General features: G+C 70.4%; 57 protein-coding genes and 3 pseudogenes (1 of these 60 running past the window's edge). 27 read left to right on the top strand and 33 right to left on the bottom strand.

Annotated features, from left to right (window positions below):
* On the bottom strand, nucleotides 1-355 hold the 5' end (the start) of the coding sequence (locus C2L59_RS26280) for a YafY family protein (RefSeq protein ID WP_103352174.1). 611 nt of this gene lie to the left of the window's left edge; only the first 355 of its 966 coding nucleotides appear in the window; its start codon is at nucleotides 353-355; the stop codon falls past the left edge of the window.
* A gap of 97 nt (nucleotides 356-452) precedes the next feature.
* Here C2L59_RS26280 and C2L59_RS26275 point away from each other — a divergent pair, with 97 nt between their 5' ends.
* Nucleotides 453-1,139 (top strand): alpha/beta fold hydrolase, encoded by a 687-nt coding sequence (locus tag C2L59_RS26275; RefSeq protein WP_103352173.1) that lies wholly within the window; start codon nucleotides 453-455, stop codon nucleotides 1,137-1,139.
* A 41-nt stretch (nucleotides 1,140-1,180) separates the two neighbouring features.
* Here C2L59_RS26275 and C2L59_RS26270 read toward each other — a convergent pair whose 3' ends face one another.
* Entirely contained in the window at nucleotides 1,181-1,885 is a 705-nt protein-coding gene (locus tag C2L59_RS26270) for an STAS domain-containing protein (protein ID WP_103352172.1), read from the bottom strand.
* Nucleotides 1,886-1,956: 71 nt separating this feature from the next.
* Nucleotides 1,957-2,112 (bottom strand): hypothetical protein, encoded by a 156-nt coding sequence (locus C2L59_RS47575; RefSeq protein WP_158263110.1) that lies wholly within the window; start codon nucleotides 2,110-2,112, stop codon nucleotides 1,957-1,959.
* 290 nt (nucleotides 2,113-2,402) lie between these two features.
* Between C2L59_RS47575 and C2L59_RS26265 the strand changes: the two genes are divergently transcribed.
* The gene (locus tag C2L59_RS26265; RefSeq protein ID WP_103352171.1) at nucleotides 2,403-2,870 is read left to right on the top strand and encodes an STAS domain-containing protein; all 468 of its coding nucleotides are present in this window, start codon (nucleotides 2,403-2,405) and stop codon (nucleotides 2,868-2,870) included.
* A 4-nt stretch (nucleotides 2,871-2,874) separates the two neighbouring features.
* On the opposite strand, the gene C2L59_RS26260 is transcribed toward C2L59_RS26265, so the two are convergent.
* Together C2L59_RS26260 and C2L59_RS26255 are read right to left on the bottom strand one after the other, a co-directional pair.
* Nucleotides 2,875-4,041 carry a cysteine desulfurase family protein gene (locus C2L59_RS26260; protein ID WP_103352170.1) on the bottom strand — a complete coding sequence of 389 codons (1,167 nt, stop codon included), beginning with the start codon at nucleotides 4,039-4,041 and terminating at the stop codon, nucleotides 2,875-2,877.
* 76 nt (nucleotides 4,042-4,117) lie between these two features.
* The gene (locus C2L59_RS26255) at nucleotides 4,118-4,456 is read right to left on the bottom strand and encodes a hypothetical protein (protein ID WP_146060435.1); all 339 of its coding nucleotides are present in this window, start codon (nucleotides 4,454-4,456) and stop codon (nucleotides 4,118-4,120) included.
* 123 nt (nucleotides 4,457-4,579) lie between these two features.
* On the opposite strand from C2L59_RS26255, the gene C2L59_RS26250 reads away from it, so the two are divergent.
* From C2L59_RS26250 to C2L59_RS26240, 3 genes are all read left to right on the top strand, one after another.
* Nucleotides 4,580-5,398, top strand: coding sequence for a SigB/SigF/SigG family RNA polymerase sigma factor (locus C2L59_RS26250; protein WP_103352168.1), 819 nt, complete (start codon nucleotides 4,580-4,582; stop codon nucleotides 5,396-5,398).
* Between the two features lie 100 nt (nucleotides 5,399-5,498).
* Nucleotides 5,499-6,101: a hypothetical protein gene (locus C2L59_RS26245; RefSeq protein WP_103352167.1), complete on the top strand. Its 603-nt coding sequence runs from the start codon at nucleotides 5,499-5,501 to the stop codon at nucleotides 6,099-6,101.
* Nucleotides 6,101-6,811, top strand: a complete 711-nt coding sequence (locus C2L59_RS26240; protein ID WP_103352366.1) for a VOC family protein — start codon at nucleotides 6,101-6,103, stop codon at nucleotides 6,809-6,811. The genes C2L59_RS26245 and C2L59_RS26240 overlap by 1 nt, the downstream gene beginning before the upstream one ends.
* A gap of 14 nt (nucleotides 6,812-6,825) precedes the next feature.
* Here C2L59_RS26240 and C2L59_RS26235 read toward each other — a convergent pair whose 3' ends face one another.
* Nucleotides 6,826-7,278, bottom strand: coding sequence for a hypothetical protein (locus C2L59_RS26235; RefSeq protein ID WP_103352365.1), 453 nt, complete (start codon nucleotides 7,276-7,278; stop codon nucleotides 6,826-6,828).
* 1,614 nt (nucleotides 7,279-8,892) lie between these two features.
* Here C2L59_RS26235 and C2L59_RS49250 point away from each other — a divergent pair.
* Nucleotides 8,893-9,087, top strand: coding sequence for a DUF1345 domain-containing protein (locus tag C2L59_RS49250; RefSeq protein WP_233223688.1), 195 nt, complete (start codon nucleotides 8,893-8,895; stop codon nucleotides 9,085-9,087).
* Between the two features lie 35 nt (nucleotides 9,088-9,122).
* Here the strand turns inward: C2L59_RS49250 and C2L59_RS26225 are convergent, their stop codons facing one another.
* The 4 genes from C2L59_RS26225 to C2L59_RS26210 all read right to left on the bottom strand — a co-directional run bounded on the left by C2L59_RS26225 (nucleotide 9,123) and on the right by C2L59_RS26210 (nucleotide 10,980).
* Nucleotides 9,123-9,371, bottom strand: coding sequence for an Atu4866 domain-containing protein (locus tag C2L59_RS26225; protein ID WP_103352166.1), 249 nt, complete (start codon nucleotides 9,369-9,371; stop codon nucleotides 9,123-9,125).
* A gap of 38 nt (nucleotides 9,372-9,409) precedes the next feature.
* On the bottom strand, nucleotides 9,410-9,925 hold the full coding sequence (locus tag C2L59_RS26220; protein ID WP_103352165.1) for a hypothetical protein: 516 nt from the start codon (nucleotides 9,923-9,925) through the stop codon (nucleotides 9,410-9,412).
* Between the two features lie 283 nt (nucleotides 9,926-10,208).
* Entirely contained in the window at nucleotides 10,209-10,715 is a 507-nt protein-coding gene (locus C2L59_RS26215) for a GNAT family N-acetyltransferase (RefSeq protein ID WP_233223687.1), read from the bottom strand.
* The gene (locus C2L59_RS26210) at nucleotides 10,705-10,980 is read right to left on the bottom strand and encodes a Uma2 family endonuclease (RefSeq protein WP_233223685.1); all 276 of its coding nucleotides are present in this window, start codon (nucleotides 10,978-10,980) and stop codon (nucleotides 10,705-10,707) included. Before C2L59_RS26210 ends, C2L59_RS26215 begins: the two co-directional genes overlap by 11 nt.
* Nucleotides 10,981-12,243: 1,263 nt before the next feature.
* Here C2L59_RS26210 and C2L59_RS26205 point away from each other — a divergent pair.
* The 6 genes and pseudogenes from C2L59_RS26205 to C2L59_RS26180 form a co-directional block, all read left to right on the top strand.
* Nucleotides 12,244-12,360 (top strand): annotated as a pseudogene (locus tag C2L59_RS26205) (integrase core domain-containing protein); the annotation flags it as partial.
* Between the two features lie 355 nt (nucleotides 12,361-12,715).
* Nucleotides 12,716-12,910 (top strand): hypothetical protein, encoded by a 195-nt coding sequence (locus C2L59_RS26200; protein ID WP_158263109.1) that lies wholly within the window; start codon nucleotides 12,716-12,718, stop codon nucleotides 12,908-12,910.
* A gap of 68 nt (nucleotides 12,911-12,978) precedes the next feature.
* Nucleotides 12,979-14,205: a cytochrome P450 gene (locus tag C2L59_RS26195; protein WP_103352162.1), complete on the top strand. Its 1,227-nt coding sequence runs from the start codon at nucleotides 12,979-12,981 to the stop codon at nucleotides 14,203-14,205.
* Between the two features lie 656 nt (nucleotides 14,206-14,861).
* Nucleotides 14,862-16,997, top strand: coding sequence for a tetratricopeptide repeat protein (locus C2L59_RS26185; protein WP_146060433.1), 2,136 nt, complete (start codon nucleotides 14,862-14,864; stop codon nucleotides 16,995-16,997).
* Between the two features lie 444 nt (nucleotides 16,998-17,441).
* Nucleotides 17,442-17,900 carry a hypothetical protein gene (locus tag C2L59_RS49245; protein WP_158263108.1) on the top strand — a complete coding sequence of 153 codons (459 nt, stop codon included), beginning with the start codon at nucleotides 17,442-17,444 and terminating at the stop codon, nucleotides 17,898-17,900.
* Entirely contained in the window at nucleotides 17,897-19,327 is a 1,431-nt protein-coding gene (locus C2L59_RS26180; protein ID WP_158263107.1) for a site-specific integrase, read from the top strand. The genes C2L59_RS49245 and C2L59_RS26180 overlap by 4 nt, the downstream gene beginning before the upstream one ends.
* Before the next feature lie 419 nt (nucleotides 19,328-19,746).
* On the opposite strand, the pseudogene C2L59_RS50420 reads toward C2L59_RS26180, so the two are convergent.
* Nucleotides 19,747-19,860 (bottom strand): annotated as a pseudogene (locus tag C2L59_RS50420) (IS701 family transposase); the annotation flags it as partial.
* A gap of 847 nt (nucleotides 19,861-20,707) precedes the next feature.
* On the opposite strand from C2L59_RS50420, the gene C2L59_RS26175 reads away from it, so the two are divergent.
* Entirely contained in the window at nucleotides 20,708-21,835 is a 1,128-nt protein-coding gene (locus C2L59_RS26175; RefSeq protein ID WP_103352158.1) for an AI-2E family transporter, read from the top strand.
* 675 nt (nucleotides 21,836-22,510) lie between these two features.
* Here the strand turns inward: C2L59_RS26175 and C2L59_RS26170 are convergent.
* On the bottom strand, nucleotides 22,511-23,128 hold the full coding sequence (locus C2L59_RS26170) for a phosphatase PAP2 family protein (RefSeq protein WP_103352157.1): 618 nt from the start codon (nucleotides 23,126-23,128) through the stop codon (nucleotides 22,511-22,513).
* 122 nt (nucleotides 23,129-23,250) lie between these two features.
* Here C2L59_RS26170 and C2L59_RS26165 point away from each other — a divergent pair, with 122 nt between their 5' ends.
* Nucleotides 23,251-23,628 (top strand): BlaI/MecI/CopY family transcriptional regulator, encoded by a 378-nt coding sequence (locus C2L59_RS26165; protein WP_103352156.1) that lies wholly within the window; start codon nucleotides 23,251-23,253, stop codon nucleotides 23,626-23,628.
* A 4-nt stretch (nucleotides 23,629-23,632) separates the two neighbouring features.
* Entirely contained in the window at nucleotides 23,633-24,592 is a 960-nt protein-coding gene (locus C2L59_RS26160) for a M56 family metallopeptidase (RefSeq protein WP_103352155.1), read from the top strand.
* A 7-nt stretch (nucleotides 24,593-24,599) separates the two neighbouring features.
* On the opposite strand, the gene C2L59_RS26155 is transcribed toward C2L59_RS26160, so the two are convergent.
* Genes C2L59_RS26155 through C2L59_RS26135 form a run of 5 tightly spaced genes read right to left on the bottom strand, consistent with a single transcriptional unit; the run spans nucleotide 24,600 to nucleotide 29,859 of the window.
* A complete protein-coding gene (locus C2L59_RS26155) occupies nucleotides 24,600-25,313 on the bottom strand; it encodes a response regulator transcription factor (RefSeq protein ID WP_103352154.1) in 714 nt (237 codons plus the stop codon).
* A 52-nt stretch (nucleotides 25,314-25,365) separates the two neighbouring features.
* Entirely contained in the window at nucleotides 25,366-28,005 is a 2,640-nt protein-coding gene (locus tag C2L59_RS26150) for an FtsX-like permease family protein (RefSeq protein WP_103352153.1), read from the bottom strand.
* Entirely contained in the window at nucleotides 28,002-28,673 is a 672-nt protein-coding gene (locus C2L59_RS26145) for an ABC transporter ATP-binding protein (protein ID WP_103352152.1), read from the bottom strand. The genes C2L59_RS26150 and C2L59_RS26145 overlap by 4 nt, the downstream gene beginning before the upstream one ends.
* Nucleotides 28,670-29,341, bottom strand: coding sequence for an ABC transporter ATP-binding protein (locus C2L59_RS26140; RefSeq protein WP_103352151.1), 672 nt, complete (start codon nucleotides 29,339-29,341; stop codon nucleotides 28,670-28,672). Before C2L59_RS26140 ends, C2L59_RS26145 begins: the two co-directional genes overlap by 4 nt.
* Nucleotides 29,338-29,859, bottom strand: a complete 522-nt coding sequence (locus C2L59_RS26135) for a hypothetical protein (RefSeq protein ID WP_233223684.1) — start codon at nucleotides 29,857-29,859, stop codon at nucleotides 29,338-29,340. The genes C2L59_RS26140 and C2L59_RS26135 overlap by 4 nt, the downstream gene beginning before the upstream one ends.
* Before the next feature lie 275 nt (nucleotides 29,860-30,134).
* Here C2L59_RS26135 and C2L59_RS26130 point away from each other — a divergent pair, with 275 nt between their 5' ends.
* Nucleotides 30,135-31,436 carry a HAMP domain-containing sensor histidine kinase gene (locus C2L59_RS26130; protein WP_103352364.1) on the top strand — a complete coding sequence of 434 codons (1,302 nt, stop codon included), beginning with the start codon at nucleotides 30,135-30,137 and terminating at the stop codon, nucleotides 31,434-31,436.
* A gap of 192 nt (nucleotides 31,437-31,628) precedes the next feature.
* Nucleotides 31,629-32,453 (top strand): ZIP family metal transporter, encoded by an 825-nt coding sequence (locus C2L59_RS48210; protein ID WP_199199258.1) that lies wholly within the window; start codon nucleotides 31,629-31,631, stop codon nucleotides 32,451-32,453.
* Between the two features lie 12 nt (nucleotides 32,454-32,465).
* On the opposite strand, the gene C2L59_RS26120 is transcribed toward C2L59_RS48210, so the two are convergent.
* From C2L59_RS26120 to C2L59_RS26110, 4 genes are read right to left on the bottom strand one after another with little or no spacing between them, the layout of a single operon-like run.
* The gene (locus tag C2L59_RS26120) at nucleotides 32,466-33,155 is read right to left on the bottom strand and encodes a response regulator (protein ID WP_103352149.1); all 690 of its coding nucleotides are present in this window, start codon (nucleotides 33,153-33,155) and stop codon (nucleotides 32,466-32,468) included.
* Nucleotides 33,152-33,679 carry a sensor histidine kinase gene (locus C2L59_RS26115; protein WP_103352148.1) on the bottom strand — a complete coding sequence of 176 codons (528 nt, stop codon included), beginning with the start codon at nucleotides 33,677-33,679 and terminating at the stop codon, nucleotides 33,152-33,154. The genes C2L59_RS26120 and C2L59_RS26115 overlap by 4 nt, the downstream gene beginning before the upstream one ends.
* 13 nt (nucleotides 33,680-33,692) lie before the next feature.
* Nucleotides 33,693-33,836, bottom strand: coding sequence for a hypothetical protein (locus C2L59_RS47565; RefSeq protein ID WP_158263106.1), 144 nt, complete (start codon nucleotides 33,834-33,836; stop codon nucleotides 33,693-33,695).
* Entirely contained in the window at nucleotides 33,833-34,588 is a 756-nt protein-coding gene (locus tag C2L59_RS26110) for a hypothetical protein (protein ID WP_158263105.1), read from the bottom strand. Before C2L59_RS26110 ends, C2L59_RS47565 begins: the two co-directional genes overlap by 4 nt.
* Before the next feature lie 17 nt (nucleotides 34,589-34,605).
* Here C2L59_RS26110 and C2L59_RS49895 point away from each other — a divergent pair, with 17 nt between their 5' ends.
* On the top strand, nucleotides 34,606-34,740 hold the full coding sequence (locus C2L59_RS49895) for a hypothetical protein (protein WP_255410292.1): 135 nt from the start codon (nucleotides 34,606-34,608) through the stop codon (nucleotides 34,738-34,740).
* Between the two features lie 60 nt (nucleotides 34,741-34,800).
* On the opposite strand, the gene C2L59_RS26100 is transcribed toward C2L59_RS49895, so the two are convergent.
* Nucleotides 34,801-35,259, bottom strand: a complete 459-nt coding sequence (locus C2L59_RS26100; protein WP_199199257.1) for a DUF1707 domain-containing protein — start codon at nucleotides 35,257-35,259, stop codon at nucleotides 34,801-34,803.
* A gap of 104 nt (nucleotides 35,260-35,363) precedes the next feature.
* Between C2L59_RS26100 and C2L59_RS26095 the strand changes: the two genes are divergently transcribed.
* Nucleotides 35,364-36,410 carry a glycosyltransferase gene (locus C2L59_RS26095; protein ID WP_233223683.1) on the top strand — a complete coding sequence of 349 codons (1,047 nt, stop codon included), beginning with the start codon at nucleotides 35,364-35,366 and terminating at the stop codon, nucleotides 36,408-36,410.
* Nucleotides 36,407-37,204, top strand: coding sequence for a polysaccharide deacetylase family protein (locus C2L59_RS26090; protein WP_103352144.1), 798 nt, complete (start codon nucleotides 36,407-36,409; stop codon nucleotides 37,202-37,204). The genes C2L59_RS26095 and C2L59_RS26090 overlap by 4 nt, the downstream gene beginning before the upstream one ends.
* Here C2L59_RS26090 and C2L59_RS49235 read toward each other — a convergent pair.
* The 3 genes from C2L59_RS49235 to C2L59_RS26075 all read right to left on the bottom strand — a co-directional run bounded on the left by C2L59_RS49235 (nucleotide 37,126) and on the right by C2L59_RS26075 (nucleotide 40,351).
* Entirely contained in the window at nucleotides 37,126-38,247 is a 1,122-nt protein-coding gene (locus tag C2L59_RS49235) for a phosphodiester glycosidase family protein (protein ID WP_233223682.1), read from the bottom strand. The two genes, C2L59_RS26090 and C2L59_RS49235, sit on opposite strands and share 79 nt — an antisense overlap.
* A 90-nt stretch (nucleotides 38,248-38,337) precedes the next feature.
* Nucleotides 38,338-38,973, bottom strand: coding sequence for a DedA family protein (locus C2L59_RS26080; protein WP_103352143.1), 636 nt, complete (start codon nucleotides 38,971-38,973; stop codon nucleotides 38,338-38,340).
* Nucleotides 38,974-39,076: 103 nt separating this feature from the next.
* Nucleotides 39,077-40,351 carry a hypothetical protein gene (locus tag C2L59_RS26075; protein ID WP_233223681.1) on the bottom strand — a complete coding sequence of 425 codons (1,275 nt, stop codon included), beginning with the start codon at nucleotides 40,349-40,351 and terminating at the stop codon, nucleotides 39,077-39,079.
* 457 nt (nucleotides 40,352-40,808) lie between these two features.
* On the opposite strand from C2L59_RS26075, the pseudogene C2L59_RS49230 reads away from it, so the two are divergent.
* A pseudogene (locus tag C2L59_RS49230) lies at nucleotides 40,809-40,949 on the top strand (hypothetical protein); the annotation flags it as partial.
* Nucleotides 40,950-41,493: 544 nt separating this feature from the next.
* On the top strand, nucleotides 41,494-42,297 hold the full coding sequence (locus tag C2L59_RS49225) for an alkaline phosphatase family protein (protein WP_233223680.1): 804 nt from the start codon (nucleotides 41,494-41,496) through the stop codon (nucleotides 42,295-42,297).
* Nucleotides 42,298-42,342: 45 nt separating this feature from the next.
* Here C2L59_RS49225 and C2L59_RS26065 read toward each other — a convergent pair whose 3' ends face one another.
* The 5 genes from C2L59_RS26065 to C2L59_RS26045 form a co-directional block, all read right to left on the bottom strand.
* Nucleotides 42,343-43,173 (bottom strand): undecaprenyl-diphosphate phosphatase, encoded by an 831-nt coding sequence (locus C2L59_RS26065; RefSeq protein ID WP_233223719.1) that lies wholly within the window; start codon nucleotides 43,171-43,173, stop codon nucleotides 42,343-42,345.
* Nucleotides 43,174-43,286: 113 nt separating this feature from the next.
* Complete coding sequence (locus tag C2L59_RS26060; protein WP_103352140.1) at nucleotides 43,287-44,639, bottom strand: CopD family protein; 1,353 nt, start codon at nucleotides 44,637-44,639, stop codon at nucleotides 43,287-43,289.
* Between the two features lie 61 nt (nucleotides 44,640-44,700).
* On the bottom strand, nucleotides 44,701-44,910 hold the full coding sequence (locus tag C2L59_RS26055) for a hypothetical protein (protein ID WP_199199256.1): 210 nt from the start codon (nucleotides 44,908-44,910) through the stop codon (nucleotides 44,701-44,703).
* On the bottom strand, nucleotides 44,907-45,701 hold the full coding sequence (locus C2L59_RS26050) for a COG4280 domain-containing protein (protein ID WP_199199255.1): 795 nt from the start codon (nucleotides 45,699-45,701) through the stop codon (nucleotides 44,907-44,909). Before C2L59_RS26050 ends, C2L59_RS26055 begins: the two co-directional genes overlap by 4 nt.
* A gap of 206 nt (nucleotides 45,702-45,907) precedes the next feature.
* Entirely contained in the window at nucleotides 45,908-46,363 is a 456-nt protein-coding gene (locus C2L59_RS26045) for a DUF1707 domain-containing protein (RefSeq protein ID WP_103352361.1), read from the bottom strand.
* A 159-nt stretch (nucleotides 46,364-46,522) separates the two neighbouring features.
* On the opposite strand from C2L59_RS26045, the gene C2L59_RS26040 reads away from it, so the two are divergent.
* Genes C2L59_RS26040 through C2L59_RS26025 form a run of 4 tightly spaced genes read left to right on the top strand, consistent with a single transcriptional unit; the run spans nucleotide 46,523 to nucleotide 51,325 of the window.
* Nucleotides 46,523-47,218, top strand: a complete 696-nt coding sequence (locus C2L59_RS26040) for a response regulator transcription factor (RefSeq protein ID WP_103352138.1) — start codon at nucleotides 46,523-46,525, stop codon at nucleotides 47,216-47,218.
* On the top strand, nucleotides 47,215-48,594 hold the full coding sequence (locus C2L59_RS26035; protein ID WP_103352137.1) for a HAMP domain-containing sensor histidine kinase: 1,380 nt from the start codon (nucleotides 47,215-47,217) through the stop codon (nucleotides 48,592-48,594). The genes C2L59_RS26040 and C2L59_RS26035 overlap by 4 nt, the downstream gene beginning before the upstream one ends.
* 56 nt (nucleotides 48,595-48,650) lie before the next feature.
* A complete protein-coding gene (locus tag C2L59_RS26030; protein WP_233223679.1) occupies nucleotides 48,651-49,346 on the top strand; it encodes a DUF998 domain-containing protein in 696 nt (231 codons plus the stop codon).
* Nucleotides 49,343-51,325, top strand: coding sequence for a glycosyltransferase family 4 protein (locus tag C2L59_RS26025; RefSeq protein WP_103352136.1), 1,983 nt, complete (start codon nucleotides 49,343-49,345; stop codon nucleotides 51,323-51,325). The genes C2L59_RS26030 and C2L59_RS26025 overlap by 4 nt, the downstream gene beginning before the upstream one ends.
* Nucleotides 51,326-51,435: 110 nt before the next feature.
* On the opposite strand, the gene C2L59_RS26020 is transcribed toward C2L59_RS26025, so the two are convergent.
* The 3 genes from C2L59_RS26020 to C2L59_RS26005 form a co-directional block, all read right to left on the bottom strand.
* A complete protein-coding gene (locus tag C2L59_RS26020) occupies nucleotides 51,436-51,753 on the bottom strand; it encodes a hypothetical protein (RefSeq protein ID WP_103352135.1) in 318 nt (105 codons plus the stop codon).
* Between the two features lie 510 nt (nucleotides 51,754-52,263).
* Complete coding sequence (locus tag C2L59_RS26015; RefSeq protein WP_103352358.1) at nucleotides 52,264-53,013, bottom strand: hypothetical protein; 750 nt, start codon at nucleotides 53,011-53,013, stop codon at nucleotides 52,264-52,266.
* A gap of 1,357 nt (nucleotides 53,014-54,370) precedes the next feature.
* Nucleotides 54,371-54,976 carry a hypothetical protein gene (locus C2L59_RS26005; RefSeq protein WP_103352133.1) on the bottom strand — a complete coding sequence of 202 codons (606 nt, stop codon included), beginning with the start codon at nucleotides 54,974-54,976 and terminating at the stop codon, nucleotides 54,371-54,373.
* Nucleotides 54,977-55,126: 150 nt separating this feature from the next.
* On the opposite strand from C2L59_RS26005, the gene C2L59_RS26000 reads away from it, so the two are divergent.
* Nucleotides 55,127-55,769, top strand: a 643-nt coding sequence (locus C2L59_RS26000; RefSeq protein ID WP_103351945.1) for a leucine zipper domain-containing protein, incomplete at its 3' end; no start/stop codon positions are given.

Genomic DNA, 55,769 nt, shown 5'->3' with positions numbered 1-55,769 from the left:
CGACGTGCTCGGGCAGGGCCTGGACGACCTTGCCGAGGGCCGCACCGACCGGGTCGCCGGCCTCGGTGGCGGCCGGCTGGCCGTCGAGCACCGCCATGACCAGCCCCAGCGCCTCGGCCTGGGTGAACACGATCGGCGGCAGCCGCGTTCCCCGCCGGAGCCGGTAGCCGCCGTGCGGCCCACGGGCCGATTCCACCGGGATGCCGGCCTCCCGGAGGATTCCGACGTAGCGACGGGCGGCCCGCTCCGTGACGCCCAGCCTTTCGGCGAGCTGATCGGCCGTCACGCCGGGGCGCGCCTGGAGGATCTCCAGGGCGCGCAGGGCCCGGGCGGTCGGACTGAGCTCACTCGGCACCCCGGCAGGCTAGGCGATCACGCCGTGATCCGGAAGCAGACCGTCCGGAATCGGCTCTAGCGTGGACCCCGACCGCACGGGAGGACGAGAACTGATCATGGACATCCTGCTCATCGCCGGGCTGTGGCTCCCCGGATCCGCCTGGGACGACGTCGCCGCCGGACTCCGGTCGCTCGGCCATCACCCCGTGCCGCTGACCCTGCCCGGCCAGGGCGACGGATCCGCCTCCGCCACGCTCGAGGATCAGGTGGCGGCCGTGCTCGCCGCCGTGGACGCAGCCGCCGGCCCGCCCCTGGTGGTCGGGCACTCGGCCGCGGCCACCCTGGCCTGGCTGGCCGCGGACGCGCGGCCGGGCAAAGTCGCCAAGGTGGTCCTCGTCGGTGGCTTCCCGGCCGCCGACGGGAAGCCCTACGCCGACTTCTTCGAGCTGCGGGACGGCGTCATGCCCTTCCCCGGCTGGGACCCGTTCGACGGGCCGGACTCGGCCGACCTGGACGAGGAGGCCCGGCGCGCCTTCGCGGCCGCGGCGATTCCCGTTCCCGGGGGCGTGGCCACCGGCATCGTGCGGCTGAGCGACGAGCGACGCTTTGACGTGCCGGTGGCGCTCGTGTGCCCCGAATTCACCCCGGCCCAGGCCAAGGAGTGGATCAGCGCCGGTGACGTGCCCGAACTCGCGCGGGTCAAGCATCTCGACCTCGTCGACCTCGACTCCGGCCACTGGCCCATGCACACCCGGCCGGCCGGATTCGCCCGGCTGCTCGCGGCGGAGGCCGATCGGGCCTGACCGGACGTTGCGACCCGACGTCGTGCGCAGATCGCCGGGTCTCAGCCGCCGAACGCCGCGAGCGCGTCGGCCCGGGTGTCGAAGACGCGCAGCAAGGTGCCGGTGAGGCCGAGCAGCTCGAAGGTCCGCCGGTTGTGCGTACCCGCCGCGACGTGCAGGGCCACCGCGTCGTCGGCGGCGGCGTGGGCGAGCCGGACGATCTCGTTCACGCCGGTGGAAGCCAGGAAGGTCACTCCGGCCAGGTCGAGCACCAGCCGCAGGGGCCGGGCCGCGAGGAGCACCGCGAGCGCGTCGCGCGTGCGCGCCGTGGTCACCAGGTCGAGCTCCCCGGTGAGGGCGATGACCAGCGTGGCCCGGTCGACCCACGTCGGAACGACCGCGACGTCCGAAGAGCCCGCGACCGGCGCATCGGAAAGGTGCAGGAAGGGCGCCAGCTCGCTCCGGCCCAGCCAGGGCAGCAGCGCCGGGGTGACCTCGATGCGCAGAGCGAGGTTTTCCCGCGCGCACGTGAGCGCCAGCTCCTGCAGCTCCGCCGGCAGCACCTCGTCGCACGAGGTCACCGCGGTCAGCGTGACTTCGAGCGCCGCCGGTTCGGGTGACAGCGCGGTCAGCAGCGCGATCCGCAGGGTCTCGTGCAGCCGGGCACGCGCCGAAGGGCCGAGCGCTCCGGACATCACCACCTGCACGACACCGGACGTCGTCCGCGCCGGCGGCATCGTGATCGTCCACGCGGACTCTTCGTCCATGGGCCCAGTCTGGCAGCGGTAAGTCCGATCGGCGCGCCGGCGAGCCGCGCCCCCCTGGCTGCGCCGCAGCGTCAGTCCGGCGGCTCCGCGTCGGCGGTCCCCGGCCGTGGCGGCGGCGGATCGTCCGTCATGAACTGCGCCACGTCGACGTCCAGGTCCGGCACCGGCGCCGTGCCGGGCGACACCGGCGCGTCGGGGTTGACCTCTTTGATGTCCTTGTCGGCCATGGTTTCGGTCCTCCTTCGTGTGCCTGCCATCTACCCACCGCCGCGGAAGGGAAACCGGATCGAGGCAGGAACCGATCCGACAAAAGTGAATATCATTTCACGTGGCCGCGACCACGACAGCCGGTGCGAAAACGACTACAGTGGTGAAGAGCGCGTGGTTGAACGGGTAGCTGCGCACCATCCTCGTCCGGCGACGCAAGTCGCGGCGAGGTGCCGGGCTCCCCCTTGTTGCGCAGTACTCTTCCGGTGGCCGCACCGACGCTTCGCCCCGAATCGCTCGGGAGCACGCCATGTCTTCACCCATCTCGAATTCCGCTCATTCACCCATCGCGGGGGAATCCGCCCTCCGGAACGCCGACGAGGTGCTGACCGTGCGGCGCATTCCGTGGCGGCACGACCTGGCGATCATCTCCGCCGCCGGGGAAATCGACACTCGTTCCGTCCGGCTGCTGCAGCGGGCGTTGTGGCAGGACCTGCCCGCCGGCCTGGTGATCAACCTGTCCGAAGTGACGTACTTCGGGGTGGCCGGCGTACGCGCGCTCGAGGGCGCGGTGAGCCGGGCCTGCGCCGAGCGCCGCCGGATCGGGATCGTCGCCGCGACCCACGCGGTCCTCGGGCCGTTGCGGATCTCCGGCCTCGACACCCGCGTCGGCGTCTACCCCCTCCTCGCCGACGCCCTGCGCGAAGTCCCGACGTCCCCGCCACCACCGCCCGCGACGCCCACGGGCGTGGCCGCGCCGGACCGGACCGGAGCCTGAGCGGTCACCGGCCGCCTGACACGGCCGAGACCAGCGCGTCGGCAGCCGTGTCGATGTCGGCCTGGGTGGTCCAGCGGCCGAGGGACAGCCGCAGCGCGGCCAAGGCGCGCTCGGCGCCCAAGCCCATCGCCGTCAACACCGGCGACCCCGTGTGCACGCCGCTGTGGCACGCCGACCCGGTGGACGCGGCGATCGCGGGGGCGGCTTCGAGCACCTGGTGGCCGCGGGTGCCGTCGATGCTGATGTTGAGCGTGTTCGGCAACCGCCGGCCGGCCGCCGCGGGGCCGTTGAGGCGGACGCGGCCCGGCAGCGCCGCGTCGAGCCGGTGGTGCAGCTCGTCCCGCAACGCCGTCAGGCGATCCGCCGCGACGTCCTCGGCCGCGAGCCGGGCCGCGGTGCCGAACGCCACGGCCAGGGCGACGTTCTCCGTCCCCGCGCGCAGACCGCGTTCCTGCCCGCCGCCGTAGACGACCGGCTCCAGCGCCACGCCGTCGCGGACGAACAGCGCGGCGGCGCCGCGCGGGGCGTACAACTTGTGCCCCACCACGGTCAGCAGGTCCACCCCGAGGCGCCCGACGTCCACCGGGATCTTCCCGCACGCCTGCGCGGCGTCGCAGTGCACCAGCGCCCCGTTCCGGTGGGCCAGCTCCGCCAGCTCGGTGACCGGCTGCAGCGCGCCGGTCTCGTTGTTCGCCGCCATGATCGACACGACCGTCCGGTCCGCGGCCGTCCGCAACGCCGCCGCCAAGGCGCCGAGCGTGACCAGACCGTGGTGGTCGACCGGCACCACGGTGATCCGGGTGCCGTGCAGCCGCGCGAGCGCGCGGGCCGTCTCCAGCACGGACGGGTGCTCGGTCGCCTGGACGACCAGGTGCGCGCGCGGCGCCCCGGCGGCGAGCACCGCGCCCCGCAGGGCCAGCAGGTTCGCCTCCGACCCCGACCCGGTGAACACGATCTCCGCCGGCCGCGCACCGACCAGGCCGGCCACCTGCGCCCGCGCGGCCGCCAGGGCCTTCCTCGGTTCCGCCGCGTAGGGGTGCTCACTGGAGGGGTTGCCGAACTGCCCGGTCCAGAACGGCATCGCCGCCTCGGCGACCCGCAGGTCGACCGGCGTCGTGGCGTTGTAGTCCAGGTAAACCGGCCCGTCGTCCAGGCCCGGCGGCTGGGTCACGGGTGTCCTCCGCAGTCGGCTCCCGCCCCAGCCTCACGCAGGCGCCCCGGCCGCCGCAACCGGAAGCCGCGGCCGGTCAACTGACGTTGAAGTTCTGGTCCACTTCGGCGGCCAGTGCGCTCAGGGCCCGGTCGAGCCGCTCGCGCACGTCGCCGGGGTCGGCGTCGTCGTCGACCTTCGCGCGCAGTTCCGCTTCACTGGCGCCGGTCCCGCTGCCGGTCACCGTCAGGTCGCCCGTCCAGCCGCCGGTCCGCCACTCCACCCGGCCTTCGCCGGCCCGGAGATCGACGTCGTAGCCGCCCGCGCCGCCCTCCGGCAGCCACGCCTTGGCGCGGGTGGCGTCGGAGGCGGTGTTGAGGACGATGTCGGCGTCGGCCGTCATCGTGCGGTTGCTGGTCACCATGCGTGTCGTCATTCCGGGAGGTTCCTTCCGGTGCTTCGCGTCGGGATCGCTCTCGGTTCCGGGTGCCCCGGACGTGACCGCCGAACCCCGCGAACGAGTTCGTGTAATTCACACGATCAGGGGTACCCGGTCGCTATGACTGTCTGTGCTCCCGACCACGCGCCGGCCGCTGACGCGCTGACCGTCCCGACGCCGCGACGGTCCGACGAATACGCTCACTGCGCTCCCCTCTTCGACGAACGCAGCCGCCTCGCCGCCGAAGACCCGCGCCGCACCGCCCTCCGCGACCGGCTGATCACCGAGCACCTCCCGCTCGCCGAGCACATCGCGCGGCGGTTCAGCGGCCGCGGCGAACCCTTCGAAGACCTGCTGCAGGTCGCGCGCACGGGGTTGATCCGCGCCGTCGACCGCTACGACGCCGGCCGCGGCAGCGACTTCGTGTCGTTCGCCGTGCCGACCATCATGGGCGAGGTGCGACGGCACTTCCGCGACGTCGGCTGGTCGATGCGCGTCCCGCGCGCGCTGAAGGACCTGAAGCAGAAACTCGCCAAGGCGACCGACACCCTGGGCCACGACCTGGGCCGGGCGCCCACCCCCAGCGAACTGGCCCGCCACCTCGGGATGGACGTCGAGACCGTCCGGGAAGGACTGCTGGCCGCCCACGCCTACCGCGCCAGTTCCCTCGACGCCCCGGCGCGCGACGGCGAGGACGACCACGCGGCCACCGCCGGGCTGGCCGAGGACGAAACCGGCTTCGAGCGGTTCGAGAACCACATCCTCCTGCGAGCGGCGCTGGCCACTTTGGAGCCCCGGGAACGCGCCATCGTCAAGATGCGGTTCGTCGACGAGCTGACCCAGAGCCAGATCGCCCAGCGGGTGGGCGTTTCGCAGATGCACGTCTCCCGGCTGCTGGCCAAGACCCTGGAACAGCTGCGGCAGCACATCGACGCCTGATGCGGGCTTGCGGGCGGCGCCCGAACCGCTTCGGCGGGCCAGGATCCGCGGTAAGGATTCGGTAACCGGCCGGCGTCCGGAAGACGGATACGGTCGGGCGATGGCTCGCTCGCGATGGCTGTACGCCGCCGGTCACGCCGTGCCCGGTCTCACGCTGGCCGGATTCGGCCTCGCCCACCCCGTGGTGCTGGACGCGGCAAGCGCACCGTGGTGGGCGTCCCTGCACGTCGTCCTGCTGCCCGTATTCCCTCTGCTGGCCGTAGCCCAGTGGTCCTTGCTCTCGCCGGCGCCGCGGGCCGTCCGGCTGCCCGGCCGGGTGGCGGCGTTCGCGTTCGCGGCGTTCTACGGCGGACTCGACGCCGTGGCCGGCATCGCGGCCGGCACGGTGGTCCACGCCCAGCACGGTGTCACCCCGGTCGTCGGGGCGGTGTTCGAAATCGGCGACACCCTCGGCCACGTCGGCGCGGCGCTTTTCCTCGCCGCGAACCTGCTGCTGGCGTTCGCGGCGGTACGGCAAGCATCGTGGCGTGCTGCGCCGGGTGCGGTGGTACTGCCGGCCGCCAGCGTGTCCTTTTTCGACAGTCACATCTTCTGGCCGCGCGGCGTGTTCACGATGCTCGGCATCGCCACGGGGATGTTCCTGCTCGCCCTCGCCCAGGAAACCGCTTGCCGCCGGACGAGGGCGATGACTACGTTCCGGTGATGCGACTGCTGGCGGTGACCTTCGAGGCGGCCAATCCCGCTGAACCGGCCCGCTTCTGGGCCGGCCTGCTCGGCCGGGAGGTCATCGAGGACACCGGCGGCCTGCTGCTACCGGGCGGGGAAGCCCAGCTCGGCCTGCGGTTCGTCCCGGGCCGCGCCGGCCGGCTCGGCGCGAACCGGATGCACCTGCACCTGACCAGCACCGACGCGGTGGCCACAGCGATCAGGCTCGGCGGCCATCACCTCGACGTCGGGCAGCGACCCGAGGAAGGACACGTCGTCCTCGCCGACCCGGCGGGCTACGAGTTCTGCGTGATCGAGCCAGGCAACCCCTACCTCGCCGGATGCGGCCCCCTGGGCGAGCTCACCTGCGCCGGCACCCGGCAGGTGGGCCTGTTCTGGAGCAAGGCCCTGGGCTGGCCCGTGGTGTGGGACCAAGGCGAGCAGATAGCAATCCAATCCCCGACCGGCGGCACGAAAATCGCCTGGGACACCTGGGACAACCCGCCCACGGCCCCGAGCGGGCAGCGCTTCGAGCTACTCCCGGCCGACGGCGACCAGCAGGCGGCAACCGACGCACTGATCGCCCTCGGCGCCGCTCGCCTCGACACCGGCCACGACGGCAGTGTCGTCCTGACGGATCCGGACGGCAACGAGTTCTGCGTGCGGCCCGGAGGTCATCCCGGCGGGTCGTCACCCCAGCCGGGGTGACCCATCCCGGGCGATCAGAGACTCATCCAGCAGAACAGGAGCTCCTCGGCTTCCCGAGCCCGCCGCGCCAGCCGGACCATCGACTCGATGAACGCTTCCGCGTCCGCGACGTCGACGTTGCCGCCGAGCTCTTCGATCTGCGCCCACTCCCGCGCCACGCGAGGCACATCGCCGGCCTGGGCCAGCACATCGCGAGCCGAGGGGTTCAGCTCGGAGACCCACGGCCCCTCGTAGTCGAGGTCGTGCTCCCGACCCGCCGGCCAGGCAAGGCGGTGGGTCACCAGATCCGGCTTCCACGCCACCTGCTGGATCGCCGCGACCATCATGCCCAGCACGACTGTCGGATCGACGTGCTTCGCGTCGATCCCGTCGAACACACTGGGCACCGGACTGTCACCCTCACCGGCATCCATCACCTGCCGCACAGCGTCGGCGTCGGATGCACGGAAGTAGTCGAACAACGGCATGGCCCGGATCATGCCAAAGCCGCGCTTTCCACGGTTTGCCGACCTCGACTGGCAGCTGCCCTGCTGCAGACGGCCACGGTACGTTCGAGCCGGGGAGGGTCAGGGTTCAGCTGACGGCAACACTCAATCGATTCAAGGGAATATCGGTGAATTGGACAAGCATACTCCCCCTAGTGGGAGTCGTTGTTGGGGCAGGGGCATCGTTCGGCGCGCAGTACCTCGCCACTCGCGTTACTCGACAGCAGGCCAAAGACAAACGAGTTGCCGACCTGAGGACTGAACGCAAGGAGGCAATCTGGAATTTCCTCGACGCCGTTCAGTCGGTGGAACACCTGGCTGAACGCCGCTTCCAGACGGGCCATCACGGTGAGGCCCCGGAGCCCACAACCCATCGGATGTGGTACCTGCTGAAGTGCATCGAACTTGTTGGAACGCCTCAACTCCATCGAGCATCCGACCACTACGCATGGCGCCTCCATGAGTCCGTCTACGGAACCGTTCCGGACGGCATAGATGTATGGGCGTTCATGTCGGAATGTCGCCACCCGTTCCTTCATGCCGCCCGGAGGGAGCTTGACATCCCAGAGGTCGCGAATTCCAACTGAACTAGGTCTCAGTTTCGATGAAGGAAACCCATCACGCCTGTCGCCTAGGTCGCCACCGAACGGAGAGGAGATCACCGGTGGCGTCCACGAACGATGACGCTCGGAGTCGAACCGCCTCGGGCATCGGGCCTGCATCAGGTTCGACCGGGGAGCACCAGAAGGCCAGTCCCGGCTGAGACGCACGTCGACCGGCTCCTCTCCTCGACCCAGCGCGTCGATGAAGGCACAATCGACGGCGACTGGCGCAGCGGGGTGAAGAGTTCGATCACCTCGAGCGGGACGCCCGACGGATCTCTCCGTCTTACTTCGGCATCGGTTCACTTCGCCCAGCGTCTCCTCCTGAGACCTGAATGGCGCCCTTCGGGTCCCGACCCGGGACCGGCAGGCGTCCACTGCAACGCACTCTCATTCGCCACTGTGACTGCCGAGAGGGCCTCGCACTCCGTGGCCGTCTCCCACCCGGACACGGTCGTCCGGCTCATCGTGCGCGCCGCGGGCTGACCCCGGCCCCCGGCCCCCGCGAGCCGCAGCCCGCGGGGGCCGGCGCCGAGATCGCACCGCTTCTCCTGAGCCTGCAAAGGAAAGTCATGCGCTACCGCCCGTCAATCGTGCTGTCCCGGATCATCGAGAGCACGCTCGTCCTGCTGGGCGTCCCCATCTTCTTGTCGGACGACATCAGGTGGATCGCGTTGTGGGACCTCATCGCCGTCGTCTACCTCACGATCCGCGTCATCCGCCTCGGTCGCGCCAAGCGGACGGGCGACGACCGGGGCGCGTGGGTCAAGAGCGCGCTGGGCCGCCGCAGCGGCACCCTCTTCACCCTGTTCACCAGCTTCATCGGGATCATGTCCGGCCTGACCATCGTCCTCACCGAGGAAGGCACCCCGGCGTCACTTCCCGGCAAGACAGCGGCTGTGCCCGCCGTCTTGCTGGCCTGGGCGATCCTGCACTTCGGTTACGCCGACCGCTATGCGCAGCTTACTACAGCGCCCTGCCCGGGAAACCGTTGGTGTTCCCCGGCTCCGAGCACCCGACGTTCATCGACTTCACGTACTTCTCTTTCACCGTCGCCACCTCGTTCGCGGTCTCCGACGTCGAGTCACGCACCTCCGCCACCCGGCTGCGGATCCTCGCGCACGGCGTGCTCTCGTTCATCTACAACACCGCGATGCTCGGCATCGCCATCGGCGTGCTCAGCGGCTGATCACCCGCTACGGCCGAGGCCACGATCCAGGCGGTTCAGCCGTCCTCGCGGTGGAGAACGAGGTGCTCGTGATACAGCACGCCGTCGCGGATGTCGCCGGTCGCGGTGAATCCGGAGTCGTCGACGTAGTCGATGTGGTGGCCCGTGACCGTGTAGCTGCCGGTGTAGGCGCTGTTCGGGCGTCCTCGCGCCTCGTCGTAACGGCCGTCGGGCAGCAGTTCCTGACGGATGTGACGATCGGCGGTCACCCACGTGCCGACGACGGGAGTCCGTTCGTTGTCCATGCTTTCACCGGCAAGACCCGGACCGTGCACGATCCGGCTCAGCTCCGGGCGTACTCGACGACCAGCAAAGCGGTGAGGGCCGGCACGGCCCACTGCACCCAGCCCAGACCACGCTCACCGCGCAGCAGGCGCTGGTGGCGTTGCGCGCCCAGGTCGGCCTCGGCGGTCACCCCGTCGCCGTCCAGGGCCGCGTGCTGGATCTGCTTGCCGACCAAGTAGCTGTACGTGGATGCGGCCATCGCGGCCACGGTCGTCACCGACCTGACCGCGGTCGCCTGCTCAGGCAGGCGCCTGCGGCCAGCGAACGGGAACATCCCGGCGCGGCTGCGCCGAGCCTTCACCGTGCCGGCCACACCGACGAGGTGCAGAGCGATGGCACCGGCGCCGACAGGTGTCCACCGGGACCAGCCGGTACTGGTGATCCGCGCCGCCGCCACCCGATCCGCAGCGCGCGCCGCGGTCCCGTCCAGCCCGACCGCACCCATCAGCGATCCACCCAGCCACACAGCCAACCCGAGGTCGCGCGCGCCGCGCCAAGCCATCTCGCTCTTCATCGGTACTACCTGCCTTTCAGCCTGCCTCCGCAGAAGTTGGCTACCCGCCTCTGTGCACGCGGACGCGATGAGGCAGTCGCCCGACGATCCGGGTGCGAGTACCCGGCTGAGGCAGGTCGAACCGTCACTCCGCCCCATCAGCAGCGCCTGTTTCCGGGCGCAGCGAAGCAGGTACTTGCGGCGGGACGCGGCCGAACCCGCGGGCGGAGTATCCAGCCCGAAAGGCTTGGCAAAGCCGAGAACCAGCTCGCCGAACTCGGCCGGCAGTGAAAATCGGCGCGGGCTACAGCTGTTTGGTGGTGACCAAGGTGGTTCCGTGGACGGCGTCACGCCCGGCCTCGGTGAAACCGAGCTTGGCCAGCACGCGGCGGGACGCCGTGTTCCACTCCCACACCGTGGCCCACAGCCGTCCGTGCCCGGCCGACCCGGCCCACTCCACCACGGCCGTCGCGGCCTCGGTCGCGTAACCCCGGCCCCACCTTCGGCGCAGCAGCTCGAACGCCAGCTCTCCCCCGCCGTCGATCAGCCCGCAGTAGCCGATGACGTCGCCCTCGGCCTTCCGCTCGATCGCCAGCAACCCGGCCGGCGACCGGCCGGTGCGAATCGCCTCCTCGAGCTCGGCGACGGTGGGATGCCCGGCCGCGTCGATCCGGCGGTGCGGCGGCACCCGCGGATCACGTTCCGCCCACAGCTCGCGCTGCACGACCGCCTCGGCCACCCGCCACGGCCGGAGCAGCAGCCGGTCCGTCTCGAGCACGACCTCATGTCCCGGAGTCAGTTCAGCCGCCATGGAAGCAATCTCCCACGCGCACGCCCGGACGGTCACCTCCCGGATGCGTCCCCGGAACCTCGGGTTCGGCATGGCCCTCGACCCGCCAGTAGTGCTCGATCCCGGCTGCGCCGTACTCGGCCGACTTGTCCAGCTGATCGGCGGTCACCGAGGATGCCGACATCGCCTCGACGACGAGCCGGCAGTTCTCAGGGCGAAGCACCTGATCGTCGGGCACGGCCGAATCAAAGACGACGATGTCGGGGCGGCGGTTCAGGAGTGGCACCTCCCGTACGCGCAAGTCGACGCTGTCGGAACCCTGCGGAGCGGGAAGCACGACAACCGCGTCGTCGACGATCTCGATGCGCCGGCAGACCTCTTCGGGAAGTACGTCTTAGTCGGCTGCGGAGATGCCGTCCGGTGACAGCTGCAGCCCGTTGGACACCATCGAGACGCCGGACCACCTACCCTCCGGGCGAACACCAGCAGCCACCACTCCCGGTAACCAAATCCGGCCGGCCGCTCCCCTTCCCTCGGCACAACGACCGCCCTGAAAGCGACAAACCCCGCACCTATCGGGCCACCCTGATAAGTCCCCGACGCTCAGATACAAGACGACCGGCGCTTCCGCCTCCACTTCGACGACGACCAGCTGATCAGCGAGAATTCCACCAGGCTCAGCTGGGCTCTTGTCTCAAAACTATGGTTTCGAGACACCCTCCGTATCAGCTCAGCTTGATCTTCCTGTGCTCACGGACCACGACGTCTTGTGAGCTTCCGTCTCGCTAGCGCGGCGGGCGGCCTGCATGCAGCTCGGCCACGGTGGCCGCGACGAGCGGCCCCTCACCGGGACGGGGCCGGCGCCGATGAGGTCTTCCAAGCCGCCGGGCTCCACTGCCGCGTGCTCGGGAGGCAAGCCTTCGGTTGGGCGGCAAGTTCGATCCGCGGAACCCGTCACACAAGGTCCTGATGAGCGTGCTCGGCGGCAAGAGCGAATCGGAACGACAGCACGTTCAAGCTCACGTGCAGGGACTATGGCACACGCCACCGACAAAACCTGCCGACGCTCCCAGCGGCCCACGGCACGGGCGTCACGCAATATCGGAACCAGCAGAGAATATCGCGAGATCCGACGATTACATCACAGGGAGCCGAAGCCCAAGCACTGAATGCACTACTGCTCGGACGCAGGTTGCCATTAGTGCTGCCTCGGCGCTGGTCGAATCAGCTCCGCTGGCGCGAGGAGTACGAGCGCACGCGCAACACGGTCGAGTACACCCTGAGTTCGTCTCCGCGGACGCGGCCAACACGGTTTGTGGCCCGTTCGGCAAGAAACCCTCGGATCACAGCTGTTCGGGACTGCCCGTCTGGATGGTGGTCGGATCACGCTTGCGTCTGCGGGGAGCACAGCCCAGCGTTCTCCTGTCTGGCGGCTGGCTTCGGATCATCCCCGCGGATGCGGGGAGCACACTTCTTGACCTGAGACCATACCTGCTTTTTGGCCGTTTTTGCTTTACTTTCATCGCGCGGAGCGCCGATCCCAGACGTCACCAGCAACACCGAACGCACCGCAGCCCTTGCACCCTGGCTCGAGCACTACAACACCCAACGCCGCCACGGCGCACTCGGCGGCCACCCACCCACCAGCCGACTGCCGCCAACCTGATGGCCAAGTACACCTAGGTCCTTCCTGGTTGGCGGGGCAGCTTGTCGAGGGTGGGCGCGCGCCGTCGCTCACCCGCCATCGCCACCGGGTGTTTCTGCGGGAGCTGCCGATGTCGACGGGTCGCACTCTGGCCTGGCGGCGTATCGCCGACCGGATCGTGGCGCTCGTGGCCGGCAACGACCGGGGCGATTCCGATGTCTGACCGGTATCGCCGGCGGACGGGCACCGGTTCAGCGCCTCGCGTCGGTGAGCAAGCCGACACGAGGCCAGATTCTAGAAGTCTGTGCTGCAGGCGGTCGCTCGATCGGGTGGCCGCCCTCGCGCGAGCATGCCGGCCGACGCGACGATCATCGTTATGACCGGGACCGCGCCGCGCGAAGTGGTGATCCAGCGCATTCCCGCCACCGGCGGCTTCTGCTGGAGCTGCCAGCAGACCGCCGTCTCCGGCGAGCGCCTTCCCGGCCGGCACCACCGAGTACGCCTGCTGTGCCGTCAACACGACCAGGCCGTATTCAATCCGCCCGCCGGCCCCAGCCACCAAAGCCGCTAGCGCTCCTCAGCCGGCATTCCGTATACGAGTTCGGCCCAGGTCCGTCCGAGACTGGCAGGGGGATGAGAATGGAACAGCCGATCACGCTCGACGTCAACGCCTCCGACGTGCACGCCGAAGGCGCCCGCCTCCGGGAACGCGGGCCGGTCACCCGGATCGAACTGCCCGGCGGCGTTCCGGCCTGGGCCGCTACCAGGGACCATGTCCTGCGTCGGCTGCTGGCCGACCCTCGGGTGTCCAAGGACGCGGTGCAGCACTGGCCCGCGTTCACCAGCGGGGACATCGCCGAAGACTGGCCGTTGCGGATTTGGGTGTCGATCCGGAACATGTTCACCGCCTACGGTGCCGACCACCGGCGGCTGCGTTCCCTGACCGCGGCCGCCTTCACGGCCCGCCGCACCGAGGCTCTCCGCCCGAAAGTCGAAGAAATCACCCGGGACTTGCTCGACGCCATCGAGGCGGATTCCGGTGACGCGCCCGTCGACCTGCGGGCGCGGTACGCCTACCCGCTGCCGATCGAGGTCATCTGCCGGCTGTTCGGCGTCCCCGGGGACAAAAGGGCCGGAATCCGCAAAGTAGTGGACGGCTTCTTCGACAGCGCGATCACCGCGGAACAGGCGCAGGAGAACGTGGCGGCGGCGTACGCCCTGTTCACCGACCTGATCGCGCAGAAGCGCGCGGCGCCCGCCGACGACTTGACCAGCGCCCTGATCGCCGCGCGCGACGATCGGGACGGCGCGCTGACCGAAACCGAGCTCGTCGACACGATGATGCTGATGATGACCGCCGGCCACGAGACCACGGTGAACCTGCTCGACCACGCCGTCACCGCGCTGCTGACCCACCCTGATCAGCTCGCCCTGGTCCGGGCCGGGCGACGGTCGTGGACCGCCGTGGTGGAGGAGACGCTGCGCTGGCAGGCGCCGATCCCGTACACGCCGCTGCGGTACGCGGTCGAGGACATCGAGGTGGACGGCACGGTGATCCGGCGCGGCGACGCGATCTTGGTCGGCTTCGGCGCCGCCGGGCGCGACCCCGCCCAGCACGGCGACACCGCCGACGAGTTCGACATCAGCCGCGCGGCCGCACCGCACCTCACCTTCGGCTACGGCGTGCACCACTGCCCCGGCGCGCCGCTGGCCCGGCTCGAAGCCGAGGTGGCGCTCCCGGCGCTGTTCGACCGCTTCCCGGACCTGACCTTCGCCGTGCCACCGGAGGAGCTGGCCACCCTGCCCACGTTCCTGTCCAACGGGCACACCAGCCTGCCCGTTCACCTCCGGCCCGCACCGCGCTGACGCCGGAACCCTGAATTCAGACGCCTGACGAATTTGCGGTCGAAGACGACGGCATTCTGTCCCGGCGACCGACCTACCGCCGGCATCGTGCAGCCCCTGCTCGAACCCGGGGAGGTCGTCGGCGGGCAGTCGCTGCGACTGCAGCTGGACGCGATCGGCTACGCGACTCGGCCTTCAACGTCCCCCGCAAGGGTGTTTCATTGAGTTGGCGGATTGGCGCGGATTGCGAGGGGATATCGATGATCACGCGTAGCTGCTGGGGACGTGGCTACGGTGAGGGATCAGGGGCGTGGAGACGCGGGGAAACGTCGCCGCTGCATGTGCGGAACCCTCGTTGCCGGCGCCACTCGGTACCGCCGAGGCGCTGCCGTCCTCACGACCGCGCCTAGCCTCGGCTCGGACGGCCCTGCCATGCCAGCGACTGCCTCAGCGAACGTCCGCAGCGCCGAGATCGCTGACCACGTCATCGCGCCGGAAGCAGGTTCCAGCAGTTCGAGGCCGTGACGGTCTGGTCGCGGCCACGATCCTTCGCGCGGTACACCGCGTCGTCGACGGCCACTACGCACGAAGTTGCCCAGGAACGGGAGAGACGTCGGCCGGGCTGGCCTGAACTGAGTGTCGCGGTATCGCCCTGCGCCACAGGGCAGAATCGAACGATGACCGGGCACAAGAACGTCATCAGGGGAATCGTGTTCGGGCCGGTTGTGCAGGCCGGGTCGATCAGTGGCGGAGTGCACCTGAACCTGCCGGCGCCCGCACCCGTGGCGCTCGCGGGGCTGCCGCCGGACGAAGGGTTCATCGGGCGCGCCGAGCACGCCGCCACGTTGCGGGAGGTGCTGGGCCCACGGTCCGCCACTTCCGTGTGTGCCATCGCGGGGCTGGCCGGAGTCGGCAAAACCGCGCTGACCGTGCACGCCGCCAAGCTGGCGATGGCCGATGGCTGGTTCCCCGGCGGGGTACTGTTCGTCGACCTGCAGGGTTACGACACGGCACGGGTCGTCGACGCCCACATCGCCCTGGGCTCGTTCCTTCGCGCGCTGGGTGTGCCTGGTGAGCACATCCCATCGGAACCGGCTGAACGGGCACTGCTCTACCGCTCGGTCCTGGCGACTCGCGCCGCCACCGACGGGCCGATGCTGGTGATCGCCGACAACGCGGCCGATCTCGACCAGGTCCTGCCGCTGCGGCCGGGCGAGCCGGGGCACCGGATGCTTGTCACCAGCAGGCACACCTTGCCGATCCCTGCCGCGCGGCGACTCGAACTGGACGCGCCACCCATGCCGGAAGCACTCGCGATGCTGGCGGGTGCCTTGACCGCATCGCACCCGGCGGACACCCGCATCACGACCGAATCCGGGGACGCCGTCGCCCTCGCGGAATTGTGCGGGAAGCTGCCGCTGGCGCTGGGCATCCTGGCGCACCTTCTGGCGGATCAGCCGGCGCGGCCGCTCGCCGAGGTGGTCGACCTGCTGCGCGATGCCCACGACCGCATCGGTGAGCTTGCCTACGGCGACTCGATAGCCGTACGCGCGGCGTTCGACGCCTCGTACCAGCGCCTGTCGCCCGAGCAGGCACGTGCGTTCCGGTTCCTGGCGCTCAACCCGGGCCCACACGTCGGGACCGGCGCCGCGAGTGCACTGCTCGACCGGTCCAGCGACCGGGCCCGACGACTGCTCGAGGAGCTGCGCCGGGCACACCTGCTGCAACCGGCGATCGGCGACGGCACCTACCGGTTCCACGACCTGCTGCGCCTCTACGCCGAGGACCACTGCCGCGCCGAAGACACCGAGGCCGCCGACGCGCTGGAACGCCTGCTGGCGCACTACGCCGACGTCGCGGCCGACGCGGACAGCCACCTCGTCGTCCTCGCCCAGAAGGAGGGCCGGGCACCGCGGTTCACGTCTCGGCAGGACGCGCTGACGTGGTTCGACGCCGAACGTCCCAACTTGGTCGCGGCGATCGACCGCGCCGGAGCCACCGGTCACCACGCCCATGCCGTCACCACCACCCGGCACATGTACTGGTTCTTCCAACTGCGCAAGCACTGGGCTGACTGGCTCACCACGCACGAGGTCGCCTTGGCCGCCGCCCGCGCGACCGGTGACGACGTCATGGCGGCAACGATGCTGAACCGGCTCGGCAACATCCACCAGAAACTCGCCAGGCCCGAGGAGTCGATTCCGTTCTACGAGGAGGCACTGTCACTTTTCGAGGCCGCCGCAGACGCGCGTGGTCAGGCACAGGCGCTGATCAACCTCGGGGTCGTGTTCACCAAGCTGGGCCGGCCGGCCGCCGCGCTCGACCACCACGACCGGGCGCTCAAACGCTACCGGCAGCTCGGCGACCGGATCGGGGAAAGTCTGGCCCTCGCGAGCGCCGGTGCTGTGTACCGGGAGCTCGGCCGCCTCGATGACGCCCTGCGGCACTACCTGCGCTCGGCAGACCTGTGCCGGGAGCTCGGCTACCGCGATGGGGAGGCCAAAAGTTTCAGTAACCTCGGCAATCTCTACACCGACGCCGGGCGCCTCGACGAGGGCCTGGCCGCGTACCGCAAAGCGGTCGACATCTACCGTGACCTCGGCGACGAGGCGGGCACCGGCCTGGTGCTGACGAACCTCGGCACCACCTACGCCCAGCACGGGGACATCGAGCAGGCGCGGTCCTGCTACGCCGAGGCGCAGGCCGCCTACGAAGCCGTCGCCTCGGAGGAGAGCCTCGAGTGGGTACGTTCGTTGATCGCGCGACTGCCCCCGCCAAGCAAGAAGGCAAGGCGCCTGTTCAAGCGCCGGTGACGGCTGTCGGTCGCGGGTGCAGGCCGAGGCAGTGAGGGCTACCTCAGGGTCGTCCTTCATCTTTCAGGAGTTCCTGCGCTGCCGGGCCGCTTGCCGGCTGCCACCTGCCCAACGATGACGGGTACGACGTCGAGGGCCGCAATCCCGGGTGGGCACTGACGGTTACGCAAGTTCCTGAGCAGGCGCGAGCGAGAGCCGCACACCGTCGCCGTCATCGAACAGACGTTCGAATTAGATCGCGGGGCGGCGACGCGCCGATCCGAGCAGTGCGCCGCAGCCGTGAGGCGCTCCCATGACATCCCCCTTCGGGGATGCGTCCCAGATACGCCGACAAAGCAGCCGCTTTGTTCGAGTTTGCGGTGATACATCCCCCCTCACCGACCACGAACTATCACCGATCGTCATCAGGTCATCACTCAGAGCCTTCTTTTTGCGGAGGGAGCCGTGTATGACGTCTTCGTCACCCCTCTTGCGCAGGCTGCGCCGGCCCGGCCTCTGCCAGGCCAGCCGGCCACAGCCCGGCCGGCTCTGGCGGAGCTCTTGGCCCGGCCGGCGCAGGCGCACTGGACCTACGCCATGAGCAGGGTGGATGCCTCAGGACGCATCGCCGACAAACAGCTGGTGAGCGTCCTCGGCTGGAAAGTCGACGACCGGCTGATCACCACTGCCGAAGGCACCTCGGTGATCATCCTCGGCCGCGACAGCTGCGGGCCCGACTCGCTGATCACCAAGGACAGGGTCCGACTTCCCGTCAGCCTCCGAACCCGATGCGGCATTCGCATCGGAGATCGGGTCCTGCTCGCCGCCTCGCCCAAGCTGGACTTGCTGCTCGCCTACCCCCTCTCGACCCTCGAACGAGCACTCGGCACCCTTCACCAGGCGAACGCGGAGGCCGACCGGTGACCGACACGCACAAGACAGCCGCCGATCCGACCGCGGCCGCACGCCTGGTGCTGGAATCGCTGGGCGTCTCGCTCAGTGATCTGCAGGCGAACGAGGACACCACTGCCGTCACCTCGCCCACCTTCCGCGAGTACATACCCGTCGTCGCCGCCGACACCCCGGCAAGTTCCCGTCGACTGTGGAGCAACTACTGGCGCTTCCTCGTCGCGCACTGGGGCGACCGGCGAGTCGACGAGCCCAGCTACAACGAACTGTTCGACCTCGCCGACCAGGTCGAACAGCGCGCCAGAAGCCGCAAAGGATCCCGCGGCGGGCACGGCGCCAGGTCGAACTTCGTAGACGCCATCAAATGCGTCTACCGCCATGCGGTCGACGACGAGTACGTCCGGCCTAACCGCAATCCGGCAGCGAAACTGCGTCGCTCCGGCTCAGCCCAGCCGCGCCGACGTGCTCTGAGCGCAGCACAGCTGACCGAAATCACCCACACCGCCGCCACAACCGGTCCCAATCCCGCCCTCGACTCCCTGGTTCTTCGACTGCACACCGAGACAGCCTGCCGGCGCAGCGGCGTCCTCTCCCTGCGCCGCCGCGACCTCAACGACCAGGACTGCACCATCTGGCTGCGCGAGAAGGGCACAGCTCGGGAGCGGCCTGTGTCACCTACTGTGATGGCCGCACTGGTCGACCACTTCGAGGTCCACGCCCCTTCGGGAAATCCCGATGACCCAATCCTCAGATACGCAAATGGGCGTCCCATCGGCGACAACTACTTTCAGGGGCTCTGGCAGCGTCTCCGTCGGCACCTGGACTGGGCCGACCGGTGGGGCGTGAGTGCTCACTGGCTCCGCTACACAACGCTGACCTGGGTCGAACGCAACTTCGGCTACGCGATGGCCGCCGCCTATGCCGGTCACGCACCCGGAGGCGTGCGCAGCGGTAACACGCTCACCTACGTCCACCCGACACTGGAGGAACTCTCGATAGTCCTGGCGACATTGGTCGGCGCACCGCATCCGCTCGCCGTCGGACTTCGCCCCGTGGATACCGGGAGTCTCGCGTTGCAAAATCGAGGCGTACGGATGCTCCTGCCCGTCGACGATGACGTTCGTTGGCGGGCTGAGCTTGAGCGCTCCTTGAACCATCGACCCGTCACTCTCACATCAAGTCAGACGGCGCTTTGCGATCCCGTCGACCCTGTTCGGCAAGTTCGCCACCAGCTCGAGCAAGCCGAGCGCTACGGCATGAGGCGTCCAAGTCAGCGCACCCTCGTCACGGCTACCGGACTACCACGAGACACCGTCCGAGAGGCGCTCAACAAGATCAAGCTCGAATTGATCGCCGACCACACACCTGACGTGCCGAAGCCCTCAGCCGGGTCTGCCCAGACTTCGGTTGACACCGGAGCTGACTGTTTCTCAGGCCCCTGACGCGGTCGTATAGATGGTCTCAAAGTCGACCGGGGTGAGCTTGCCCAGCCCCCGTTGCCGGCGTTTGCGGTGATACTTCGTCTCGCATCCGTCGCCACCGGATCGTCGCCGGGACGAGCGAAGGCGCTCACGAGTTCGCCAAGAGCGCGATCGAGGCGCTCGGCGTACCATTCAGACTCGGCTAGTACTCCAGCCGCACTTCGTCGCGGATGGTGAGTCTTCGCTGGTAGTGGGCTTGTCGGGCTTGATGTTAGTGGCGCCGGTGTGACCATACCTAGGTGGGGAGGCGGTCGAGTGGGGTGGTGATCAAGTGTGTCAGGAGAGGCTTGATCTCGCCCAACGTGACCGGGATGAGGTCGCTGCCAAGGCTTTTGGGGCTATCGCAGCGGTGACGGCCAGGTAGGTATGGGCGAGCATGGCCGGTACCGGGCGTCGCAACGGCGGACCTGGTACTGGTCCAGGCCGACGTCGGTCTTCGCGGTCTGGAAACAGTCCTCGATTGCCCAGCGTGCCGCGGCCACCCGGATCAGCTCTTATCGGTCGTTACGTTAAGCCGCAACACAAGTAGTAGGCGATCTCGGGCTTGTCCTTGCCTCTGCCGCCGCCGCGGCGTTCGCGGACCGGCGGGGGAACGGCTACCTGCCTCTGTTCCGCCACGGCTCGGACGACCCGCCGCGGTAGCAGCAGGACCACGCGATCCGGGAAGGCGCGCTGAAGGCGTCCCGCACGACGGGCTCACGACCCTCGTCGCCGTGCTGAAAGTGGTCGGAATGTGGCCGACCGATCCGTGACCGACCCTGTGCGATTCCAGCCCATCGCCCCGGTGCCCCCGGGTGTGCTCTCCGAGCACACCCGGGGACACCGGCTCGCGTTCCTGGCACTTCGTGTTCCCGACCAAAACGCCGCCGTCTTTGTCATCGACAAGGCCCTCACCCCCGGCACCAACAAGTAAGCACTCCCGGGCGTCCGCGGCGGCTCGATCGGAGCCGCCGTGGACGATCTGGCGCCCCGATCCGACGCGCGGGTTCCCATGACCCGCGCGTGTCCCCCAAGCCGGTCATCGCCGCGGCTCGTTCACTTCAGGGCTTCGGAGATGGCCGGCTCTCTTGTTTCCGGCCCTGATGTCCCGCCGATCTCGGCTGACCCACCCGGCCATTCTGCGCCGCGTGTCGGCAACAACGAGGATCTATTCCAGCGGCCAGGGTGAACCTCCGGCCGGGATCGCTATCCTCCTCGTGGTTGAGCTCACAGCCGATCACCAGCGCGCAGATCCGTCACGACGGTCGCGCCGACCTTCCTCCACGCACCCCTCCGGTGCGAGACAGTGCGGTGTCCATGATGTCACCATCCGATCCCGCTGCCGACGGGCATCACCCGCTGGTGGGCCAGCCCCACAGCGACGACGAAGAGGGCTCGGTCGCCGAGGCGGAGGCCGAAGCCGCCGAAATCAGCACGCCCGAACAGCCACTGGGAACCGTGGGCAAGCGGCTCGACCGCCGCTCCCCGTTCTACATCGGCATGACCGCCGCGGCCGGCGTCGCCGTGACCTACGGCCTGATCCAGCTCCTCACCGGCGCCGAGCAGATCCTCGTCCTGGTCGGGCTCGCCCTGTTCCTCGCCATCGGCCTGGAACCGCTCGTCTCGTGGCTGGTCACCCACCGCTTCCCGCGCTGGCTCGCTGTCACCACCGTGTTCGTCGTCGCCTTCGCCGCGGTCGGCGGTTTCCTCGCCGCCGCCATCCCCGTCATCGTCGAACAGGCCACCGCGCTGGTCAACCAGGCCCCGCAATACCTGCGCGAGGCTCAGGACCACAACACGCTCCTCGGCCGCCTCAACGAACGCTTTCACCTGCAGCAGGCGATCGAGTCGTCGGTCAGCTCCGGTGGCGGCCTCACCAGCGGCGTCCTCGGTGCCGGCAAAGCGGTCTTCAACGCCGTGACCGACACGCTGATCGTGGTCGTCCTGACCATCTACTTCGTCGCCGACCTGCCCCGCATCCGCGCCACGATGTACCGGCTCATCCCGCACTCCCGCCGGCCCCGGGCCATCCTCATCGGCGACAACATCTTCGCCAAGGTCGGCGGCTACGTCCTGGGTAACTTGGCCGTTTCCGTCATCGCCGGCGTGCTCACCCTCATCTGGCTGCTGATCTTCGGCGTCCCCTACGCGGCGCTGTTGGCCATCGCCGTCGCGGTACTGGACCTCATTCCGGTGGTCGGTTCCGTGGTCGGCGGTGTCCTGGTGAGCCTCGTCGCGCTCACCGTGTCGCTACCGGTGTGCCTGGCCACCGTCGGATTCTTCCTCATCTACCGGCTCGCCGAGGACTATCTGCTCGTGCCGAAGATCATCGGCACCGCCCTCAAAGTCCCCGCGCTAGTCACCGTCGTCGCCGTCCTGCTCGGCGGCGCCCTGCTCGGCGTCATCGGGGCGCTGGTCGCCATCCCCGTCGCCGCCGCCATCCTCCTGCTGGTCGACGAGGTGCTCTACCCACGGCTCGACCAGGCATGATCATCTGCGCCGATGCTGGTAGCGCGCATCAGCCGACCACCCCCACGTGTGTTGAGGAAAGGAAGATACCGTGAGTGCACTTCGTCTTCCTCTGCTGGTGTCCGCCGCGGCACCGGCCTTCTTGCTCGCCGTCCCGACCCGGAGTCCTCCTCCACCGCACCAGCCCCGGTCGCGCAGGCCCTAAAAGGCAGGGACACTGTCTTCACCACAACTTGGGTTCTACCTCAGTCTCCTGCGGGTCTGCGGATCGCCTGCCACCACAGCTGGGCCACGACTGCGGCGGCGGCCTGCTCGGCGACGGACTCGCGCTCGGTGACTTCCTTCCCCGCCGCAGGCATCACGAAATGCGGGGCACCGGAACCTCCGGTGCCCCGCTCTCGTGTGCTACTTGCTGACCATCAGACGTTCAAGGCTTCCTGCCGGTCCGCGATGGAGCCGGTGTCACTAGCCCGATTCGTCAACACGTGCGCCGTCGGAAGCGTTTGTGCGAATCCGACGGTCGAGTGCGACGAAGATCCGTTTCCAATTGGCGAGTTCGATTCATTATGATCCACACTGGACATTCGATCTCTTGACCTGAGGAGTCCACCGAAGCCAAGGCCGGCGGCATTCAGAAGCCCCCGGCCGTACTACTTCTACACCAATGCAGCAGGGATGCAACCCGATGCTCGGCGGTTACCGCGATGTCCGTTCGCTCTCGAGCAGGGTCGTCCCGACCAGCTGCCGCAATCTGCCGGATCGCATCCGGATGACGAGGGCGGTCAGCGGCGCGCGCAGCAGCAGGCCGATCAACGCCACCCCGGCGCCGAGCACGGCACCGGCGAGAACGTCGTGAACGTAGTGCGCGCCGAGGTACACGCGGGAAAATCCGATCAGCACCGCCACCGCGAGCGAGGCGAGCCCAACCCGGCGGCCGACGAGGAGCAGCGCGACGGCCGCGGACACGGCGATCGTCACGTGGTTGCTGGGGAACGAGTAGTCCGTCGCGAAGTCGCAGGTGGCCACGGTCGGCACGGCCGGGTAGCGGATGCAGGGGCGCGGTTCCTCCACGAGGATCTTGACGAGGTTGCTCAGGCCGTAGGCGAGGCCGACGGCGATCGGCACCCAGAGCACGGCCGCCATCCGGCCGGCGTCCTGGCGGCGTGCGCGCCACCACGCGAACGCGGCGACGAGCACGAGCAGCACCAGGCCGACGTTGGTGAAGACCTGGAAGAACCCGTGCAGCCACGGCGTCGCGCGAGCGAACGCGAGCACATCCAGGTACCAGCCGCCATCGATGGCTCCGCCGTCCACCGTCCCACCCTTCCGTTTAATTGACAACGTCGTAGAACTTCTACTTCAGTGTAGATGCTCAACGAGTGCTCCGCCGTCGGGAGGTGGCGAACGGGGTTTCGACAGGCAGGTAGATTGGTGGTATGCGGATGCGGCGAGACGACGGTGCCCGGCGTGCGCCCGGCGAGCTCGAGGCGCAGGTGCTGGCCGTGCTGTGGAAAGCCGACGGCCCGCTGGCGCCGGCCGAAGTCCGGGAGCGGCTCGGCGCCAGCCTGGCCTACACGACCGTCGTGACCATCCTCTCCCGGCTCCACGAGAAGGGCGTCGCCGACCGGAAGAAGCTGGGCCGGTCCTTCCGATATCGCGCTGTCGACGACGAACCGGGGCTGGCCGCGCGGCGGATGACCAAAGTGCTCGACAACGAACCCGATCGCGACAGCGTGCTCGCCCGTTTCGTCTCGAACCTGTCCGAGTCGGACGAACATGTGCTCCGCGAGCTGTTGCGGCAGAACGAAGGCTGACCGCATGGATCCCGACTTCTGGGTACCCCTGCTACTGCCGTTCGCGGCCTGGCCGCTGGCGCGCATCGTCGCCCCCCGGCTACCGCCGCGTGCCGCAAGCTGGCTGCTGACCACCGGATGCCTGGTGCTCGCCGCCGCCAGTACCGCGGCCCTGACATTGCAGGCTTTCGCCGGTCTGACGCTCGTACCGGCCATCGCTCAGGCCGGCCATTGGTCACCGCAGGCCCTGAACACCGTGGAACCGGTCAACGTTCCCCTGGCGATCGGCTGCGGGCTCCTGCTGAGCGCCCTGGGCCTGGCGTTCACACACACGGCCGTGCGGTACGCGCGCTGGAGCCGCGCACTGACCCGGGAACTCGACGAACACAAGCCGGCCGCGGGAATCATCATCCTGCGCGGCAAGGAACCCCTCGCGTTCTCCGCGCCGGGCCGCGGCGGCCGGATCGCGATCTCCAGCGGCATGCTCGACGCCCTCGGCCCGGCGGAACGGGACGCCCTGCTGGCGCACGAACGCGCCCATCTCCGCCTGCGCCATCACCGCTTCCTCATCGCGATCACTCTCGCCGCTGCGCTCAATCCGCTCCTGCGCCCGCTTTGCTCGGCAGCGAGGTTCGCCCTCGAACGCTGGGCCGACGAAGCCGCCGCGCAGGACCTCGGCGACCGGACCGTGGTGGCCAAGGCCGTCGCCAAAGCCGCGCTCGCCGGACGGGCCCAACCCGGCTTCGCGCTCGCGGCGACCGGCGGACCCGTGCCCCGGCGGGTCAGCGCCCTGCTGACCGCGCCCGCCCGCCGTCTGCCGGCCGCGCTGCTCAGCGCCGCCCTTGTCCTGGGCGTCACTGGCTGGTCCGCCCAGACGGTGCTGGACTCGGCCACCGACCTGCACCAGAACCTCGAATCCGCGCAGGACTCCGCCACGGACGCCCGGGGAATCCTCCCCGACGACCACGACGAGTTCGACCGCTGAACCGGATTCAAAGAGGCGCTTCGAGCCGGTAGCCGTGCCCGCGCAGCGTCGTGATCACCGGCACCGTCACGCCCGTCCCATCGCCGAGCCGCCTACGCAGAGCGGCCATGGTGACATCGAGGGTCTTGGTCGGCCCGAACCAGTGCTCGTCCCAGACTTCCGCCATGAGGTCTTCGCGGCTGACCGCGACACCCGGTCGGCGGGCCAATGCGGCGAGCAGGTCGAACTCCTTGGGCCGCAGGGAGATCTCGTGTCCGCCCAGCAGGCATCGCCGCGCGTCGACGTCGAGCACGAGGTCGCCGAGGTGGACCGGACCGGTGCCGGCGGGCGCGGCGGGGCGGCGGCGCAGGTGGGCCCGCAGGCGGGCCAGCAGCACGGTGACGGTGGCGGGTTTGACCAGGTAGTCGTCGGCGCCGGCGTCGAGGCCGACGATGATGTCGATCTCGTCGGCCCGAGCGGTGAGGATGATGATCAGGACGTCCGGGTCCGCGCCGCGCAGGGTACGGGCGACCTCGACGCCATCGGTGTCCGGGAGGCCGAGATCGAGCAGGACGACGTCGGGTGCGCTCTGCCGCGCCTGCGCCAGCCCGCCTTCCCCGGTGCGGCACCAGTGCACCTCGTAGCCGTTGGCGAGCAGTCCGGTGCGGAGGTGGCCACCGATCGCCGGGTCGTCCTCGATCAGCAGGACCTCGACGGCGTCGTCGGCGCGCTGGATGCTCATGTGCCGGATCGTAGCCAGTGCGGCCCCGGCCGGCCCGGCGCGCTGTGCCTGCTCACAGATCCCGCAGCTCCTCCACCGCCGGACGGGTCGACGCCCGGGCGCTGAGCAGCGCGGCGGTCGCGAGGGCGGCGATCACGGCCGCGGCCGTGGCCGCCAGGTAGCTCCAAGGGACGGCGATGGCAGACGGCGGCGGATCGAAGACACCGGTCAGCACGGACACGAGCATCCGGGCCAGTCCCCAGGCGATGACAGCGCCGCCGAGCAGGCCGCAGGCGCCAAGGAGCAGCCCCTCACCGAGCACGAGTCCGCGCAGCTGCCGCCGGTTCGCGCCGAGCACGGCCATGATGGCCAGGGTGCGTCGCCGTTCGGCCAGCCCGACGGCCAGGACGATGCCGCCGGCACCGGCGGCCAGCAGGACGGCGAAGGTCAGCTCGAGCCGGGTCAGGCCGTGCAGGTTGACCGAGGTGAGGCTGGAACCGACCTGCGCGCGGGTCTGCGTGAGGTCGGTGACGGCCGTGCCTGCCCCCAGCCGGGTCCGCAGTGCCGCGGCGACCTCGGCCTGACCGGTCCCGCCGGTGTCGACGAGGAAGGCGCCGACGGCGTCGGAACCGGTCATGCGGGCGAGGTAGGCGGCGTTGGCGACGAAGAAGCTGTCTTTGGGGGCGGTCGGGAACTCCTTGACGATCCCCGCGTAGTGGAACGGCACGGTCTGCAGCTGCTTCGTGCGGCTGTCCTGCACCCGGAGGTTGACCAGATCGCCCGGGACGAGCTGGAAGTCCTTCACCGTTTCGGCGCTGACCAGGATCGCGTCGGGCTGCCGGGCGAGTACGGCCATCAGCTCGGCCGCGGTGCCGCCTTGGAAGTAGGCGTCCTGCAGGGCGGTGGCGTGGGTGATGGTGTCCGGTCGCACGCCGTAGAGGTCCTGCAGATCGGCGCCGACGTAGGCGAACCGGTGCTGGATCGGCTCGACGGCGCGGACCCCGGGTACGGCCCGCAGCTGACCGGCGGCGGCCGGTCCGACCTGTGTGCCCGGTGACTCGGTGACGGTGACGTCGGCGCCGTTGGTCAGCTGGGCGTCCGCCTCGGCCTGCTGCTGGTAGGTGCTGTTGAACACCGCGGTCGACGCGGCGAAGGACAAGGCCAGCGCGAGCAGGACGATGGCCCGGGCAAGGATCCGGCGTTGACGGGACAGGCTCGCCGCGCCCGGGGCGGCGAGCTGGCCGGCGAGGGGCCGCAGCAGCCGTTCGAGCGGGCCACGCCCGTGCGAAAGGGCCAGGAGCACCAGGCGCCACAGCAGTACGGCGGTGCCGAGCCACAGCAGCGCGGGTCCGAAGAATGCCCAGTACGACACGGAAATCGACGGCACGCCCTCCGGGGCCAGCACCAACGCGTAGTCGTTGCCACTCGATGCCCAGAAGACCACCAGCGATCCACCGATGAGCAGGAAGTCGCCCCCGGTTTTGAGCCACCACGGGGTTCCGTGTTTTCCGACGGTCTGCCGGGCCTGGGCGACGCTGCGGCCGCGCAGGTCCACGACCGCGGGGACGAGGACGGTGAGGGTGGTGATCAACAAGCCCGCGGCGAACGCGACGACGAACCACAGCATGGTCGCCCCGATATCGGCACCGGCCGGAGAGGGTCCTAACGCGAGGCGGCCGGCCGCGGCGGCGATGCCGAGTCCGGCGGCGCCGCCAAGGACACCGACGAGAACGGCTTCGCCGACCGCGAGCCGTACCACTGCTGCCGGTGCGTAGCCGCGAGTGCGGAGCAGCGCCTGTTCGGCACGCCGGCGTTCGGCGCCGGAGCTGACCAGCGCCGCGGTCAGCAGTGCGGACAGCACGACCCCGGGCAATCCGAGGAACAGGAAGAGCATCTGGGCGTAGGCGGCATCACCGCGGGCGGCGTCCAGTGCCGCGGCGACGTTGTCACCGACCAGCGCCGCGCCGGCGGCCCGGGCCTCGAAGTTGTGCGCGGCGGCAATCGCCGACTGGTACGCCGCCGCCGGATCGCCGGGCCACGAGGTGGTGAGCCGGACGTGGAACTGGGTCGTCCCGGGCTGGCCACTCAGCTCGGCGAACATGGCTTCCGGCACCAGCAGCACGTTGTCCGGAGGCGCCGCGGGCTGTGCCTGGGCGGCTGCTCCGACCTTCTGCAACAGGGAATCGGCCTGGGGCAGGTCGACGACCCCGGCGACGGTGACCGTCAAGGGGCCTGCCCCGCCGCGTCCGATGCCGACCTGGTCACCGGGGCGCACGTGCAGGTTCGACGCGGTCTGCTGCGCGACGAGCACGCCGGCGGAAGCGCCGGCCAGGTGCCGGATCTCACCTGGGAAGGCCGCTGCGTAATCCGCCGGGACACCGAGGACGACGCCGGGCCCCGTGGTCTGCGTGGTGCCGTCGCCGGAAGCCCGGAAACCGGGCGTCCGTGCGATGTGGACGCGTTCCACCGCACCGGCTCCGGGGGTGGTGCGCAGTTCCTTCGCCACAGCCTGGGGGTCTCCGCCGGGCTGCACCTCCACCTGCCAGTCGACGGCGACCGAGCGCAGTGCCCGCGCGGTCATCGTCGCCTGTGACGCGGTGAGGAACGCCCCCAATGCCGCGATCAGCGCCACCCCGAGCGCGATGCCCGCCGCGGTGGCGAGCACCCGGCCGGTCCGGTGCCGCAGCAGCCCGGCCAGCCAGCGCAGCGTCATGAGCGCACCACGGGCGTGAGCAATCTGCCTTCACGCATCGTCCAGTGCGTGTCGAGCCGATCGGCGACCGCATTGTCGTGGGTGGTGACGACCAGTGCGGCCTCGACGTGATCCGTCGCGGCGAGCAGTGCGTCGAGCAGACGGCGACCCGCCGCGTGGTCGAGTTGGCCGGTGGGCTCGTCGGCCAGGACCAGGCGCGGACGCCGGGCGAGCACCCGCGCGACGGCCACCCTCTGCGCCTGGCCGCCGGAGATCTCCTCGGGGAGGTTCGCGGCCAGCTCCGCCACGTCCACCAGTTCCAGGGCCTCGGCCACCCGTCGCGTGACTTCGGACCGTTCGACGCCCGCGATGACGAGCGGGAGGGCGGTGTTTTCCGCGACGTTCAGGGTCGGCACCAGGCTGAGGCTCTGGAAGACCACCCCGATCAGGTGCGCGCGGGTGTCGGCGGTCACCGGCAACCCCGGCCACGTGACCTTCCCGCGCGTCGGCCGCTCCAGGGCCGCCATCAGGTGCAGCAGGGTGGACTTGCCCGACCCGGACGGCCCCGCCACGGCGATCCGGGCCCCGGCCGGCACCGTGCAGGTGGTGCCGTGCACCGCGACGACGGCCGACGGGCCGGTGCCGTAGGTGCGCGACACGTCGTCGCAGGCCACCATGATCTCGGTCATCCGGCCACCGCCCCGTCCCGCAGGGTCAGCACGCGGTCGGCGATCCGCACCACCTCGGCGCTGTGGGTCACCACGAGCAGCCCGGCGCCCCGGCCGGTGCGTTCCCGCAACAGGGACAGGACCTCCTGCTCGGTCGACCCGTCGAGCTCGCCGGTCGGTTCGTCGGCCAGGATGACGTCCGGCTCGTTGACCAGCGCCACCGCCAAGCCGGCCCGCGCGAGCTCGCCGCCCGAGAGCTGCGCAGGCACGGCCCGGCCTCGGCCGGCGAGGCCGACCTGCTCGAGGAGTTCGTCGGCCCGGACGCGGCCACGGCCGGCGGCGCGGCGGGCCAGCTGGATGTTCGTGCGCACGTCGAGGTGCGGGACGAAATTCCGGGCCTGGAGCAGGACGCCGATGCGAGCGGCGCGGACGCGCGCGCGATCGGCCTCACGGCGGTGGGTCACGAGCTCGCCGCCGACCCGGACGGTGCCCCCCGCCGGTTCGTCCAGACCGGCCAGGCAGGCCAGGAGGGTCGACTTCCCCGAACCGGACGGCCCGACCACGGCCACTGTCTCGCCCCGGTGGACCGTCAGTGACACGCCGCGCAGCGCAAGTGTCTCGTCGTCGCCGGTGCGGAAGAACCGGTACAGGTCGCGGGCCTCCAGCGCCGGGGCGGGTTCCGCCGTCATCCCTGCCACCGCAGGGAATCGGTGACCGTGCGCCACGGGTCGACGTTGTCGGCGTTCACCGGCCCGGACAGCGTCAGGTCGACCCGGGTGCCGGCGTGGAAGAAGACGTAGTGCTCGAAGGCATCCCGCACAACCTTTCCGGTGACCGGGTTCGGGGCCGAGTCGCCCTGGTAGGTCACCAGGACGGCCGGACCCGCCTGGCGGGTCACCGTGGATACCTGACCGAGGGCAAATCGCGGCACCTGGCCGCGCCACGCCGGAACGTCGGTCGCCGTGACCGAGGCGGCGGTCGGGGCGGACGCGGCGGCGGCCGTGCCGACCTGGACCTGGTTCAGCTTGTCGGTGAACGTCGTCGTCGCGCCCGCGGTGGACGAGGCCCAGCCCTCCGGGATCTTCACCGAGAACGCCGCGCCCGGCGGGGTGAACGCGACGAAGGCCTGGTTGTCCGGGATGTCACCCGGTGGGTTGGATTCCGTGGCCGGCTGCCCGGACTCCGATGTGGACGCCGAAGAGGTCACCGACGTCGGAGCCGACGCGCTCGGTGACGGGGGCGCCGGTGTCCCCGAACACGCGGACACCGCCCACGTCACCGCCAGCATTCCCCCGCCTAGCACCACATTCCGGCCCCACATGACACCTCCCGGCTGCCCACCGATCACCTGTGACCCACGCTATGGACCACACGGTCACGGCAACTGCCCGGAAAGGTACGAGGACGGCAAAACCTGACCCCGGCCGCCACGACCGGCCGGGTTCCGCCCCTGAAGCCCGCATGACGACCATGATGGGCTCCATGAGAGCTCGGGTGGTCCGGGTGGCCATGATCGCCGTCTCGGTCGCGCTGGTCCTGTTCGCCGTTCCGCTGGCGATCCTGGTGTGGTCCTCACTGGTCACCGAAGAACAGGGCGAGCTGGAACGGGTCGCGCTGGCCGTCGCCGTCCGGGTGGGTCCGCAGTTCCTCACCGGCGACCCGGTTGAGCTGCCGGCCGCGGAGGCCGACAACACCATCGGCGTGTACGACCTCGACGGCCACCTCAAGAGCGGCCGCGGACCGGCGATCGCCGACGACGTCGTCCGGCAGGCTTACGCCGGCGCGGCGGCGGACGGTCAGTCGGGAGCGGATCTCGTGGTCGCGGTCCCGGTGTCCGCCGCCGAACACGTCGACGGCGTGGTGCGCGCCGCGGCGCCGATGAGCGTGGTGTGGACCCGGGCCTTTCTCGCCTGGTCGTTGCTCGCCGCCCTCGCCGGTGCCGCCCTCGTGGTCGCCGTGCTCGTCGCACGCCGTCAGGCCCGCCTGCTCACCGGCCCGCTGGAGGACCTGTCGAGTGCGTCCGAGCGGATCACCGGCGGCGACCTCGGCGCGCGGGCCGAACCCGGCGACATCCCGGAGATCACCCGGGTGGCACTGGCCCACAACCTCATGGTCGACCGGCTGACCCAGCTGCTCGACCGGCAAAGCCATTTCAGCGCCGACGCTTCGCACCAGCTGCGGACCCCGCTCAGCGGGCTGCTGCTCAAGCTGGAAGCGGCGCGCACCGCGCCGCCGGCCGACCTGCCCCGGATCCTCGACGACACCGCACGGGGCGTCCGGGACCTGTCCCGGACCGTCGAGGACCTGCTGACCCTTTCGCGCCACCATCCCGAACGGTGGTTCACGGCGGCACCCGGCACCGTCGCCGAGGTCCTCGCCGGCGCCGAGCAACGCTGGCACGGCCCGCTCGCCCGCGAAGGACGCCGGCTCGTCGTGGACATCGAACCGCAGGTAAGGAACTGGACCCTCCCGGCGAGCCTGCTCACCCAGATCGTCGACGTCCTCGCCGACAACGCCGCACGTCACGGCCGCGGCACGGTGACCGTGACCGCCCGCGACACCTCCGGCGTCCTCGCCGTCGACGTGGCCGACGAAGGCACCCTCCGGCTGGACCCCGCCGACGTGTTCGTCCGCGGGGCATCGGGCGGCGGGGGTCACGGCATCGGCCTGGCACTGGCCCGCACGATCGCCGAAGCCGGCGGTGGACGGCTGACCGTCACCCGCCGCGCCCCCACGATGTTCACCCTCTACCTCCCTCCTCTCGACGACACGGCTGACAGGTGAGCAGGATTTTGCCTTGCTCTAACCGAGCTTTGCCCGTGCGCTTGCCCGACTGTCCGAAATAGACCGAACGCGGTGCTCCGTCCGCATGAAACGCGCCACCTCAAGTGAATTAGGTACGCCTCACCTCTATGAGGAGAGCCTTCCCTGAGTTACGGTCGCAGCGTTCACCGCGAGACTCCAGGAGCCAAGCTCATGTCACCCACCCAGATCGCCGTCCTCGGCGCCATTTCCGGGCTCACGATCTACCTGGGACTGCCGCTCGGCCGGCTGCGCGCCGAGATGCCGCGCCTGAAGACGTTCCTCAACGGCACGGCCACGGGCATCCTGGTCTTCCTGCTCTGGGACGTGCTCGCCCACGCCTGGGAACCGATCGACACCGGGCTGGGCAAGGACGAGCTCGGCGGGGTGCTCGGCAACGGTGCCGTACTCCTCGTGACCGCGGGGGCGGGCCTGCTCGGCCTCGCCTACTTCGACCAGGCGACCGCTCGCCGCCGGGCGGACACGCAGCGCGCCTACGGGCCGGGTGCCGCATCAGTCGGTGAGCTGAGCGCAGCGACGACCCGGAATCCGGCTTCCCGGCTGGCCATGACGATCGCGATCGGGATCGGCCTGCACAACTTCGCCGAAGGGCTCGCCATCGGAAACTCGGCGGCCGCCGGCGAACTCAGCCTCGCCGTGCTGCTCGTGGTCGGATTCGGGCTGCACAACGCCACCGAGGGGTTCGGCATCGTGGCGCCGCTGACCGGGACCCGTCCGTCCTGGGGCTACCTCGCACTGCTCGGCCTGATCGGCGGCGGGCCGACGTTCGTGGGCACGCTGGTCGGGCAGGCCTTTGTCAACGAGACCCTCTCGATCGCGTTCCTCGGCCTCGCCGCCGGGTCGATCCTGTATGTGGTCATCGAACTCCTCGCCGTCGCCCGCAAAGCGAACCTCAAGACGGTCACGACTTGGGGCGTGTTTCTCGGACTGGTCCTGGGCTTCGTCACGGACGCGATCGTCACCGCCGCCGGCGCATGACGAGCCGCGAGCTCACGGTCCCGGCCGCGGGCTTCCGGTCGCGCGGTACCGGTGCTCGGGCCGTCGGGTGTAGCCGCGGCTCGGGCTGAGATCGACCAGCCCGCGCCGGACGAGGTCGGCCAGATAGCGCTGCACCGTAGCCCGGCTGACGCCGAGCCGGTCGGCCACGTCGGTGGCGGACAGCTCGCCGGACGCGCCCCGGAGTTCATCGAGCACCTGCGCCATCGTGGCGGGCAGGCGGCGCCGGTCGGCCGTGCGGACGACCGGCCCGCGCAGGATGCCGTAGAGGGCGTCGACGGTTTCCTGGCTGGCCACGGCCATGCCATCGATGCTGTTCCGCAGCTGCCGGTACGCCGCCAGCTGGTCTCGCAGCTGCGCGAAGCCGAACGGCTTCACGAGGTAGTAGACCTCGCCGAGCTGCATCGCCCGCCGTACGCTGCCGATGTCCTGCGCGGCGGTGATCACGATGAAGTCGGGACACGGTGCGCGGTCGCGCAGCGACTGCATGAGCTCGAGCCCGTGCCCGTCGGGCAGGTAGAGGTCGAGCAGCAGCAGATCGGGTTGCAGGGTGAGGACGAGGGAGCGGGTCTCGGCCGCCGAGTGGGCCTTCCCCACCGCGGTGAAACCACCCACCCGGCCGACGCCGGCGGCGTGCACGTGGGCGATCCGGTAGTCGTCGTCCACCACCAGGGTCCGGATCATCGGTGCTCCACCAATTCTTTCGCGGCCGGAAGCGGCAGTTTCGCGAGGAACGCACCGCCCGGACCCGGCCCAGCAGTGACCCGGCCGCCGAGCCGGGTGACCAGGCGGTGCACGAGCGCAAGCCCGAGTCCACGGGGCAGACCGTTGCGGGGCGGCTTGGTCGTGTACCCGTCCTCGAACACGCGACGGGCGAGTTCGGCGCTGACGCCGGGCCCGCTGTCGGTGACCGAAATGACGATCTGCCCGTTTGACTGGGTCAGCCGCACGGTGACCGAACGCGGCGCGGGGGTCTCGGCGACGACGTCGAGGGCGTTGTCGACGAGGTTGCCCACAATGGACAGCAGGGCGTCCGGCCCCGGCTCGTCGAGCCGGGAATCCTCGGACACAGTCAGGTGAACGTCGCGTTCAGCCGCGTTGGTGATCTTGGCCAGCAGCAACGCGGCGAGCGACGCGGGCGCGAGCCGCGATCGGAGTTCTTCCGCCTGCGCCGTGCTGCCCGCGGAGATCTCGTCGAGGTAGGCCATCGCCTCCTCGGCCTCACCCCATCCCGACGAGGACCGACAGCACGTGCAGGCGGTTGGAGAACTCGTGCTGCTGGGCGCGCAGGGCGTCGGTCAACCCCGTGACGCTGTTCAGTTCCCGCAGCAGCGCCTCCAGCTCGGTACGATCCCGCAGCGTCACCACGAGCCGATGTGCCGTCCCCGCACCCGCACCGGCATCCGGTTGGCCACCAGGAGGTGCTCGTCGGTCAGGACGATCTGGTCGATCCCGGGCGCCGCGCCGCCCAGCACGTCCCGCAACCGGCCCTCGGGCAGGATCTCCCCGAGCGGTTCACCGATGGCCGCGTGCCACCAGCCCAGCAGCCGCCGGGCCTCGTCGTTGACCATGCTGAGCCGCCCACACTCGTCGAACGCCACGACGCCCTCCCGGATGCCGTGCAGCGTGGCTTCCCGCTCCTGCAGGAGCGAGGCCAGTTCGAGCCCGAACGTCATCCGTTTGAGCCGCCGGGCCAGGACCAGGGAAACGACGAATCCCGCCAGCTGCGGCGCTCCCGTGTAGGCCGGCATCGTCGGGATCTCGGTCCAGAGGCTCTGGGAGACGTTCCGTTCCAGGATGCCGGCCGACACCTCGCCGATCACCGTGCCGTCCGGCGCTGTCAGCGGCGCCTTGCCGTTGGCCGAATCGGTGAGACTGCCCGGATCGATGCCGACGTGAGTCTTCCCGTCGAGAGCGATCACCGGTTCTTCGATGCGGCGGCCGACCAGCGCCGGATTCGGGTGGGAATGCCGGATTCCTTCGCGGTCGATGACCACCACGTAGGCCGTTCCGGTGGCGAGCCGCATCCGCTCGGCCACCCGCTGCACTTCGCCGGTCCGGTCGCCGGTGGCCATTTCCGTGCGCACGGCCGGGTCCGCCGCGACGGCCTGGGCCACCGCCAGCGCACGGAATCATGCCCCAAGGCGGACCGCAGACCGTCCTGAACGTCTTGTCGTCCTTCGACCCCAACGTCAAGGGCCACAACGTCGACCTGACCAAGACCTACACCACCGAGTTCGCGCAGCAGGCCAACCAGACGATCAAGTGACCAGCGGCCGAGCCGGCCTCCGCCCTGCCCGCCAGGACGGAGGCCGGCTCACGTCCGGCGTCACTCCCGGCCGAGTTCGTGGTGTTCGAAGCCTTCCCCGCCGATGCCGTGGAGTGCGAGCACGAGGAGTGCGACCGCGGCCAGTACCAGGGCAAGGGTGACGAGTGCGATCGTCAGGCGCCGGCGAGCGCTGACTGTCCCATCCCGTCCCAGCAGGGCCGACAGGTCAGTCGACACCTGCCGGCTTGCCGCGGACACGATCGGTCGCCAGCCGGTGACCGCTTCAGGCGCCGGCGGCAAATCCGCCGTGATCGCGGCGAGTTCGTGGCGGTACCGGGCGGCATAGACCCGGGTTATCCGATCTTCGACCTCCGCCATCGTCAACCGTCCTTCGCCGACGGCGACGTGGAGGGCCGCTTCCGTCTCGGCGCGCTCAGCGTCGGAGCAGCGCACGCCTTCCGGCGTGGTCGCGCTGTTGTCTCCAGGTGGAGCCGGTCGGCGTTCAGCGGGTTCCGTCATGGTGCACCTCGGTCTGCAGCAGAGCGGGAGCCGAAACTCTCATCATCCTTTAATCTACTAACGTGTAGAACTTCTACAGGATAGTCGTAGAAGGGAACCGGATGATGACGCGCATCGCGATCGTCTCGGCGCGCGTCGGCGCCGGCCACGACGGAGCGGCCCACGCCCTGGCCGAGCGGCTCGTCCACCACGACGTCGAGGTCCTCGACTTCCTGGACCTGCTGCCACGGTCGCTGGGCCGGCGGCTCTGCGGCCTCTACCACCGGCAACTGGAGGTCGCTCCGCGCAGCTGGGACTGGACGCTGCGGGCTCTCGGCACCGCCGGGCCGGCCTGGCTCGCGGCGTGTGCGGCGACGCTCGCCTGCGACCGTCTGCGCGCCGTCCTCGGAGACGGCCCCGACCTGGCGATCTCGACCTATCCCCTGGCCACCCACGCACTGGGCGCACTGCGTGCGCGGGGCGCGCTGACCGCACCGCTGGCCGTGTACCTCACCGATCCCTCGGTGCACCGGCTCTGTGTCAGCGGCCTCGCCGACCTGCACCTCGCCCCGAATCAGGACGCCGCGACGCAGGCGCTCCTCTGGGGCGCCCGGCAGGTCGACGTCGTCGCGCCGCTGGTCCGAGCCCGGTTCCGGCCGGCCACGACGTCCGAGCGAGCCCGTGCCCGCCAGCAGTTCGGCCTGCCCCCGACCAGTCGGCTGGCGCTCGTCGTCGCGGGGTCATGGGGCGTCGGGCAGCTGGCCGAGACGGTCTGCGACGTCGCGGCATCGGGCGTCGCGGTCCCGGTCGTGGTCTGCGGGCGGAACACCGCCCTGCGCGACCGGCTCCTCACCGCCGGGCACCCCCACGTGTTCGGCTGGGTCGAGGACATGCCCCGCCTCCTGCACGCCGTCGACGCCGTCGTCCAAAACGCCGGTGGCCTGACCACATCCGAGGCGCTCGCCGCCGGGCTGCCCGTGGTGACCTACCGCTGCCTGCCCGGCCACGGCCGGGCCAACGCCGACGTGCTCGACCGGATCGGCGTGGTTCCCTGGATCCGGTCGGCGGCCGGCCTGGCGGCCGCGCTGACGGCTGACCGACCGACCGCAGTCGCCGCGCTCCCGGCCGGCGACCCCGTCCCGCTGCTGGAGAAACTCTTGGAGATCGCGTGAAGGCAGCTCTCACCCTCGCTGCCCTGGCGGCGGTGGCACACGCCGCACCGGCCGCGACCTTCCTGCCGGGGCCACGGCGGATCCTCCTGCCCCGGCTGGCCGGCCTCGCCGCGGACGGCGAGGTCGCGCTGACCTTCGACGACGGGCCCTCCGCCGCGTCGACCCCGCACTTCCTCCGGTTGCTGGAGCGCCTCGGCGTGAAAGCCACCTTTTTCGTACTCGGGACCGAGGCTCTCCGGGCACCGCAGCTGACCCGGGCGATCGCCGAGGCCGGCCATGAGATCGGCGTCCACGGCTGGGACCACCGATGCCTGCTGCGCAAGTCCCCCTGGCGCACCCATCGCGAACTCCGGGACACGCGTGCGCTTGTCGAGTCCCTGACCGGGATCCGGCCGCGATGGTTCCGGCCGCCCTACGGCGTCTTCAGCGCGGCATCCGTGGCGTCGGCGCGGTCACTGGACCTCACGCCGGTGCTCTGGAGCACCTGGGGCTTCGACTGGACCGAAGGCTGCACCCCGGAGTCGATCCACCGCAAGGTCATGCGGCGGCTGGGGCGAAGGGGCACGATCCTGCTCCACGACAGCGACGTCACCACCGGCAACGGTGCGTGGCGGGCCACCCTGGCCGCGGTGCCGAACATCCTCGACGACTGCCGGCGGCACGGACTCCGCGTCGGCCGGCTCGCCGACCTCACCCTCCCGCCGGCACCGCCACATCAGCCCGAGGCAGGAATCGCTCCCGCGACGGCCCGAAGCGTGACGGCGAAGAAGTCACGCTGGTCAGCGGTGAGGTAGCGGTCAGGCGGGGACAGCATGGACGGCAGCAGCATGGTGGGCGACGCCCCCTTGAGGCCGGGACGGAACAGGGTGCAGTCGACCCTGCCACTGTGGATGTCCAGTTCCATCCCCCGGACCACGCCCGCGGACGCCATGGCGCCGGCCAAGGCCGTCAACGTGAGCTGGCTACCGGCCACATAGATCAACCTGCCGTGGGCATCGGTCCCGATGCCCGAGCGCCAGATGAACTGGAACTGGTTGCCCGCACTTCCCCACTGCCCCGCCGAGTTGGCCGCGAGGCCGGGCACCGGAACACCGCCGTCGACGATCAGCTCGAGGTTCTGCCGGACCGCGGCCACCTGCGGCCCCGGGCGGACGTCACGGCCCCACACACCGACGGTGGCCACTCCCGAACGATCGATCACCAGCGACGCCATGCCGTCCTTCAACGGCTTTCCGTAACGGCCGTCGACGAAGAAGCCGCCGTCGGTGTCCCGGAATTTGAAGCCCGAGTTGAACGTCGCGAGCAGTGCGGCTCGCAGGGAGTCGGGGACTCGCGCGTGTTCGGGCCATTCCGGACCGCCGGGTTCCCTGGTCCCCGCGATTAGCGACGTACGGACCCAGTTCTGGTCGAACGCCACCATGCCGGCAACCACGCTCGTGTGGGCCCGGTCCGGCCGCACAAAGGCCGTGTAGTCCGCGGCCTGCCCGCCGGACATCCGCGCCTCCGGCGCCCAGACGCCCTCTCCGGGCAAGGCGTCCGGCGAGATCGGCAGAGGGGCCGGTGCGTTCGCCGTGTCACCGGCCGTCGGCGGCGCGGGCTTCGGCAGCGCGTCCGCACCGGGTAGGTTGTCGGCGGGTGGATGCCTGGTGTACCACCAGTTCTCGAGCGCGTTCACGACCGGACCCGCGCCCATTTCGCGAGCCCAGTCGGCCGTCCGCGCCGTGAACGTGGCGGCACCGGGGTCGGTGAGCGCCTGGACATAGGTGACCGCCGGATACACCAGCAGGACAGCGAAGACGAGGAGCGTCCTCTTGATCCGCCGCAGGCGGCGGATCATCACCGGCGCAGCCGGCAGGTTCGCTGTCCGGGTCATATCCCACCGCAACGAGATCGAGATCGGTCCAAAAAAGCGAAAGTCAGAGCACGGTCAGCGCCGGCGGTCCGGGTCGTCGGACGGGCGCTTGCGGCCGCGCCGGAGTTCCAGCGCCAGCGGGATCAGCGAGACCACCACGACGACGGCGATGATCGGCAGGAGGTACTGGTCGATTCCCGGAATGCTGGCGCCGAGCACGTAGCCGGCGAGTGTGACCCCGACCGACCAGAGCACGCCGCCGAGCACCTGCCACACCAAGAAGGTCCGCGCGGGCACGTCGAGGATGCCCGCGAGCGGGTTCAGCACCGTCCGCACGACCGGCACGAACCGCGCGAGAACGATGGCTTTCGCGTGGCCGTACCGGGAGAAGAGCTCCTCGGCGCGTTCGACACCCCGGTGCAGGTGGGGATTGCCGATCTTCCCCAGCAGCGCCCGGCCACCCCGGCGACCGAGCACGAAGCCCACCTGCGCCCCCGAAATCGCGCCGGCGACCGAGGCCACCAGCACGAGCGGCAACGACAGGTGCACCGGAGCCGAGGCGCTGGTGGTGCAGAACAGCCCGGCGGTGAACAGCAGGGAGTCACCGGGCAGGAAGAAGCCGACCAGCAACCCGGTCTCGGCGAACAATACGAGGAACACCCCTGCCGTGCCCAGACTGGACAACCAGGACGTCGCACTCAGTGGGTTCACGCCCGCGACCACCTTCCGACGGTGACTTTCGCACCGCTCCGACACCCGTGCATCTCTTCTACACGATTGTAGAAGAGCTGCAGGCGCCCCGAAGAGCCGGGACTCATCCGAGCGAGCCGAGCAGGGCCGTGAGAGCCGCCTTCTCGTCGGCAGGCTGGGGGCTGGTGGCCCGCAATTCGCGTAGCACCTTGTCGATTTTGCCGTCGATTTCGGTCCACGTGGCTCGATTTTTGGGCTTCAGCCGGGCCTCGGCCTGGTCCCACTGGCTCTCGAGGTCGTCGACCCGGCTCGTCGCGCCGGACTGGTCGCCGGCGTTGAGCAGGTCGAGCGTGTCCTGGGTGATCTTCCGGAAGGCCGAGAGGTCACCCAGCGGCGTCACGTGAGCGACCGGGCCACCACCACTCGCGTTCGGTACGGCCACCGGCACGGGTGCCGCGGAGTCCTGCAGCGCGGACTTGCGCACGCTGTAGCCGGCGGCTCCGGCGATCAGCACCAGGGCGAGCACCACCACGGTCTGCCACAGACCACCTCGCTCGCGCGAAGCACTGGCCGGCGCGGCCGGCGTGATATCCGGCTTCATGACCGACAGATAGAGAACGGTACCGAGGATGGCCGCCGCGAAGATCACGCTGGTCACGGTCGTCCCCAGACCGAGGCCGCCCGCATCCGGCGGCTGGGCGAGGTAGTCGCCGAGCGACGCGCCGAGCGGCCGGGTCAGGACGTAGATGCACCAGAAGGCCAGCACCGGGTGGAGCCCGAGCCGCCACCCGATCGCGAGCAGGGCGATCAAGGCGGCCACGATGGCACCCGTTGCGAGGTAGCCCAGGCCCAGCACCTCGGCCATGAGGTCGCCGGTCGCCGTGCCGAGTGCGAAGGTGAACAGGATCGCCAGCCAGTAGAACGCCTCCCGGCGCCAGGTGACGATGGAATGGATGGACAAGGTCTTCTCGGTGCCGTACCACGCCAGGAAGGTCACCGCGAGGAGAACGCCGAAGAGCAGGGTGCTCGTCTCGAGCGGCACGCCTGCGGCGTCCGCGAGGTTGTCGGTGACCAATGTGCCGAAGACGCTCACGAGCGCGACCGTCAGCCAGTAGACGCCCGGCACGTAGCGCTTCGTCGCGAACTGGACGGCCAGCGTCACGGCCAGCAGGACGCCGGTGATGACGGAGACGCCGGTCAAGCCGAGGTTCAGGTTGACGTTGAGGAAGTCGGCCGCGGATTCGCCGACCGTCGTGCAGAGCACCTTGACGATCCAGAAATAGACCGTGATTTCCGGCACTTTGTTGAGCAGCCGGCGATTCGGTTGAAGAACACGTTGTGAGGTCATGGACTCTTTCCTGGTCCGTCCACCGCGGCGGCGGAACGGGCGGGCGGGCACGTGCCGGTGAGGCGTGACGGGACCCCGCGAAGCACCGTTGCCGAGCGGGGGGACTCCCGGCAACGGGCGCGAGGTCCCGTCACGGCTTGCCACGCTAGGGGCAACCGCATTAGTGATCACTTGCACGAGAGCAAAAGAACGGTTAAATGGACTCAGCCGTCTTATGGTTCACCCTTTCAGGTAACGTCCGACTCGTCCTGGTTGTGCGTTCTGCGGCGAACGCGTCGCAGCGTTCATCCGGAATTCTTTTCGGTGTGTCCTGGCCGCCGTGTGCCCGGCTTGGAATGCCTTCGGCGCCCGCACGGGCGGCCCGTAGCCGAAGGAGAGATCCGTGCCGAGTACTCGATCGAGAACCGCCGCGCTGGCCGTGGTCGCGGCGGCCACCGTCGCCTCGACCGCGCCGCCCGCGTCCGCCGGTGATCGCTCCGCCCACGTCCTGCTCATCTCGGTGGACGGCATGCACCAGTCGGACCTCGACCGCTACACCGCAACCCACCCGGGCTCGACGTTGGCCGGCCTTCTCGGTCACGGCACCGAGTACACCCACGCCCGCACTCCCGTGCCGTCGGACTCCTTCCCCGGACTGCTCGCCCAGGTCACCGGCGGTGGGCCGGCGACGACCGGGGTCTACTACGACGTGACCTACAACCGTGCTCTCCTCCCGGCCGGCACGACCTCCTGCGGCGGCGCACGGCCCGGAACGGCCGTGAACTACACCGAAGACCTCGACCGCACGAAGAACGCCATCGACGCGGGCCAGGGTCTGCCCGGCCTGCCCGGCAACGTCCTCGCCATGACCGGAGCACCGCAGTCGCTCCTCGACCCGGCCCGGCTGCCCGTGGATCCGCGTACCTGCGCGCCCGTCTACCCGCATCAGTACCTCCAGGTGAACACCGTGTTCGAGGTCGCCCGGCAAGCCGGCCTGCGCACCGCGTGGGCCGACAAGCACCCCGCGTACGAAATCCTCGACGGGCCGACGGGTACCGGCGTGCAGGATCTGTTCACCCCGGAGATCAACAGCCTGGTCCCCGGCACGACCGGCGACTGGACCACCGACAACGCCGCGACCCAGCGTTACGACTCCTACAAAGTCCGCGCGGTGCTCAACGATCGGCGGCTACGACCACAGCGGAACCCACCGGGTGGGTACGCCGGCCATCTTCGGACTCAACTTCCAGTCCGTTTCGACAGCGGAGAAACTGCGGCTCTCCGGTGGCCGCACCGGCGGCTACCTGCCCGGTGGTGGTCCGGGTCCGGTGCTGAGTTCGGCGCTGGACTTCGTCGACCAGCAGCTCGGCGCCATCACCGCCGAACTGAAGCGACGTCACCTCGACCGGAACACGATCATCATCCTCTCGGCCAAGCACGGCCAGTCGCCGACCGCCCCGTCCGCCCTGACGAGGATCGACGACGGCGCCCTGCTCGACGGTCTCGACGCCGCGTGGCGCGCCGCCCACCCCGGCGCGGCCGATCTCGTGGCCCAGGCCACCGACGACGACGCCATGCTGCTGTGGCTGACCGACCGTTCCACCGCCGCGACGACGTTCGCCAAGAACTACCTGCTTACCCGATCCGGGCTCGGCAACGACATCTCCGGAGCGCCCAAGCCGTTCGCCCACTCCGGACTCGACCGCGCCTACTCGGGCGAGGACGCCGCCCGCTACTTCCACGCCCGGCCCGGCGACCCGCGGGTGCCCGAACTCGTCGGCATCGCGCGTTACGGCGTCGTCTACACCGGCGGCACCAAGAAAATCGCCGAACACGGCGGAGCCGCGGCCGACGACCGCGACGTCCCGCTGGTGATCACCGGAACCGGCCGCCCTCATTCGGTCACCACGCCCGTCGGCACCACGCAGATCGCGCCGACGATCCTGCGGCTGCTGGGCCTGCGGCCGGACGCGCTGCAAGCCGTGCGCATCGAAGGCACCGAGGTCCTTTCCCGGTAGCGTCCGCCCGGCCGGGGTTCGTCCCCGGCCGGGCGGCCGTTCCGGTCAGGGATTGAGGACGCCGGTCACCAGCAGACCCAGCAGCGCGATACCGACGACGACCCGGTAGATCACAAAAGCCGTGAAAGTGTGCCCCGCCACGAACTTCAGCAGCCACGCGATGGACGCGTAAGCGACGACGAACGACACCACCGTTCCGACGAGCAACGGCAGTACGTCCACCCCGCCACCGACCGCGTCCTTCAGCTCGTACACACCGGCGCCGGTCAGCGCGGGAATGGACAGGAAGAACGACAACCGCGTCGCCGCGACGCGGTCCAGCCCACGCAGGAGGCCGGTGGAAATGGTGGCCCCGGACCGGGAGAAACCCGGGAACAGGAGGGCGAGGATCTGCGACGAACCGACCAGCATCGCGTCCGGCAGCGTCGTCTCGGCCTCCCGGCGCTCGCCCGTGCCGAACCGGTCGGCGGCCCACATGACGGCACTCCCGGCGATCAGCGATCCGGCGACCACCCACAGGGAAGCCAGCGGCCCCTTGATCAGCGGCTGGAACAGCAGGCCCGCCACGACGATCGGCACCGTGGCGAAGATGACCCACCACGCGAACTTGTAGTCGTGCTCCTGCCGCGCCTCCGGCCGCACCAGCCCGCGGCCCCACGCCGCGGCGAACCGGATGATGTCCCGGAAGAAATAGACCAGCACTGCCGCGATGGCGCCGACCTGGATCACCGCGGTGAAACCCACCACCGCCTGGTCGTCCACCGGGATGCCGAGGAATCCCTCCGCGATCTTCAGGTGCCCGGTCGAGGAGACCGGCAGGAACTCGGTCAGCCCTTCGACGACTCCCAGGATGACGGACTGGCCGATGTCGATCACGCTCAACAGTCTTGTCCTTCGCTACCGGCGGAATCGGGGGCGCGCCGAACAGTAGCGACCAGCCTCACCGGCGAGAGGAACCGCCCGCCGGTTGGCTGTCCGTTTGCCCTTCGTCACGAGCGCGATACCGCTGCCGCCGACACGCTTTCACGCTCACGAGTCCGTCGTGTCCGGCGGGTGACCAGCCGCAAGGCCGCCCCACCCACCAGGAGCACGACGATCGCGAGCCACCCGGTATACGCGGTCAGCGGTGACCAGGAGTAGACGGGCTGCCGGGCGAAAACCGCGGCAGGCGGGACAGTCCAGTCCAGGCTCGCCGTCGCCGGGACGAGACCGGGCCGCACTGCCGTCACCGTGATCGTCCAGGGGCCACCGGTCGCGAGGTCGTCGGTCGCCAGCAGGTAGGAGCTCGGTCCGGCCGGGCTCGTCACCGTCCCGTCCGGAGCTCGCAGGAGCACTTCGACGGCTTGGATGGGAGCGGGTGCCGGACGGCGGGTGTCGAAGAGGCTCAACGTGACGAAGTTGCGGCCCGGCAGGTTCGGCCGCACGTCGACGGTGCCGACCAGGTCGTCGGCCGTCAGCGAGTTCTGCGCGGTCACCGGCTCGGGCGGGCGCCATTGCGGTCCGCTCGCCTGGTGGGTCGACACCAGCCCCGCCGTCGCCACCAGAACGCCGGCCAACGCCATCATCTCGGTCCGGACGGCGGGCCGGGTCCGGCCGGGATCGCGGTGGCGTCCGTGGAGGCTGAGCGTCGTGACGAGCCCGGCCAGGGCGGCGACGGCCACGAGCCCGGCCTTAAGCAGCAGGATCCGGCCGTAGGTGGAGAGCAGGAGCGCGTCGAGCGACGCCACCCGGTCGCCGGCCAGGAGCAGCCCGGAGGCGACCAGCAAGGTCAGCGCGCCGGTCGCGATCAGGCCGAAGCGGCGGAGCACCTCCCGGGCCTGCTCGCGGTCTCCCCGCCGGCCGACCAGCGCAGCTCCCGCGACGATGACCGTCCCGGCCCAAGTCATGGTGGCCAGGATGTGGACGACGTCGGTGGCCAGCAGCAGCGGACCGGAACGGGCGAGATGCCCCAGCAGCGCGGTGGCGGCCGCGGCGACGAGCGCCAGGACCGAGACGACGACGGCCGTCGCCCTCCTCCGCAGCGAGCCCCGTCGCAAGGCGGCCACCGACACGACGACCATGCCCGCGGCGGCGGTCTCCCTGGCCACCCAGGGTGGTCCGGCGCTGCTGCCGGGGATCAGCTGCCACGCCAGCGGAACGACGTCCGCGCCGAAAGCCGCGGCCCGTACCAGCATGATGACCACGCCGCCGAACAGGCCGACCGTGGCGAGGACGGCGCCGGTCCGCAGCAGCCGCGCCCTCAGCACCCGGCGCCCGTCGTCGTGCGGCCGGAGCAGGAACAGCAGCAGCATCGAACCGATCCAGCCGCCGAGGCCGAGGTACACCGCGCCTTGGCCGAGCACCTCGCCGGCCGCGGGCAGCGGATCGGCGGGACGACCGGCCGCGGCCGGGGTACCGCCGGACTCAGCGCCTGCGCACGGCCCGCCACAGGCTCCACGGCAGGACCACGGCCACCGCGGCAGGCAGGACGAACCACGCGTTCACCGACAGCCGGCCCAGCACGAAGGTGACTCCGAGCGCGAGCACCACTGCGAATGCGGCGCGCCAGTCGTCGCCCACGACGAAGTCGTACCAGAACGCCGCGAAGGCACGCAGCCGTGCACGGATCGTCACAGGTCGCCCTCCACGGTGCGTACCGGCAGCACCGAATCACGGGACTGCCCGGCGCGGCGCAAGAACGCGACCAGGGCCAGCGCATAGGTCGCCACCGCGGGAATGATCACCAGCAACGCCGCGTCTTCGCCCGGCCAGTGCGCCCCCGCGCCCTCCGCACCCCAGAAGATCCCGAACGAAGCGAGCAGGATACCGACCGCGAACTTGAGGGTGTTTTCGGGCACCCGCGCCAGCGGTGCGCGGACGGCGAGCGCGGCGGCGGTCACCAGCAGGACCGCGGCCGCGGCCGCGAGCGCGGTGAGGGGCACCTGGTGCTGGTTGGCGCCGAAGGTCAGCACGATGAACGCGACCTCGAGCCCTTCCAGCAGCACGCCCTTGAAGGAGAGGGTGAACGCGTACCAGTCCCGGATCACCCCGCGGGATCCCGTGCCGGCAGCTTGTGCGGTGGTGAGTTCGGCCCGGAAGATCGCGGCCTCGTCGTGCACCGCCTTGTGGCCGCTGGCGCGCAGCACCGCCTTGCGCAGCCACTGCAGGCCGAAGATCAGCAGGAGGCCGCCGACCACGATGCGCAGCCAGTCCAAGGGGACGACGGCCAACGCGGGGCCGAGCGCCGCCACCAGGGCGGCCAGGACGAGCAGTCCGGCCGCCACGCCGGTCAGCGCCGAGCGCCAGTCCCGCGCGGTGCCCGCCGCCAGCACGATCGTCACGGCCTCCACCGCTTCGACGACGCACGCCAGGAAGACGGCGAGGAACAACGCTCCGCCGGCCATGTGGACCTCCTCCGTACTCACGCAAGGACGGTGAGCCACGCGGACGCACCGACACTACCGGTCATCGCCGGGAGACCGGGCCTGACGGCCGCATGCCGCATCGCGTCATGCTCGCCGGCGACGATTGCGCGATCCGCGAGGCCCCTGGTCCGCGCGCTGCGCCGCTTCGCCGAGCTGACGGTGAGGCATCGACGTGGTGGTGCCGGGCGTAATCGTCGGATCGGACCTCACCCGCCGTGGCCGCGCTCGATGGCGTTCGCCTCGTGCCCTTCGAATCCGTCCGCGCCGAAACCGTGCACCGCACTCACGACGATCGCCGCGGTGATCAGGAGTCCGATGAGGACGGTGGCGACGATCAGCAGCCGGCGCCGGCCGGGCGCAGGTTCCGGAGCCCGGCCACGCAGCACCGCGACCTCGGCGGCGAGCGCCGCGCCCGCGGCCGCCAGGATCTGCCGCCACCCCAGGGCGGTGCGCGGCTCCGGCGCGGGCAGGTCGGCGGTCACCGACGCCAGTTCGTGCCGGTAGCGGAACTCCTCGAGGCGTCCGAGGCGTTCCTCGACCTCCGCCATCGTCAGGCGGCCCTCACCGGCCGCCGCGTAGAGGGCGGCCCGGACCTGCTCACGTTCCGCATCCGAGCAACGGATCCCCTCGGGCACGGTGGTACCCAGCGCGTTCTCGCTCATCATTTCCCCTTCCGCTCGGAAATCACTTCCCCGAGGCTAACCGCGGAAAGGGCCGCCGGACACGGGCGAACGTTAATCTTCGATGAGAGTTCGGCTCCCGCGCCAAAACCTCAACTACAGTTACCGTGTGTCATCGGACCCAGGACGAAGGGACGCCGGGTGCACCTGGTGATCGTCGACGACGAGACGGCCCTGCAGAACTCGCTCTCGCGCACGCTGCGGTTCGAGGGCTACACCGTCTCCATCGCGGGCGACGGAGCCGCCGGGCTCGCCGCGATCCGCGACGAGAACCCGGACGGCGTGCTGCTCGACGTCACGATGCCGGTGCTCGGCGGCCTCGAGGTGTGCCGAGTCCTGCGCGCGGAAGGCAACACGGTGCCGGTCCTGATGCTGACCGCGCGCACCGCCGTCACCGACCGGGTGGCCGGCCTCGACGCGGGAGCCGACGACTACCTCGTCAAGCCGTTCGCGCTGCAGGAGCTGCTGGCCCGGGTGCGCGCGCTGCTGCGGCGCACCGAATACCACGTCCCCTCCGCACCCCCCGCTCCCGCGGCGCTGCGATTCGCGGACGTCACCCTCGACCCGGCGACCCGGGAGGTCTTCCGCGGCGACCGGCCGCTGCACCTGACCCGCACCGAGTTCGCGATGCTCGAAACGTTCCTGCATCACCCCCGGATCGTGCTGACCCGGTCGGTCATGTTCGAGCACGTGTGGGGCTACGACTTCGGGGCCGCGTCCAACGGGCTCGACGTCTACGTCAGCTACCTGCGCCGCAAGCTCGAGGCCGACGGCGGGTCCCGGCTGCTGCACACCGTGCGCGGCGTCGGCTACGTACTGCGCGAGGAGCCGCTGTGAAGCGGCCCCGCTGGAAGACGCTGTCCCTGCGCGCCCGGCTCGGCGTCCTGGTGGCGGCCGCGGTCGCACTCACCGTCGTGACGGTCTCGGCGATCTCCTGGGGCATCACCCGGGCCGACCTCTACGACCAGTTCGACGCCCGGCTGCAGTCCTACGCCCAGCTCGCCGCGAAAGCCTCCTCACCGGAGGAAGCGCTCTCGACCCTGCGCTTTACCACCAAGCCCGGGCCGGACCGGAACACCGGCCTGACCGTCCAGTTCAGCTCGGCCGCCGGCAGGGTCACCGGGATCGCGGGCGCGCTCCCGGAACTGCCGCCCCCACCGCCGCAAGCGCCGTTCTCCGTCAGCCGGGCAGCCAACGTCCACCGCGACGAGAGCCATTTCCGCATGTGGACGGCCCCGCGGTCCGACGGGGGCACGGTCCAGGTCGCCCAGGGCTCCGAAGACGTCGAGGACGCTTTGGGCCGGCTGGGCTTCTGGCTCCTCGTGGTGTCCGCCGTCGGGGTGCTCGGCGCCACCGTGGTCGGCCGGGCGATCGCCCGTTCGGCGCTCCAGCCGGTCGACGACCTCACCTCCGCCGCCGAGAACGTGGCTCGCACGCAGGAGCTGTCGGCGGCGATCGACGTCACGGCGTCCGGGGAGATCGGACGGCTGGCGACGTCGTTCAACGCGATGCTCGGCGCGCTGAGCCGCTCCCGCGACGAGCAGCGGCGGCTGGTCGAGGACGCCGGGCACGAGCTGCGGACGCCGTTGACGAGCCTGCGCAACAACATCGAGCTGCTGATCCACGCCGACGCCAACCCCGAGCGGCAGCTTTCGGCCGAAGACCGGTCCCGGCTGCTGACCGACCTCGACACCCAGGCCGTCGAGCTGACGGCCCTGATCGGCGAGCTGGTCGACCTGTCCACCGGAGAACGGCCGACCGAAGCCGAGGAGCGCCTCGGGCTGGCCGACATCGTCACCGCGGCCGTCGAACGCACCCGGTCGCGGTGGCCGAACGTCGCGTTCGAAGCCGAGCTGGTCGAGGCCGACGTGCTCGCGCGCCCCGTGGCCGTGGAGCGGGCGGTGCTCAACGTGCTCGACAACGCCGCCAAGTGGTCGCCGCCCGGGGGAAAGGTGCACGTGACCATGGCGGCCGGGGACGGCCGGGTGCGCGTGCGCGTCGACGACGAAGGTCCGGGCGTTCCCGAGGCGGATCTGCCGCACGTGTTCGAGCGGTTCTACCGGGCCGACGCCGCCCGGGCACTCCCGGGCTCCGGGCTCGGGCTGGCGATCGTCGAGCAGGTCGTCACCCAGCACGGCGGGCAGGCCACGGCCGCCCGCGCCGGCAGCGGCGGCGCCCGGTTCGACCTCGTCTTCCCGCTGGCCGCTTCTTAAGGAAACTCAGCGCGATCTTCATCGAACTCTCACGGACGGGCGACACCGTCTGAGGAGTGATTCCACGGACCGCGCTCGCACCCACGCTGACGCTGGTCACGGCCGCGCTCGCGCAGGCGATCATCACGGGCCTGACCTTCGGGTTCGCCGGCAACGTGAGCCCCTGGCGTGACCCGGTCAGCGACTACGCCTGGCACCGCGGCGGCCGGCCGCTGTTCACGCTCGCCCTCCTGCTGCTGCTCGCCTCCGCGGCCACGCTGGCGATCGCCGCACAGCTCGCGGCGTTGCCCCGCAGCCCGCTGATGAGCACGCTCTTCCTGCTCTGGACGGCCGGGATCACGGTGGTCCTAGTCTTCCGGAGCAACGTCAGCGCGGCGGAACCCACCGTGTCCGGAGAGATCCACCGCGCCGGCGGCGCGGTGCTGTTCGCCAGCCCTCCGCTCGCGGCCTGGACGCTGAGCACCCGGTTGCACGTCGAGTCCCGATGGGTCACGGCGGCCCCGGCGCTCCGGCGCGGTGCGATCGCCGGCGTCGCGACCGCGGCCGGGTTCAGCGCGGCCCAGGTGATCACCTGGCTCCCGGCCGGCTTGCTCGAACGCGCCGCGCTGCTGGCCGAGTTCTTCATCGTCACCACGATCGCGGTAGCCCTGCGGCGCGCCGCCCGCGCGGTTCACCCGCCGACCACGACCGAACCGGCTGTGGTCGCGCGAGCCGAAGCCGTGGCGGCCGAATCCGGGCGGGGTGTCCGATGACTGCACTCGCCATCGTCTGCGCTCTGGCCGCCGCCGTGCTGTTCGCGCTGGCGGCGTCCCGGCAGCACGCCGAGGTGACCGATCTGGCCGTCGACGGCACGCCCGGGTTGCGCAGTCTGGCCCGGCTCCTGCGCTCCCCCGGCTGGTGGGCCGGCACCGGGCTGGCGACCGGCGGCAGCCTGCTGCACGTCGTCGCGCTTTCCCTGGCCCCGCTCCCGGTGGTCCAGCCACTCGGAGTGCTCAGCCTGGTCCTGACCGTCCTGTTCGGGCGGCGCGCCCGCAACCGCCGCGTGGTGGCCGCGGTCGTGCTCGTCGTGGCGGGCGTGGCCGGTTTCGTGGCCCTCGCGGCCTCGGCCGCCCCCGTCACGAACATCAACGCGGAGACGGCCGAAGTCGTTGCCGTGACCGGGTTCGCCGTCGCAGCGCTCGCCTGGTTCGCCCGAGCAGGGTGCACCGCGCTCGCCGCCGCGGCAGCCGTCCTTTTCGGACTCGGCGCGTCGGTCGTGCACGCCGCCGCGTCTCAGGCACCGGCGATCGCGGTTCTGCTCGGTGGACAGGCGCTGCTGTTGCTCGGCGCCGGTGGCGTGATTCTGCACCGCGCGTACGCCGCGGGGCCCACCGCCGTCGTCGTCGGCACGACGACCGTGCTCGATCCCCTCACCGCCGTTGCCGTGGCCGCCCTGGCCTACGGCGAGGTCCCCCAGCCCGCGGCCGCGCTCGCCGCGGTCGTCGCTCTCGCCGGTGTGCGCGTGCTCGCCGGTGCCGTTCCGCAGGTCCCACCTAAATCCGAGGAGAACCCCGTGCACCCGACCGGCCTTCGCGTCCTGATCGGCGCCGACACGTTCCCGCCCAACATCAACGGGGCGGCCTTCTTCGCCGAGCGCCTGGCCCGCGGGCTCGTCGGCCGCGGCCACGACGTCCACGTCGTCTGCCCGTCCGACGACGGCCCGGCCCGGACCGAACGGCGCGACGGCTACACGATCCACCGGCTCCGCTCACGCGCCATCCCGTTCCACAGCGAGTACCGGTTCTGCACCCCCGGCGGCGCCCGGACGGCCGCCGGCGAGATCCTGGACCGCGTCCGCCCGAACGTCGTCCACGTCCAAGCCCACTTCGGCGTCGGCCGCGCCCTCCTCGAAGCCGCCGCCGAACGCGATGTCCCGGGCATGGCCACCAACCACTTCATGCCGGACAACCTCCTCGGCTACACGCCGTTCCCCCGATGGCTCAAAGACGCGATCACCCGCTGGGCGTGGAAAGACCTCGTGCGCGTCTACCGCGACACGCGCATCGTCACCACGCCGACCCCGCGAGCGGCCCAGGTACTCGCGGGGATCGGCCTCGACCGCCCGGCGCAGGTCGTCTCCTGCGGCATCGACCTCGCCCACTACGCCGCACCGGCCCGCCCGGCCGACCGGCCGATGTCGGTCCTGTTCGTGGGCCGGCTCGACGCGGAGAAGAACATCGACCAGTTGCTGCGCGCCCTGGCTCCACTCCCCCACGTCCGCGCGGACCTCGTCGGCGACGGCACCCGCCGCCACGAGCTCGAAGACCTCGCCGCCGAGCTGGGAGTCACCGACCGCGTGACGTTCCACGGGTTCGTCTCCGACGCCGAACTCGTGCACCGCTACGCCGCAGCCGACGTCTTCTGCATGCCGGGGACCGCCGAACTGCAGAGCCTCGCCACGATGGAGGCCATGGCCGCGGGCCTCCCGGTCATCGCCGCCGACGCGCTCGCCCTGCCCCACCTGGTCCACCACGGCGAAAACGGCTACCTGTTCGAACCGGGCGCGATCACGACGATCTCGCGGTGGATCGCCGACCTGGCCGCCGACCCGGAGACGCGCGCCCGGATGGGCGAGGCATCCCGGGCCGTCATCGCCCGGCACGACATCGACGGCACGCTCACGACTTTCGAGACGCAGTACCGGACCCTGCTCGGGCTTTCCACGCCCGTCACCGTCGGCCAGGCCGCGTGACCCGGGTAGGCGCTTCGGCCAACGCAGGTCGGCCTGGGCGCCTATCAGCCCTATGGAAGGGGCAGGGTGGTCGCGCCGATTGCCAACAGGCCGGGGAGCACCACGTGGGCTCACCCGGGTGGTCGCGCGTCGTCGCCATACTGAACCGGGCCACGGCTCTCTCCGAGTGGCTCCTCACCGGCAGCCAGCTCGGTGGAGAGTATCTCTTCGATCTGTGCAGCGGCGCGCGAACACCGCCGCCACAGCCCGCCGAACACCCCGGCCGCCGCGGCCACCACACTGACCACGACGAACGCACCCGGGCTGTCGGCGATCGCGATGACGGCCGCCGCGATCAGCAAAGCCGGCAGCAGCCACCACCGCGACTGCCCGCGGGCGTGCCGCGCCCGGTACGTCAGCGCTGCGAGCAACGGGTGTTGTGCGTTCATTCCGGCCGCCCTCCTGACCACTCCCGCGGCTGCCGGCCTCCCCTCCGAGCGTCCGATCCGGCGTGACAAACTGTCGCCGCGCGCTATCCGATTCGGTCGAGATTCCGGCGGATCGGGTTACCTCAAACCACAAAGATCAACACTCTCGTGTACCCCGTCGTCACCCAAGTGGCGCAATCGACGCTGCGACGACGTGCTGGCGGTGACAAGGCCGTGATCACTCCGTGCTTGAACGCGGCCCGGCAGGCAGCCACGCGGGTTCGACCGGATGACCACGGTCTGCTACTCCTCCTCCGAGCAGATCATCGCTGCGTCCGCCCAGGTCGCCATGCACGGCGGCGTCCGGTCCGTCGCCTGCCCACCCCGGCGAGGGAACCGCAAAGCCTGGTCGACAGGCCAACGACTCCGCCGCGCGACGCTGGTGGCGCCCCCTCGCCGACGACGCCACCCTCGATCAGGCCCAAGCCGGCGTCGACCACATCGTCGCCAAGCTTGACGACACCGACTTGATCAGGCGGCGTATTCGACGGCCCGGGCCTGCCGCTGTTGCCACGTGGTGTACACGATCAGTGCCACGAGGACCGCGCCGAGCAGCGCCGAGGCCCCGGTCGTGCCGTATCCCAGCCCGCCGGCGTCGACCGGTTTGCTGACGAAGTCACCGGCAGACGCGCCGAGCGGACGCGTCAGAACGAAGGCGACCCAAAACAGCAGCGTCTGCGAGACGCGCGTCGTCTTCATCGCCGTCACGACGAGCAGCAGGACACCGCTGATCACCAGGGCGGTGCCCCCGAAGCCGAGGCCGGAATCGTCAGCGAGGAAGTCACCCAGCGAGGTGCCCAGTGTGTTGGAGAACAAAATCGCCGTCCAGTACAGCAGTTCACCGCTCAACGAGTCGATCTTCTGCACGGCGAAAGAATGCCCGCTGGCCTTCCAAACGGCGAACACCGTGGCGAGGGCGGCGATCAGGACCAGCGCACCCGTGGCGTAACCGAGTCCGGCACTGCGGTTCATGAAGTCCGACATAGTCGTACCGGCGGTACTGGTCGACAGGATGACCGTCCAGTACAGCACCGGGTGAAAAGTTTTCACTGCCAGCTGTGTCACGAGACTCGCCAGAAACAGTCCGATGAGGATCGCCGAGCTGGCGAGGTAGCCGACCTGCATCGTCTGGGCAAGCAGGTCACCTGCCGTCTCGCCGAGCGTGGTGGCCGCGATCTTCATGATCCAGAAGACCGCCGTGACCTGAGGAAGCTTGCTCATGATCACCATTCAAGCGCGGCAGCCACCGCCGGAGGTCTGCCGTCAGCCCATCCAGTGACATCGCAGGCATGAGGTTTTGCCACCCGCTAACCGCGGCGTACCCGGCATTCCACGTCGGCACGCGCCAGCCCGACTCCAGCCCTGACGGTCAGCAGCCACCTTCCGTCAATCGCCCAGCAGAAACCGCACGACGACGCGTAATCTTCCCCACCAGGTCACCACCACCGCAACAGCTGCGAGCACCAGAAGCGGGCCGTAGCTGAGGTCCTGGCCGACGGCGGTGACCGATGCTGCCGCGACAAAGCGAGCAGCAACCCGTACTCACGCCCCGCGCCGACGCGCGCTGGGGAACGCAGGTCCTACCGGACGTCCCTGGAAGCGCCATGCAGATCAGCCGGCTGCTTCACCGAAGGCGAGCACCGCCGCGATCACAGACCAGCAGGCTCCGGCATGCGCCCGAGTCCCTCGAGCTTCGCCATCATCTGCACCAACCCCGTCCGTGGCGCGCTGTCCTGACTCGCCCCCGATCGTGCCTCCGTCCCGATGGACTGGAGTCGGAGGCGCTCGCGAAGCGTGTGCCATGCGACGCTCAGCGTCCTCTCAACGAGCCCCGCCACATTGGCAACAAGATGGGTATTCCAAGATCACGGGATGGACCCCTCCTCACCCGCGTGAACGCAGTGGCATCGCCCAGTCGCAGTCCGCACGGGCGCCGACAGGTGGTGGGGTCGGTGCGAGGACCTGCCGGATGCCTCCGGTCGGGTGCCGCTGGTGCTCGCCGGCCCAGCTGAGCAGCGTTTCGAGGAGGACTGTGGTCCGGGTGTTGGTAGCGTGGGCGACGTCAAGGTGAATGAACGCCTCGTCGCCGACCTCGAGTCCCGGCCGCTCGCGCCCGGGCCCCTGGCCCGGCAGTTCGCATCTGGCCAGGTAGCGGCCATCTCCAGGAGACGCCGGGCGGGTCGAGAGGGGCTTGCAAGAGCCTCGAAGACCTGCTGGCCGTGCCCGGCGAGATCGTGATCCCGCAGACCTCCAGCCTGCACGACACTGTCGACCGGATCTGCCGCGACGCTCAGCACACGCTCAATGTGGACGATCACCGCTAGGCGCGCCGGGTTTGACCGCAGAACCTGCTCAGGAGTCACTGAGCAGCGGCCAGCTGTGGTCGCTGTCGGGGTCGTCGAGCCAGATGAACTGCTTGCCCGGCACGTTGAGCGCGGTCACGCCGAGCGGGTGGCGTCGGGCCGGTCGAGGTGTCGAATGCGGCGGCGGCGTGCTCGATGGTGTCCTACAGCCGGTAGGCGCCGGACTGCCGGACCGCCCAAGTGCCTTCGGCCAGCGGCGTGGTCAGTCCGCCCGATCACTCGGAGGTGCCGGCCGCGGCCGCCGCGGCGGCCACTCGCCTCAGGCCGTGGATCCAGGACTCGACCTGTTCGGTCGGCGCGGACTTCGGCATCCCGGTCATCCGCAAAGCCATCGGCGGCAAGTCTGCGGTAGCGGGGACCGGCACCACGATCGATGCGAGGTCGTAGCGCCGGCCAACGACCAGGTCAGGGCAGAACAGATCGACGAGAGCGGCGGTCGCCTGCCGCACGTCGCGTTCCTGCCGGGGCAGCCGGTCGGACCGCTCGAATTCCGTCAGCACAGCCTGATGACGCTGCAGCAGCTCAGGCTCGGCAGTAAGGAGCGAGTAGCCACGATCACGTACCGTCGCGAGCAGGCGGCCGTGAAGGGTGCGACGGTCTTGGCTGTCGTCGGGCGCCCGCTGCATCCACGCCTCGATCTCCGCGGGTGTCGCACCCACCATGAACACCGCACCGAGCGGCGGGATGATGGGCTGGCGATGTCCTAGCGGAACAGTCTCGGACCCTTGACCGCTGTTGGCGGTAAGGACTTGCACCGCGTCGCTGCCGATCTTGACAAGGACGCTGCAGTCGATTGTGAAGGCGGCGCTGAGGTCTTCCACCTCCGACCGAATCGTCTTGGCTAGCTGTGATGTCCAGGGACGTTGTCCCGAGTTGAGGTGACCCGTTGTCGGCCTGTCGTGCTGACAGGTGAAGGCCTCCGGCTGTGAAGTGGAGCTGTCGAGGAACCGCTTCACCCACCGGAGGCCTTCGTGTCCCACCCTAACGCCACCCTGACCCCACGCACCCGGCTGCGGCTGGCGCGTCTGATCGTCGAGCAGGGCTGGACCTGTACCGCAGCGGCGAAGATGTTCATGGTCGCCGCCAGGACCGCTCGCAAATGGGCCGAGCGCTACCGCGCCGAAGGCGCAGCTGGGATGGCGGATCGCAGCTCACGCCCGCATCGCAGCCCTGCCCGCACACCCGAGCACCTGGTCCGCGCGATCGTGCGGTTGCGGTGGCGCATGCGGCTCGGGCCGGTGCAGATCGGCGGCCGGCTCGGCCTGCCCGCCTCGACGGTGCACGCGGTGCTGGTGCGCTGCCGGATCAACCGCCTGTCCCGCATCGACCGGGTCACCGGCGAACCGCTGCGCCGCTACGAGCACGACCACCCCGGTTCGCTGCTGCATGTCGATGTCACCAAGTTCGGCAACATCCCCAATGGCGGCGGGCACCGGTTCGTGGGCCGGGCCCAAGGCGACCGCAACCGGGCCGCGACCCCGGGCAAGCCCCGCAACGCCTACCGCAACCCCAAGATCGGGGTCGCGTTCGTGCACACGGTGATCGACGACCATTCCCGTGTCGCCTACGCCGAGATCCACGCCGATGAGACCGCTGCCACCGCCACCGCGGTGC

This window comes from Amycolatopsis sp. CA-128772, assembly GCF_002904295.1.
Taxonomy (GTDB): domain Bacteria; phylum Actinomycetota; class Actinomycetes; order Mycobacteriales; family Pseudonocardiaceae; genus Amycolatopsis.
This window is presented reverse-complemented; position numbering and strand designations above follow the sequence as displayed.

Coding starts and splice junctions, on each gene's coding strand:
- C2L59_RS26160 (WP_103352155.1), top strand. CDS start 23,633: ATGGATCCCGACTTCTGGGTACCCCTGCTACTGCCGTTCGCGGCCTGG.
- C2L59_RS26025 (WP_103352136.1), top strand. CDS start 49,343: ATGACTGCACTCGCCATCGTCTGCGCTCTGGCCGCCGCCGTGCTGTTC.
- C2L59_RS26145 (WP_103352152.1), bottom strand. CDS start 28,673: ATGACCGAGATCATGGTGGCCTGCGACGACGTGTCGCGCACCTACGGC.
- C2L59_RS26215 (WP_233223687.1), bottom strand. CDS start 10,715: ATGGCGGCTGAACTGACTCCGGGACATGAGGTCGTGCTCGAGACGGAC.
- C2L59_RS26245 (WP_103352167.1), top strand. CDS start 5,499: ATGGCTCGCTCGCGATGGCTGTACGCCGCCGGTCACGCCGTGCCCGGT.
- C2L59_RS26265 (WP_103352171.1), top strand. CDS start 2,403: ATGTCTTCACCCATCTCGAATTCCGCTCATTCACCCATCGCGGGGGAA.
- C2L59_RS26220 (WP_103352165.1), bottom strand. CDS start 9,925: ATGAAGAGCGAGATGGCTTGGCGCGGCGCGCGCGACCTCGGGTTGGCT.
- C2L59_RS26155 (WP_103352154.1), bottom strand. CDS start 25,313: ATGAGCATCCAGCGCGCCGACGACGCCGTCGAGGTCCTGCTGATCGAG.
- C2L59_RS26240 (WP_103352366.1), top strand. CDS start 6,101: ATGCGACTGCTGGCGGTGACCTTCGAGGCGGCCAATCCCGCTGAACCG.
- C2L59_RS26140 (WP_103352151.1), bottom strand. CDS start 29,341: ATGACGGCGGAACCCGCCCCGGCGCTGGAGGCCCGCGACCTGTACCGG.
- C2L59_RS26250 (WP_103352168.1), top strand. CDS start 4,580: ATGACTGTCTGTGCTCCCGACCACGCGCCGGCCGCTGACGCGCTGACC.
- C2L59_RS26255 (WP_146060435.1), bottom strand. CDS start 4,456: ATGACGACACGCATGGTGACCAGCAACCGCACGATGACGGCCGACGCC.
- C2L59_RS26200 (WP_158263109.1), top strand. CDS start 12,716: ATGACCGGGACCGCGCCGCGCGAAGTGGTGATCCAGCGCATTCCCGCC.
- C2L59_RS26270 (WP_103352172.1), bottom strand. CDS start 1,885: ATGGACGAAGAGTCCGCGTGGACGATCACGATGCCGCCGGCGCGGACG.
- C2L59_RS26130 (WP_103352364.1), top strand. CDS start 30,135: ATGAGAGCTCGGGTGGTCCGGGTGGCCATGATCGCCGTCTCGGTCGCG.
- C2L59_RS26095 (WP_233223683.1), top strand. CDS start 35,364: ATGACGCGCATCGCGATCGTCTCGGCGCGCGTCGGCGCCGGCCACGAC.
- C2L59_RS26120 (WP_103352149.1), bottom strand. CDS start 33,155: ATGATCCGGACCCTGGTGGTGGACGACGACTACCGGATCGCCCACGTG.
- C2L59_RS26235 (WP_103352365.1), bottom strand. CDS start 7,278: ATGCCGTTGTTCGACTACTTCCGTGCATCCGACGCCGACGCTGTGCGG.
- C2L59_RS26015 (WP_103352358.1), bottom strand. CDS start 53,013: ATGAGCAAGCTTCCTCAGGTCACGGCGGTCTTCTGGATCATGAAGATC.
- C2L59_RS26020 (WP_103352135.1), bottom strand. CDS start 51,753: ATGAACGCACAACACCCGTTGCTCGCAGCGCTGACGTACCGGGCGCGG.
- C2L59_RS48210 (WP_199199258.1), top strand. CDS start 31,629: ATGTCACCCACCCAGATCGCCGTCCTCGGCGCCATTTCCGGGCTCACG.
- C2L59_RS26100 (WP_199199257.1), bottom strand. CDS start 35,259: ATGACGGAACCCGCTGAACGCCGACCGGCTCCACCTGGAGACAACAGC.
- C2L59_RS26115 (WP_103352148.1), bottom strand. CDS start 33,679: ATGGCCTACCTCGACGAGATCTCCGCGGGCAGCACGGCGCAGGCGGAA.
- C2L59_RS26225 (WP_103352166.1), bottom strand. CDS start 9,371: ATGGACAACGAACGGACTCCCGTCGTCGGCACGTGGGTGACCGCCGAT.
- C2L59_RS26275 (WP_103352173.1), top strand. CDS start 453: ATGGACATCCTGCTCATCGCCGGGCTGTGGCTCCCCGGATCCGCCTGG.
- C2L59_RS49235 (WP_233223682.1), bottom strand. CDS start 38,247: ATGATCCGCCGCCTGCGGCGGATCAAGAGGACGCTCCTCGTCTTCGCT.
- C2L59_RS47575 (WP_158263110.1), bottom strand. CDS start 2,112: ATGGCCGACAAGGACATCAAAGAGGTCAACCCCGACGCGCCGGTGTCG.
- C2L59_RS26195 (WP_103352162.1), top strand. CDS start 12,979: ATGGAACAGCCGATCACGCTCGACGTCAACGCCTCCGACGTGCACGCC.
- C2L59_RS26185 (WP_146060433.1), top strand. CDS start 14,862: ATGACCGGGCACAAGAACGTCATCAGGGGAATCGTGTTCGGGCCGGTT.
- C2L59_RS26150 (WP_103352153.1), bottom strand. CDS start 28,005: ATGACGCTGCGCTGGCTGGCCGGGCTGCTGCGGCACCGGACCGGCCGG.
- C2L59_RS49895 (WP_255410292.1), top strand. CDS start 34,606: ATGCCCCAAGGCGGACCGCAGACCGTCCTGAACGTCTTGTCGTCCTTC.
- C2L59_RS26045 (WP_103352361.1), bottom strand. CDS start 46,363: ATGAGCGAGAACGCGCTGGGTACCACCGTGCCCGAGGGGATCCGTTGC.
- C2L59_RS26165 (WP_103352156.1), top strand. CDS start 23,251: ATGCGGATGCGGCGAGACGACGGTGCCCGGCGTGCGCCCGGCGAGCTC.